The sequence below is a fragment of the Pantoea sp. AS-PWVM4 genome (assembly GCF_000468095.1).
Lineage (GTDB): Bacteria > Pseudomonadota > Gammaproteobacteria > Enterobacterales > Enterobacteriaceae > Pantoea > Pantoea phytobeneficialis.
In genome coordinates, this window is the sequence record NZ_ASZC01000018.1 from 115,344 (window position 1) to 168,650 (window position 53,307).

Genomic DNA, 53,307 nt, shown 5'->3' on the forward strand with positions numbered 1-53,307 from the left:
CCGGCCAGGCAAAGATAATTTCTGTCACCAGCGCGCCGCCGAGCAGCGAAGCGAAGTACATACCCTGCACCGTCACCACCGGGATCAACGCATTACGCAGGCCATGTCGCACCACGATACGCCACTGACTTAACCCTTTGGCACGCGCGGTGCGGATATAATCCTGTTGCAGCACTTCCAGCAGGCTGGCTCGTGTCAGACGTGCCACCGCGCTCATATAAAAGGCACCGAGGCTGACGGCGGGCATAATCAGCGCAGTGAAACTGCCGTAGCCACTGGAGGGCAGCCATTGCAGGTGCAGGCTGAAAAATAAGATCATCAGCAGTCCGAGCCAGAACACCGGGATGGCCTGACCACTGAAGGCCACCAGGCGGCAGATCAGATCCCAAAAACTGTGCGGGCGCAGGGCGCTGATGATGCCGAGCAGCAGGCCGAGCAGGGAACTCCACACCAGCGCGCTGACGGCCAGTAGTGCCGTCGCAGGCAGACGTTCACCGATTAATGCCAGCACCGGCTGGCTGTAGCGTAACGATTCACCAAAATCGCCCTGCAACACGCCACTCAGGTAGTGGCCGTACTGCCACAACAGTGGGCGGTCAAAGCCCATGCTGTGACGAAAGGTATCAATCTCCTGCTGGCTGGATCCGGGGGGCATCATCAGTGCAGCCGGGTCGCCGGTCAGGTGCAGGCTGAAGAAAATCAGCAGCGATACGCCGAATAACACCAGCACTGACTGTCCGAGGCGATTGAGTAAAATGTTCAGCATACTAATCCAGCCTCGTATGGGTGCGGCGCAGCAGGGCATCGCCCAGCAGGTTGCAGCCAATCACCAGCGCGGCGATCACCAGACCGGGATACAGCACCAGCCACTGTGCCAGCAACATATACGAACGACCTTCACCGATCAGATTGCCGAGGGTGGGCGTCGGCGGCTGAATGCCCATGCCGAGAAAACCCACTGAGGCTTCCAGCACAATCAGACGCGGAATATCCAGTGTCAGCAGCACCACCAAAGGGGTGAGCAGATTAGGCAGGATATGACGCAACAAAATACGCAGTGGCGAGAACCCCATCGCTTTCACCGCCTGGATGTATTCCAGCTCGCGAATTTCCAGCGTTTTGGCACGCGCCACGCGGGCGTAGATCGCCCAACTGGTCACCCCCATGATGACGATAATGTTGGTGGTGGACGTTCCCATCAACGCAATCACCAGCAGGATCAGCAGGATAAAGGGCACCGCCAGTTGGATATCGATCAGGCGCATAATCAGGGCATCAACCCAGCCACCGGCATAACCGGCAATCATGCCGAGCGCCACGCCGACCACCGCACCAATCGCGGCGGCCAGCACCACCACCAACAGCGACAGGCGCGTACCGGCGAGGATGCGGGAGAGCAGGTCGCGGCCCAGTTGATCGGTGCCGAGCAAATGGCCGCCAGTGCCTGGCGGCAGGAACATCTCGGTTAACTGGTTGGTTAACGGGTCCGGCAATGGCAGCCACGGAGACAGCAACGCCGCCACGATCACCACCAGCAGCAGCGCGCTGCCGATGATGGCATCACCGTAAAAAATACGGCGTGGCCGACGTTGTAAGGCTGCTGCCGGGTTAATCATTTCAGCCTCAGATCAAACAGCGGGATACGGGCATCGACACGGCCTTTAAAGGTCAGTGCGTCGCTGTGCGCATACAGCGTGTCTTCACGATACAACGGGATCAGCGGCTGCTGTTCAGCAACGCGTTGCTGAATCTGTTGCAGCAGCACTTTACGTTTCGCGGCATCCACCGTCTGGCGGCTCTGGTCCAGCAACTTATCCATTTCAGGATCGTTCACCGTCGAGTAAGGTTCGCCACTGTGCAGTATCGGGAACAGGGCGGCATCGGCGTCCAGTGTCTGGGTCGATCCCCACGCCAGCATATACATTGGGGCTTGCTTCTGTGCCGCGACCTGCTGGGTATAAACTGACCATTCCGGCACTTCGAGCTGAGCTTTGACGCCGATCGCTGCCAGATCCTGCACGATCGCCTGGGCGACATCCGCGCTGGCGATATAACGACGTGGTGCCTGGAAGCGCAGGGTAAAGCCATTCGGATATCCGGCCTGCGTCAGCAGAGTTTTGGCTTTGGCGACATCCTGGGTGGTGGCGGGTACCGCCAGATAACCGAAATCATTGGCTCCCGCCATAGTACCGGTCGGCGTGCCGTAGCCATGCAGCAACTGCTGGGTATACGCCTGACGATTCAGCGCCAGCGACAGTGCCTGACGTACACGCACGTCGTTCAACGGTTTTTCGTTGTTTTTCAGACCGAGATAGATGGTTAACCCACCGCCTTTGACCTGCTCCAGCGCAACGCCAGGGCGATTTTTCAGCGCAGGCACCAGATCGGCAGGCACGCTTTCCACCAGTTGGACTTCACCGGTCAGCAATGAGGTGATACGGGCGGTGGCCTCCGGGATCGGACGCCAGGTGACGCGGTCAATGGCAGGTTTGCCACGCCAGTAAGCGTCATTGGCGACCATCACCACTTTTTCGTCCGGGATAAAGGTATCCAGCTTGTAAGCACCGCTGCCAATCGGTTTGCGCGCAAATTCGCTGGCACCCACTTTTTTCACATAAGCGGGCGGGACAATATAGGTCGGATAACGGCTCATGCGGGTTGGCAGCAGCGGATCCGGACCGTTAGTATGGATCAACAGTTGATAGTCGTTGACCACCTCGACCGATTTAATGGTGCGGATGTAGGAGATGGTCGGTGCGTGGTTGGCGGGGTCAAGAATGCGGTCAATGGAGAATTTTACCGCCGCGGCATTGACCGGCTCGCCATCGGTGAAATTCACCCCTTTGCGCAGGTTAAATTGCCAGGTGGTGTCATTGATGGCTTTCCAGTCGGTCGCCAGGCCCGGTTGCAGCGACATATCATCGGCGCGACGTACCAGGGTATCGAAAATATTATCCACCAGCGTGGCGGCTTCTTTGAGAAAGCCGGGATCCATGGCCGTGGCTGATGCGGGTTGGGCGATGGTCAACTCTGCCGCCTGCAAACTGGCGGGTAACAGGGCAAAAAGCAATGCGGTGGTAGCAAACTTCACTGCAGGTAGTCTCATAAACTTCATCCCAAAATGCATTCGGTAACGTAGTGAAAAGAGTGTTGCTGTGTTGATCGTGCTTCGCTTGTTTTGTAATACATGATATATCCTATAGCAGGACGTTTTGGCAACAAAACATTTAAACTTCTTACCATTTGCACAATCCGGGAAAGGAAAAAACGCATGATTGAGATGGAAAAAGCACAGCGACTCAGCCTGACTGCCCAGGTAGAAGCCACGCTGCGTAGCGCCCTGATTGTCGGTAAGCTCAAGCCCGGCGCGCGCCTGGTCACGCGTGATCTTGCGGCCCAGCTAGGTACCAGCATCACCCCGGTGCGTGAGGCGTTACTGCGCTTAGTTTCCGCTGGCGCACTCAACGCCACCCCGGCGGCAGCGTTTTTGGTGCCGGAAATGACACTGGCGCGATATCAGGAGATCACTCTGATACGTAAGCAACTGGAAGGGTTAGCGGTGCGGATGGCAACACCGAATATCACGAAAAAACAACTTTCTGAGCTTAAAAAATTGTGCGATCGCTTTATGCAGGCCAAGTTGAGTGGGGAAGTGGAAACCGCACTGGAAGCCAACCGTGCGTTTCGTTTCACCCTGTACGGCTATGCGCACATGCCGACGTTATTGCTGCTGATTGAACAACTGTGGGTGCAAATTGGGCCTTGCCTGAATTATCTCTATCCGCAATCGATGGAAATGGCCAAAGGACATAATTACGATCACCTGCTGGAGGCGTTGCAGACCAAAGATGTGGTGCTGGCGGAGCAGGTGGTGATGAAGGCGATTGATGACGGCGCGGCGATTTTGCTGAGAACGTATTTTGTTTGATGGATTTCTGGGGCGCGATAAATCGCGCCGCTACAAAAAAAGTTAAAGCTCGTAAGGGAACCGACACGCAACTATCGTGATTACGCCATCACTGACGCTGTAAACCAGACGATGCTCCCGGTTTATACGACGTGAATAAAGGGCAGGTTTTTTGTAATGCCTTAACCGTTCAGGTTTACCAATACCCTGCAAGGGATTCTCATGAGCGGCTTTGATCAGCTCTCTGACGCGTTCAACAACTTTAATACAAGAAAACTTAACTCCCCCAGCGGCTACGCAGATAATTCACCGCCTGCTGCGTTTGCGGCTGATTAAGGTAGTTTTCTCTGAACAGAATTGTGCCGCTGATCTGCGGCAGTGATTCATTTAAATCCAGCTGTTTTTTCAACTCCGGCACACCGCCGTTGACCGTCCAGTCCGGTTCACTCTTTGAGGGTTCACCCACTTTATACAATGCCACGCCGATATAGAGGCGGGTATGTGTCGGTTTCACCACATTCGCCCACCAGTTTGCCAGCACATCATAGCGCGCCGCCTGACGTGAGAACGGCCAGTAAATTTGCGGGGCAATATAATCCAGCAAGCCCATTTGTACCCACTGACGGGTGTCGGCAAAAGCCTCATCATAAGCTGCCGCACCTCGGGTATCGGAACCGGAGGGATCATGCGACAGGTTGCGCCATACGCCAGCCGGGCTGACGCCAAACTCGACACTGGGTTTCAGCTGTTTAATGGTGCGAGACACCTGCTCGATCAACAATTGTGTATTGTGACGTCGCCAGTCGGCTTTGGACGCAAATCCCTGACCATATTGGCGGAACGTCTGGCTATCATTCAGGGCAGATCCCGGAGATTCGGCGTAAAAATAATCATCAAACTGCACCCCATCGACCGGATAATGGCTAACCACTTCCGCCACAATGCTGGTGATCCAGTCGCGTGCCGCGGGTATGCCAGGGTCAAGCACAAAGCGATCGCCGGCAGTACGGATCCAGTCACGATGCAACACAAACACACTGGCAGGATGAAGCGACAGGGTGGCGTTTAGTTCAGCCACGGTGGATGGCTTGGTGTTGACTGAGACGCGATAGGGGTTAAACCAGGCGTGCACTTTCATGCCGCGCTTATGCGCTTCGTCCAGAATAAATTGCAGCGGATCATAACCAGGGTCGGCACCGATCTTACCGGTCAGCATATCGGACCAGGGCAGAATTTTAGAAGGCCACAGCGCAGTACCATCCGGTTTTACCTGGAAAAATACGGTGTTGATACCCAGGCTCTTTAACTTATCCAGTTTTTCGGTGAGCGCTTTTTGCTGCTGGCTGATGCGGCTGGCGGCACTGCTGGCATTCACCGACGCGACCGGCGGCCAGTCAAGGCGTGAAACGGTTGCCAACCAGACGCCGCGCATCGGTTGCTGATCGGTTACCGGTTTCGTCGGTAAAGGGGGCTGCGCAACGGTCGGTAGCGGGGTGACCAGTGATTTTGGCGGTTGTGACGTGCAGCCAGCAACTGCCAAAGCGACCGCGACAAGCCAGCCACTCCTTTTCAGCGAGAGGGTGATGATAAGCTCCGGTTATTCTGATGATCCTGTAAAAAGGACATTTTCTGAGTTAGGCGATCAAAGTCAAGCCGGGCGCAATGCTTTTCGTACATGGACAAATTCTGCACAGTTTTATACCCACTTTGTACAGGCTGAGGCATGAGCAGAGGTGGAGTTACCGGCATGCCGGTAACTCTCTTGTATATTACGATGTGAGTTATTAACCATAAGCCAGAGTAGTCACGGTGCGTTTATCAAATTTTGTTATTTTTCCTGGATTAGGGTCGTTATCAGATGTTTTATGCAGGACGCTGATTTCTGTACCATCAGTGCCATCCCATTCGATGACAAATTCATATTTTATCGCATTCACGAATAACTCTTGATCCGTTTGCGGCATATTGGACGCAAAGCCAATTTTTAATTTATGCTCAGGATCAAGTGGAAGGGGTTTATCCCCATTCGTCGGGTCATTCAAATGCAGATTCTCCTGTGCTTTTTTCTCACTGTTATAAAATCTTGCAAAAAAAGGATTGTTAAACCAGTTGGCGAAATTGGCATTCCCTCTATCGACTTCTTCATTTCCGGTATAAATTTGACAGGAGATATTACAAAAGGTCTTTTTTGTTGGTGTGACAAAAACCCCCTGGGCTTCATGGATAAATGCCAGATAATTTATAGAGTTAGGGTTATCATTGACTCTTTGTAATTCCAGTACAAATCTTAATGTGCATATTACAGTGTCCTGACTCATATTTCTTACCTCTCAATTCAATGCATTGGTTTTGGCTCATCGACTGTCGGAGTCGGTAGGGACGCTTGCAACCCGGATCGAGATTGCAGGAAGGATTCTAGCCACGCTCTGTGAGTAATACATGCGAAGCGCGGAAAAAGCTGACTGACATCAGCTGATGTCTATTTTATTGTATTTAATGGATAATCAGGTACTCATCAAAAAAACGTCATAATTAAATACAAGTGGGAACAATGGCTGGTGGTTTTACATTTGGCAACCAATTAAAATACTTCTACATGAGGCAGCGGCAACGAGACGAAATGTAGTCCATCAACGACAAGATTAAGGACAAATACGATGAGCGATAAAAAAATGATTTCAATCGATCAATTCAATCCTGAGGAGCGGTTGGCGGTTGACGAGGTGCTAAGGGGATTGGTGCAAAAGTATCGCCAGCGCACCGGTAAGGAACCGGACGTAAAAAAAGAGAAGGAATTCACCGCCGAGGCTCGACAGCAAATCATGGCGCTGAAGCAGGCGAAAGAGAAAGCGCTGGCAGAGAAAGCGAAAAAGAAACCGTTGAAAAAGAAAAAACCGGAGTCGCAGGCGGCCAGTGAGGTCAGTGACTTCAACTGGTCGGCCTCGGTGATGAAAGGGCGACGTTAACTCAACAATCCCGCGCCAACATTCACCGACAATCCAAGAATCGCCAGATTAAAGACAAACGAAATCACCGACTGAAGCAGCGCAATCTGGCGAATGTCGGTGGTGCCGGTAGCCACATCGGCGGTTTGTGCTGCCACGGCGATGGTGAAGGAGAAATAGAGAAAATCCCAGTATCCTGGATTGTCCGGTTTCTCCGGAAAGATCATCGGAGTGACCTTATGACTTCGGTGCAAATAGTGATGATGGGCGTAATGCAGGGCGAACGATGTTGGCAACAAAGCCCATGAAACCACCAGGGTGCTGGCCGTCAGCAGCAGATGTAACACGCGCGGCGTGCCGGTAAGGTGTTTTAACGAGGGCAGCTCGATAAGGATAGCCATCAGACTGACCAGACAACCCAGCGTCACCAGGCTTAGCACCAATGTCGCGCTCTCATCCTGTTGTCTGGCGATCTGCGGAATATCTTTCACGTCGGTACGTAGCATGCGTAGCCAGACGAGGATCAAATACAGCCACGCCAGTATATTCCAGCCAATCAACAACCGTTGCAGATAACCCAGTTGGGCAGGAAGCAAAAAAAAGCACAGTATCCCGGCGGCAATAGAAACCAGAAAACGCAATCGGGTGCGTAGGTGAGTTCGGAAAGAATAATCCATTGTTATTTTTGCCCGACAAAATAAGCGTATAGATTAACTATAGGCGTGGAGGGCAGCGTAGTGTCCCTCCACGCCGACAATCACACATCCAGCCGATGAATTACATTTACAAACTCGTGCACACCGCGATTAATCTCTCGCAGGCTGCGTGACAAATCACTGATTTTATCCTGTTCCGACACCACAAAATGTTTAACCTCATCCAGCTGGTGATACATCTGCTGGATCAGCCGTGCATTTTCCTCCACGACCTCGGTGATTTTATGTGTGGCGGTAGCGGTAGAAGCCGCCAGTCGCCGCACCTCGCCTGCGACAACGCTAAATCCACGTCCGGCCTCTCCAGCTCTGGCCGATTCGATGGCGGCATTCAGCGCCAGGATATTGGTTTGTGAGGCAATCAGGTTAATGGAGGCGACCACTTCGCTGATACTTTTCGCTGACGCGCTCAATTGCGCGCCGATCTCAGTAGCGGCGTTAACCTGCACCGAGACCAGCCCGGAATTACGGACAGTCTCTTCAAGTACCTCGTTGGCGTTATGGGTAATTTGTGATGTCTGTTCTGAAGTGGTGACTGCGATGTCTGCCACCCGTTTTGCTGCCTCGACGCGAGCGGTGATATCCGAGGCGATCTTGATCACCTTGTAGACCTTGCCGTCAGCGTCGAATACCGGATTGTAGCTGGCTTCAAGCCAGATGCGTTCACCACTGGCGGTTTTACGTTCAAAGCGACCGACAAAGTGCTGACCCTTGGCGATTTTCTGCCAGAAGTCCGGATTTTCACGGTAAAAATTGTCATAGCAGAACAAACGGTGATGTTTGCCGATAATCTCCGGCAGGTTATAACCCATATGCGTAAGGAAATTGTCGTTAGCCGTGAGAATATGGCCGTCGGGAGTGAATTCAATCACGGCCATAGAGCGGTCCAGCGCCGTGATTACCGCTTCTTTTTGCTCCAGTTCCTGGTGCCGTGCGGTGATATCGCTTGCCACTTTAATCACCTTGTACACCTTGCCTTTATCATCGCTGACCGGAAAGTAAGTGGCGCTGAGATAAAATCGCTGATGCTGATGGTTAAAGCGTTCGAAAATACCGGTTACTGACTCACCTGAGGCGAGCCTCTGCCAGAAGTGGCGATATTCCGCCGTGAGGGTGTAAGCCGGGCTACAGAAAATCCGGTGATGTTTGCCCTGAATTTCTCCCAGGTTGTAGCCGGTAACATCGAGAAACTGCTGGTTGGCGCTGAGTATTTCGCCATCGGGCAAAAACTCAATCCATGCCACATGTTGTTTGATCGCCTCAATATCCTTCGCAATGCCACCATCTCTGGAAAAATGCAAAAAAGAGCCCGACTTTTTAACACCAAACATAAGACACCCCAGGAGGTTATCGTTATCCCGATTAATAAATCGCGTGCCGAATCTGACGGCTGCGCATGATTTTCCCTGCCGGACACTTGATCATCCGCCTGATATGGCGAAAGAGGGGTCTCTGCTGCGCAAAGCGCGCAGGCCGGGATGTGTTGATCGTCCTTTGTCTGGTGTTGTGTAAACGAACTGAGAGTAAACTGAAAACATCGTCCCACATTTCAGTATCGGCAGAAAACACAGAAACTTCATGAAAATTTTAGAGGCATTGGTGATGATAAGCATTGATTATAGTGAAAGTTCTTACTTTTCTGGCTGGGGGAGAACCAGTCAATTTTAATCCAGACAGGGATGCTGACCATGAACACAATTACCCGTTCGCTCAAAAAAAAGTGTCGTTACGTGAATTCTGAGAGAAACGCAGGGGGATTGGGCGGGAGATTTTGCGTAGCGCTGCCAGGTGTGTTCCGGTTATTCCGTAGCGGCGCGATTTATCGCGCATCGTCCAGTCAGGGTGGCGTAAAACCCGCGCGATAAATCGCGCCGCTACGGGAGAGGTGGTATTGCGGGATTAACGGAATATTTAATTTAACATAATCATGATTATGCGAACTAAATATGTAATGGCCAAATTGGGATGTCCGCCTCGGAGATGCGGATGTTTTCCTGGTGTTGTGAGCCCCAGATGCTCCCGGTACTTCACCGGACTCATCGCACCTAATGATATTTTGATTCTCTTCTCGTTATACCAGCGTATGTACCTGTCCAGGAAGCACATAAAATCTTCCAGCGTTGCGCCCGCCCAGTTTCTGCCGTAGTACATTTCATTTTTGACCCGCCCGAAGAAGCCTTCGCACGCCGCATTATCCGACGAGCAACCCTTGCGTGACATGGACCTTATAAGACCCGATCCGTTGATACGATCCAGCCAGCCCGACCACCGGTAATGGCTGCCTCTGTCACTGTGTATCACCGGTCTTTCATTTTCGCTGAGCGTATCGATCGCATCATCGAGCATGGCGTTTACCAGTTTTGCGTCCGGACGTGTCCCTATGGTCCAGCTCACCACTTTGCCATCAAAACAGTCGATGACTGGCGACAGATAGACCTTGCCTGCCGGAAGATGGAACTCGGTAATATCGGTCAGCCACTTCTCATTTGGCCTGCCCGAGCGAAAATTTCTGGCGAGAAGATTTTCTGGTGCCTGACCGATTTCTCCGCAGTAAGCGCTGTATCGCCGCCGCCCGACACGCTTAACAACCAGCTGTTCTTCAGCCATCAGTCTGCGGACAACCTTTTCTGAGATATACGTGTTGTTTTCCCGGAGCATCGCGTGGAGACGCCGGTAGCCATAGCAGCGGTAATTTCCCTCAAAGATCTGTGCCATGGTTACACGTATTTTCGCGTACTTGTCATGCAGACGCAGGCTTGCTTTGTGATAAAAATAGCAACTGCGGGCAAGCTCCATAGCACTGAGCAGTTCAGCAACGGGATAGATTTCCTTAAGGGCATCAACGAGCCGGGTCTTCTCCCTGTTCTTCAGGGTCAGGACGCTGATGCCCATGTCTTTTTTTATCAGTTCATTCGCTTTTGTCAGGATGTCACGCTCAAGCTGTAGCTGATGAACCTGCTGTTTAAGCTTCTTTATTTCATCGCGCAGTGCATCCTGCTGCTTATCCTGAGAAGCTGGTTTACGATTACCCATGGAGTGATAAGCCTCATCGTCGATCAGGTCTTTCTTCCATTTGTACAGGACCGGAACGCTGATACCCATCTTTTGTGCGACTTTAAGGGCAGTCCCGCGCCGGGTGCAGAGTTCGCGGACGGCCTGCGTTTTTTCTTCCGGGCTGAAGCATTTATTCGTGTTCGAGCGAATAATCAGCGGGCGTCGCCCCGGATAAATCTCCTCGATCCAGCTCTTGAGCACTTCACTACTGGGATAGCCAATGGTACGGCGCGTGTAGGCCAGGCAACCGCCGTGCGTAAGATAATGCTCAACCGCAGCGACTTTCTGTGCCTGTGAATACCGTTTTCTTGGTTTTAATTCCCTGGGTAAGTCACCGGCCTCTTCATAAATTCGAACCCAACGGGAAAGCTGTTTAACGGATGGATAGCCCAACTCTCTGACAACAACTGTCAGCCTTTTACCATATCGATAATAAAGCTCAACAGCCCGGATCCGGTCCTCATATGAGTGCATGAATTATCTCCTGAAGGTCCAGGAAATCGTCCGCACCTCCCTCGGTCTAAATAGACAGGTCAGCTTTATAGTCTCATCCGGATGCTAACGAGGTCACATCAAGAATCTCAATACCCACACCGCGCGCCATCGTCCCGTTATCGCCAGAGTTAACTGCCAGCAGCGTTGGGTCGGTCGCATCCGTCTGGCCGGCGAAGGCCACAGCAGCGGTGCGGTATTGACCTAATCTCACCGTCTGGTTATCAGACTGGGTACTGACGGCACAGGCTGCATTGACCAGCTGACCTTCGAAATGGACCGTGCCGCCATTGACGGAAACCGCATCAGCGTGTGCAACCCCGCTCATCAGAGCAACGGCAGCGACGAGTGTGGAAGCTACTTTGGTTAATTTCATCACTATTCCTAATAATAAATACGCACATCTGGAAAATGTATCCTTCATTATTCCATTTGAGTCATCATCGTTTCTTAATAAGTCGCTTTATCGGTTTTCACATCCTGTGAAATTGCATTACCGCAGCCAGATCACTGACGTAGCACATCAATAAAAAGCGAGTAAACAGCATCTAAGTTGCCGTTAAGAATTTTAGATTTGAGGTTAGGAATTTTCCCAGGTATATATTGATGATTTAGTTATTAACGAATATTTATCAATAAGATATGCGCTATTAATCATAAAAAAATCGAGAGAACTAAGACATTAATCAGAAATGGTTACTTTTTTTCAGGGAAAATTAAGCTGTTGTGTCACTGTGAAATTTTCACTGATGACGCGGGTAAAATAGAAATGGGGTTATGTCACCTATTATCATAATAAGTTTTTTATATGACACGATCGTTAAATTAACCCTACTTTAACAATACACACTTATCTCGATCATAAAAATGGATGTCATAATGTCTGTGGTCACATGTTCCCGTAGCTCTCATGCCTCTGTTGTTTTCTCAGCGACCGACAATAATGCTTCTAAATTGCGCTCATTGACCTTCGTGGCTAATACCGCAGACGCCCAATATTCTGGTGCCAGGATTACACGGCAACGCTCGTATTCATCTCCGGCCCAAATCATCGGTTCATTACCGGATTCGCAAGCTAGCGGGGGCAAGGACTTTATTGTTATTGATATACCGGAACAGGAAACTGAACTGCCCCCTGTTCAGTCTTCTCATCTGTTAAGCAATATCGGTAATGTTGCCGCACGTAGCCTGGCGTCGGTCGCGGTGTCTACCGGGGTGCGTGAAGTGGTCAGACGCGTGGTGCTCCCGGCGGTGGCACCTGCCACGCTCAGCGCATTGGCGGTTGGCTGCGGTACGGTATCTCTGGTTTTGCAGGGCGGAGCTCTGGCCTGGGATTGCTATCAGGGAAGACAGACCACGCAAAACGTTTGCGCGCGTGTGGGAAGTATCTTACTGGCAGGCGGTTCGATGATTGGGTTGGTATGCAGCGGCGGATTGTCCCTGGCGGCGGCCCCCTTAATCTCTGCCGTGGTGGTGTATGTCCCGATCCGTGATTTCATTCAATATTTTCTGCCACTGCGTGACAACGTCACTTCTGAGGTGGATTTTCGCGCTGTTCTCAGCGCAGCAGCAGCGTATGCCGTCAACCAAACGGCCGTCAGTCTGGGGATGATAAAGTTTGCCGATGTGCTGGAACCGCTGCTTGGCCCGGTCACGGCCAATATCGCTGCCGTGACCAGCCTGAATTTTCTCGGCGAAACCGCAGAAGAGTTAATCACCCGCCACATCAAAGCCTGGTACGCTGGCGAGCCAGACTTGCGGATTGATTTGCATCCACGTTGCGCCGAGGAGGTGACCTGGCAAAGCGTATGCGACACCTTTACCGATCCGGTCGCTGGCCGGGCCTCATTATTCACGGCAGGTTTTGCTAACTCCTTTGCCATCCCCGGCGGTGACCTGGCAGCCAGTGGCGCTGTTGGCCTGACGCTGGGGGTGGGTTTTCCGCTGTTCACCTATAGCGCCGATCATCCAACCCCGTCGACTCCTGTGCTGTCAAATCGCCGCGAGATAACCACCATCGACATAGATTACCTGTCCGGTGAGATATTTTGACGCATCGGAGCAGAGGAAAATGGCGGTGCCAACCAAATCATCCAGTTCACCAAAGCGGCCAAGCGGGATTTTTTGCAGCATCGCGGCGCACCAGACGCTGTCTTCATAGAATTCGGCGGTCAGATCGGTGCTGAAATAACCTGGCCCGAGGCCATTTACCCGAATCCCCTGCCCGGCCCACTCCGTTGCCAGCGTGCGGGTTAACCCCGCCAGCCCTGATTTCGAGGCACCATAGGCGGCCGCACCGGGCACACCGACTTCGCTGGTCAACGAACAGAGATTAAGGATCGCCCCGCCGCGCCCCACCATACCGCGTGCGGCAGCCTGGGCGACGAAAAACGCGCCTTTCAGGTTGGTATCCACGATGCGTTGCCACAGCGCTTCATCGACGTCGAGCGACGGGCACAGTTGCTCAGTCCCGGCGTTGTTGATCACCACATCAAACGGCGGCAGGCGGGCAAAAAAATCGCGGATCGCCTGTGGTTGTGAGACATCCAGCGGCCAGGCTTCGGCTTGTGGATCGATCTGGCGCAGCGCGAACAGCGCGTTATCCAGCGTGGCCGCATCGCGCCCACACAATGTTACCTGTGCGCCCGCCTGCGCCAGACCCGACGCCAGCGCACAGCCTATGCCGCGTGAGCTGCCTGTCACCAGCGCGCGTTTTCCCTGGAGCGAGAATCGTTCTAATCCTTTCATGGGGTGATCACCGTTTTTAACCAGGGGCTGCGACCAGCAATCAAATGTGGGTAGATGTCCGGCACGTCATCAAGGCCGATGGCAGGCGCGACCAGCGTCGCCAGTTTATCCGCCAACTGTGGCAGCAAGGCCAGCGCCTGGCGTTGTTCATCACGAAACACGCTACAACCTACCAGGATGATTTCCCGCTCCACCAGGCGGTTCATATCGAAATCCGCTGAATGGTGGAATAACCCCACCAGCGCAACCCGTCCCCCGCTGCTGATCTCTTCCACCAGCTGGCTCAATACCGCATTAATCCCGGTGGCCTCCACGGCAAAATCAAACGGGCCGGGTGGCTGCAACGGAATCAGGTTTGCCAGCCGCTGGAAACGCTCGGCGTTTGGCTCAACCAGTTGCACCTGGCAATGTGCCACCTCGTGCAGCAGCAAGGCGACCAGCCCGCCGATGGTGCCACCCCCGGCGACCCGCACCCGTGCCCCAGGCGCAAGCTGCAACTGGTTCACCACCCGTAGCGCCACGCCCAGCGGTTCGCTGAGCACCGCAATCTGCGGCGGCAAATCGTCTGTCACCCGAAGCAATCCGCGCGCCGGTAACAGGGTTTGCTCGGCGAAGCCGCCATCGCACACTTCCCCGACAAAGCCCAGCTTCTCGCACAGGTTGAAGTGCTGCCGGGCACAGGCCGGGCACTCACCGCACCAGACGCGGGAGTCCGCCACGACCCGATCGCCCGGACGAAAATCGCTGACGTCCGGGGCGCAGGCCATCACCTCGCCCATCAACTCGTGGCCCGGTGTCACCGGCAGATGGGCAAACCATTTACCGGTACGGTAGTTATGCAAATCGGAACCACAAATTCCCGCTGCCAGCACACGAATCTGCACCTGACCTGGCGCCAGCGTGGGGGCAGGAACCTCCGCCACGCTCAACTGCTCAATGCCTGCTAACCGCACAGCTTTCATGCCGTCTCCTTACACCAGTTGATTGATCCAGCGATTGAAATCATCATCCCCTTCACTCCCCAGCATCACCGCCAGCGCCAGTCCCAGCGAGGAGGTCAACGGCGTATGCCCGCTGCCGCCGCCAGCCCGCAGGTCCAGTACCAGCGTCGGACAACAAAACATCGCCAGCCGCACCACCCGCTGCCAGTTACCCGGTAACCAGCCTTTCTCACGCAACGTTGCCAGCAGCGGCCGCCAGTAGTTCTCCCCTTTGCTGTCAAGGAATGCAGCACGCAACGGCGTCAGTTGCCAGTTGTGGCTGACATGCAACGTATCGCCACGGCGTACCACCGTGGCCTGATAGCGCCCGTCGGCCTGCGCGGGTTCATACAACCACAGCGGATGGGCAAAGATGTTATGGAAGGTGGCTTTCACCTCCGCCAGCAATGCCGGAATATGGCTGCCGGCGAAGGCGGGATCGAAACTGACCAACCGCGGTTGTTCGCCCTGCGTGTCATACCAGACATTGGCGTTGTGCGCATCGCCATGCGCCACGACCACACCATGTTGCGCCAACGCTGCCGGGGCCAGCAGTTGCCCGGCTTCGAGAAACAACTGACGCAGGCTGTGAGCGTAGCGCACCCCGTTGATCTCCCACTGCAACTGGCTGAGGGTTTGCCATGACAGCGTCTCGCCCGCGAGGATAAATTCTTTATCGACGTAAAAACGCTGCACGCGCCCGCCCAGTCCGGCCGGTGCATCCGGTGAAATCAACCGGTGCCAGAACAGCTGATGGATGGGTTCCGCCACTACCTCATCTACGCTGCCACGTTGCAACGTGGGCAGGGTTTTTTGCAGAATATCGCGGTCAGCGTGTTGCTGTGCCGTGATCACCGCCGCCTGCAACGCAGGATCGTCCCCCGCCTCAATTTCCCGACAGACATCCGCCAGTCGCCGATCGTTACGCAGGGTGTAGAGCAAAATCTGTCGCCCCGGCTCACCGCAGGCGTAGCAGGGGACATCCACCGCGAAACCATGCTCGCGCAGCAATTCGGCACGGTAGTACTCTTCGATGGTGTGTTCTTCGCTCTCTTCATGGTGATACTTGAAAAACAAGCGGCGACTGCCATCAAGGGTAACGTGGCCGTTCAGCGAATTGAGGCTGTATTGATCGCGGTTGATCGCCACATCACTGGCCGTCCCCCCCGTGACCTCACTGATCAACTGGGTGAGTTTCTGTTGTGCCCCCTGCCAGTCACCCGCGCGCGCCAGGGTACGCGCCTGCGCGGCCAACGGTTGCCGTGGTTCAGCGGTCATCCTTCTCTCCCATCAGCGTTTTACGCAGGTCGGACACCGCCAGTGCATGACCGGGGAATCCTTCATACAGCGCGAAGCGATGGGCTTTGGTTGCCAGTGCATCGTAACCCGCCGAAGTAACATAGCCGACCGAGACACGTTTCATATAATCAAACACCGACAGCGGCCCGGCGGTTTTCGCTGCACCGTTGGTGGGTAACACCGCATTCGGGCCGAGCACAAAGTTACCGAGGGTAATCGGGGTGTGCTGTCCGAGCAGGATTTCTCCGGCATTACGAATCTGCGGCATGACCGCCAGCGGTTCACGCGCCAGAATCTCCAGATGCTCTGGCGCGTACTGATTAACAAATTCAACCGCAGTGGCGAAATCTTTGGTCAGCACCACGCCGCCATGTGTGCCGCACAGCACCGCCTGAGAAAACTCCGCGCGTTTCTCACTCTGCTGCGCCCAGTAGCCGGGCAGCGCGGCAATCGCCTCTTCCGCCACGCGGCGGCTGGAGGTGACCAGATACGCCGAAGAATCCGGGCCATGTTCGGATTCAATCAGCAAATCTAACGCGGCCAGCGCGCCATCGACGCTGCCATCCGCCAGGATGATGCTCTCGCTGGGGCCAGCCGGGACGCCGGGATCAATCAGATGTGTCAGTTGACGTTTCGCCGCCACCACCCACGGGCTGCCGGGGCCGACAATTTTCAGGCACTTCGGCACGCTCTCCGTACCATACGCCACGGCCGCTACGCCCTGTGCGCCGCCGCATTTATAAATTTCGGTGATGCCAACCAGTTTTGCTGCGACCAGCGTGGCGTCATCCACTTTGCCATCCGGTCCCGGTGGCGTAATCACCACCGGACGCGGTACTCCCGCTACCACCGCCGGAATGGTGGTCATAATCAGCACGCTGGGAAACGAGCCTTTCCCCCGAGGCACGTAGCAGGCGACGGCATCGATCGGGACGTGGCGATCGCCCGCAAACACGCCTGGCTGCATCTCCTTCAGCCACATCTCTTCCGGTTTTTGCGCCTCATGAAACTTACGCACGTTCTCCACCGAGAACCGAATCGACTCGATAACCTCCGGGTCCATTCGGGCAAAGGCGGCATCAAACTCTTCAGGCTCAGCGCGAATCGAGAAATGTTCCGGTTGCACCCCATCAAATTCACGCGCGAAGCGGATCAGCGCCGCATCCCCTTCGTTTTTTACCGCCTCGATAATCGGCGTGACGCGCGCAGCAAAGAACGAGAGATCAGATTCGGTGCGTTTAAAAAGCGCCTCCGGCAGGGTGTCGGCCTGGGTTAAATCGTGAAAAGTTACGGACATCGTGGTTTCCTTAAGTCAGTGGGTCGCGAGGGGCTGACGAATGCGTGACAACACCCGGTGCTGCAAATCAATGAACTCGGGATCGCGGCTCATTTCTTCATGTCGTGGTCGGGGGAGATTCACCGGGAAGGTGCTGTCGATAACGCCCTGTCCCATTACCACGATGCGATCGGAGAGCCACACCGCTTCTTCAATGTCATGGGTAACAAACATCACCGTCAGGCGATGTTTTTCCCAGATTTCAATCAGTAACTGCTGCATCTGATGGCGGGTCATGGCATCCAGCGCGCCAAAGGGTTCGTCCATCAGCAGAATTTTCGGGCGATACGACAGCGCGCGCGCAATCGCCACACGTTGTTTCATGCCACCGGAAAGTTCACCCGGCCAGCGGTCACCGGCATTCTCCAGCCGAACCAGTTCGAGATGTTGCTGGGCAATCTCACGGCATTGCTTTGCCGGGGTGCCCGCCGCCTTCAGGGCAAACTCAATGTTTTGCCGCGCGGTTAGCCACGGCAGCAAGGTGTAGGATTGAAACACCACGCCGCGATCCAACCCCGGTCCGGTGATGGATCGCCCATCCACCAGCACATCACCGCCTTCGAACTCCTCTAACCCGGCGGCAATTGACAACAGGGTACTTTTGCCACAGCCGGATGCGCCGACAATCGAGACAAATTCGTTATCGTTCAGGGTTAAATCAATCCCATGCAGCACTCGCCGTTGGGTTTTGCCCAGTGGGAAACTTTTTTCCAGTTTGGATAAGGTCAGCGTGGCCATCAGGAGCGTCTCCGGTTGTAGCGGAATAACACGCGTTCAGCCGCGCGCATCAGTTGGTCGGTGATCAGGCCCAACAATCCCAGCAGCAGGATGTAGCCGATAATGGTGTCGGTCTGGAAGTAGCGCTGGGACACCACGATGCGGTAGCCGAGGCCAGAGGTGGAAGCCACCAGCTCTGCCAGCACCAGCCAGGTCCATGCCCAGCCCAGACTGATACGCAGCGCATCCCAGATCGCGGGCAAGGCGGCGGGTAACACAATGCGCAGCAGGATTTTGCGATCGGGCATACCCAGGGTGCGCCCCAGACCAATAAAATCTACCGGTACGCGTTTCACCGCATCCATCATCATCAGCACCTGCTGGAAAAAGGTGCCGATCCAGATCACCAAAAACTTCTGCACATCGTCGGTGCCGGTCCACAAAATGGTCAGCGGTACAAACGCCACCACCGGCATATAGCGGATGAAATCCACCAGCGGTTCGAAAATGGCTTTGAACAGGCCATAACACCCGGCCAGCACACCGATCACAATCGACATCAACGAGGAGATCACAAAAGCAATGGCGATGCGATAAAGGCTGCTCTGCACATCGCTCCATAAGGTGCCGTCACCGGCTAAGCGCACCATGCGTTGCCAGACCTGATCAAGGCCCGGCAGAAAGATCGCCGGGATCGTGCCGTTCCGGGTTGCCAGCCACCAACTGATCAGCAACACCGCAAACACCGCGACAGCGATGCTGAGAAACTGCCCCCGTGAGGGGGCGCGACCAATGGTGAGCAGCGACCAGCGACGCCGCCGTGCATGAGAGGGACGGTTGACGGCGTCCAGTTTTAAAGAACTCATTACGCCTCCGGGGAGGATTACTGTGCGTTAACGAAGCTGGCGTCAATCACCTGCGCGGGTGTTACCGGTTGGCTGATAATCCCGGCTTCGGTTGCCGCTTTCAGAACATGCGGGAAGGTGGTGGTACTGTATTCGCCGCCCAGTACCGCTTTGTTCTCCGCCAGGGTGTAATATTTCACACCATCAAACGCGGTGTTGAGATCCTCGACGCTGGCGCCTACCGCTTTAGCAATAATGGCGCGATCCGCCGGGGTGTTGGCCTGATAATGCGCCACGGCAGCATCCCAGGTTTTAATCAGGGCGGCAATCTGGCCGGGTTTGTTTTTGATCACGTCATCACGTACCACCAGCACGTCGCTGATTAACCCCGGGTCAGATGCACCGCTGTAGAGCATCTTCAGGCTGGGATCCCCCTTCATCGCTACCGAAAGATAAGGTTCGTAGGTCACCGCGACCGGGACGCGTTTAGCGATCAACGCGCTCCCGGCAGACGACGCCGGCATTGGCACAGGTTTGATATCACTGTACTTCAGACCCGCCTTGGCCAGCGCGCTGCGCAGCAAAATGTCGCTGGTGGTGCCTTCTTCATAGGCGACCTGCTTCCCTTTCAGGTCTTTTAACGAAGTGACATCTTTGGAAACCAGCATCGCATCGGCGGTCTGACTGCGGTCCAGTAACAGGACCACTTTGACCGGCAGCCCGGCGGAGATCATGCCCATGGCGGTGTGTGTGGCAATGTTGGCGGCATCAATCTGACCACTCGCCAGCGCGGCGTTAATATCTTTATCTTCCGCGAAGTTAATCACCTCAACGTTGTCTAATCCCTGCTGCTTATACAGGTTGTGTGCGGTGGCCACATGCCATTGGCCGTAACCCAGCCAGGGTTCAATCCCCATCTTTAACGTGCCTGCTTCCGGTGCCGGTGCGGCCAGACTGCTGGCAGACGCGATCAAACCAAAACAACAGGCCGCCGCAAGGGTCGTTTTCAACGTACGCAGAGATAGCATGCTGATTTCCTTCTGGTAAAAAGTTAAGGGTGATTGTTGTCAGAGCATGTATATACAACTGCAAGCAAATTAAGTGCCAGGATTACAGCCCGCTACAGCAGGACCAACGCGAGATGTTGCACGAAAGTTGCGCACCAATGGAGAGCATTGCACAGTTTTCAGTCAGCGCAAACAGGTTGGCTGGGAATGTTAGTGATAGCGCAGGGAGCCCGTCATGGCTGGGGGGAATTTGATTTTGCAGATAATGATGAAATGAACTGACAGATTTTCATCCCTGATGGGAGGCAAATCACAAACTTCGCATGCAATAATAAAAAACCTGGTCTTGTTATAAACATAACACACTGATTTAAAACAAAATTCTATTTTTATTATGTGTTTTTACGATAAATCGTTACTTGTTCGCGGAATTGATGTTTAACAGACAAAAAACGTATTATCGCGGCGGGTGCTTGAGGCTTTCTGCCTTAAGCATACAGTTGCTGATGGCGGAAAGAGAAAAGCCCCAGGAAGATTATCCATCAACCTGAGGCTGCCCTTGATGCCTAGACAACATCAAGGTAGCCTCTTACGCGCCGTAAGGCAAGGAGGTACAGACATGAAACAGCTGATGACGAGGAAAGTCTTCATCATTGTGATCCTTATCATTCTGGTGACGCAGAAGAATCTTTGCGAGATTCGATTGCGAACCGGAGTCACGGAGGTCGCTGTTTCAATGGCATGTAGCGCTCTGAAGTAAGATGTCACAACGGCGGGGCTCGCCCCGCCGTTTTCGTTGTTGTCAGGCAAGGCACTCAGGCACCCTTCTTCATTCTCTCCTGATGGAGATCCCACTCACATTTCTCACATGAAGCCCAAAAAACAAGTGACAGTTTATTAATTATTTTGTCATTGATTTTTATAAAAATATCACAGGATATCTTGTAAAAATGAGGGCGATGTTATGCATTCTGGTAATTGATGTGCTGGCAGGGAATAAGTAGACTCGCAGCGGGTGCCTGGGGCTTTCTGCCTTATGCATGCCATTGCTGACGGCAGAAAGAGAAAAGCCCCAGGTGACTGTAAATCAACCTGAGGCCTTATCTTTATGCCTGAACAACATAAAGGTAGCCTCTTACATGCCGTAAGGCAAGAGGTAACAACCATGAAGCAGCATACGACGATAATGTTTGTCATCCTGCTGATACTGGCGGTGACAGCCGTCATCCTGGTCTCGCGTAAGGATCTCTGTGAAATACGGTATCGCACCGCAGTAACGGAGGTGGCTGTTTCGCTGGCGTGTGAAACCTTGAAGTAAGGGCCACAACGGCGGGGTTCGCCCCGCCGTTCCGGTTGTTGTCAGGCAAAGGCCTTCAGGCACCCTTCTCACCCTCCGGTAGCGGCGCGATTTATCGCGCAATTACGGGAGAGTTGTCGGAAAAACAGCGCGATTGCAGTTACCCATAAACACTTAATGACGCGAGAATCCGGGTAAAGTAGTCATCCGCCCGTTTCTGGGCCAATTTACCATCGCGCGCCTCCAGGGCTTCCACCAACGGCGTCAGCTCCCGCAACGTTTGCTCGCGCACGATGTCGCTTACCGCCGAGTGCAACGAATGTTGGCCGTCATACTGCACCGCGCGACGGTCGGCAATCACGTTATCGAAGATCTGAATCAGGAAGCGGTTACGCGTTGCGGCAAACATCGCCTGATGCACCGCGTAAATATGTTCTTTATATTGCAGCCACTCCTGCGTTTCACGAATGCCCTGCAAATGGTGGCGCATTTTGGCGAAGTCTTCTTCGGTCGCACGCGCAGTGACCAGCGTCATCATCATCGGCTCGAACAGCAGGCGTCCTTCGAGGATCTCGCTGTAAGTCGGCACTTCTTTGTGCCAGGCGGCCACCGGGCGGTCGGTGTCGCTCAACTGTTGGTTCAGGTTTTCCGACAGGTACGAGCCGCTACCGACCTTACGCGTGACTAATCCCTGCGTCGACATCATCGCCAACACGTTGCGAATGGTGCTGCGTGAGGTCGCAAAGCGGCGCGCCAGCTCACGCTCGTTGGGTAATTTATCCCCCGCTTTTAAATCCCCCTCACGGATGGCCTGCATAATTGAGCGGTACACGCTCACGGCGGCGGTTTTATCGTGGCCGACAATGCGTTGGGAGATGTCATCAGTGCTGTTCATCCGGCGACTCCTGGAGAATATCCTTAAATGGCTGACCAATTTGGTCAGCTGGCGGCGATTATAGCCTGAGTTCGCCACCTCCGCGAGTGGCGAAATCAGCAAAGTTATGCTGTCAGATCCTTTACTTATCAGGGTGACAGCCGGATATCCGGTCTTAACGTGACCCCACTCACAACCCGGTCATACAAATTGCTTATTGGTTAACCATTATGGTTGACCAATAAAAACCAGCGTGGTCATAATGCCGAAAAAATTCATACAGGGCAAAAAATGAACACCTCCGTCGCAACGCCATTATCCCCCACTGATTGCCGCTTGAGCGACCATTTGCACACGCTGGGCATTGAACTTCCGCCGGTGCCGACACCGGTCGCCAATTTTGTCACCTGGCGGGTATTTGGCAACTTTCTTTATCTCTCCGGCCAGGGGCCGCTGGAAGCCAATGGACATCTGCATACCGGCAAAGTGGGCGATGAAGTGAGCGTGGAGGATGCGTATCAGCACGCACGCCTGACCGGTCTTAATCTGTTGGCCGTCGCCCGTCAGGCCACTGGCGATCTCGGTGCGATTAAAAGCGTGGTCAAGTTGCTGGGTTGGGTCAACGCGCAGGATAGCTTTCAGCAACATCCGCAGGTGATTAACGGCTGTTCCGATCTGTTTGTCGAGGTGTTTGGCGAGCAGATTGGGCGCGGGGCACGTTCTGCCATCGGCGCAGGATCGCTGCCGCAGAACCAGACGGTCGAAATCGAAGCCATTCTCGAACTTGAGGAGTCGGTTGCCGATGGATTACGTGTTTGATTTTGCCTCGCTGCTGCCGTACCGCGATGTACTGGCAAAGGGGCTGATGGAAACCGCCCTCTATGCCCTGCTGTCGATCCTGTTTGGGTTGAGTATCGGTGCGGTCTGTGCGTTGACGCTGGTGTATGCCCGCACCGCCTGGCGGCGACTGGTGCGCGGTTATGTGGAGTTTTTTCGCAATACCCCATCGCTGGTGCAACTGTTTTTGATTTACTTCGGCCTGCCCAGTCTCGGCTTGCATCTCTCGCCGCCGGTCGCCGGGATCATCGCCCTGTCGCTGTATTGCGGCGCCTATATGACGGAGATCCTGCGCGCCGGGCTGATTTCGCTGCCACGCGGCTTAAGCGAGGCCGGTGAAGCGCTTGGACTATCAAAACGCCAGATCATCACCCATGTACTAACGCTCCCGGCGATGCAGAACGTGTTCCCGGCGCTCGCCAGCCAGATGGTGCTGACGCTGATCGGCACCAGCCTGATTTCGCAAATTGGCGTGGAAGAGATCTTCCACAGCGGCAGCTTTGTTGACTCACGTACCTTTCGCAGCTTTGAAATCTATCTGCTGATTTGCGGCCTCTACTTCTTCGCCGTCAGCCTGATGAAAGTGTTGCTGCGCATGGTGTGGTATCGCTTTCAGGCACGGAGGTAACCATGCGCGGTCTTTCTTTACATGATGTCTGGATGATCGTCAGCGCCTTGCGCTGGACGTTGTTGCTGGCGCTCTGCACCTTTGCCTGTGGCGCGGTGATCGGGCTGCTGGTGGCGATGGCACGCACTTCCCATCAGCGCGGCTTGCGGGCTGTGGCCTGGTTTTATGTCGAACTGATCCAGGGCATCCCGCTGCTTGGCATGTTGTTCCTGCTGTTCTTCGGGATGCCGGTGTTTCTCGGTATAGACGTCAGCTCGTTTACCGCTGCGTTGGTCGCCTTCTCACTCTCTGCCGGAGCCTTTCTCGGCGAGATCTGGCGCGGCAGCATTGTGGCGGTGCCGCAAGGACAATGGGAAGCCTCGTTGTCGTTGGGGATCTCGCGGCTGCAAATGCTGCGTACCGTGATCCTGCCGCAGGCGTTGCGCCTGTCGCTGCCACCAACCGTGGGTTTCTCCGTTCAACTGATCAAAAACACCTCACTGGCAGCGCTGGTGGGCTTTGTGGAGCTGACCCGATCCGGGCAGATTGTCAGCGGCTCAACCCTGCAACCGCTGCTGATTTATCTGCTGGTGGCACTCTGTTATTTCGCGCTGTGCTTTCCGCTGGCGCGTCTCTCACTTCACCTGGAGGCACGTTTCCATGTCGCTGGTCGTCATTAATGCCGTAAAGAAAAGTTTCGGACCTAACGAGGTGCTGCGTGGCATCACCACCACCGTCGATCGTGGCGATATCGTCACCATTATCGGCAAAAGTGGATCGGGAAAAAGTACGCTGCTGCGTTGCATTAACGGGCTGGAGAAACCGGACAGCGGCAGCATTCACGTCGGCGGCCTGCCAGTGGGAGGGTCTCCTGCCGAGTTGCAGAAGCTGCGCCAGAATGTCGGCATGGTGTTTCAGAGTTTCAACCTGTTTCCCCATCTGACGGCCGCAGAGAACGTGACGCTGGCACCGTTGCTGACCCGCCGCATCACCAAAGCCGAAGCGCCCGCGTTGGCAAAACGCCTGCTGGAACAAGTCGGGCTGGGGCAGAAACGTGATGCCTTTCCCTCGTCGCTGTCTGGCGGTCAGCAGCAGCGCGTGGCCATCGCCCGCGCGCTGGCCATGTCACCGGAAGTGATGTTGTTCGATGAAGCCACCTCGGCACTCGACCCGGAGCTGGTGGGCGAGGTGCTGCGGGTAATGGAAGACCTGGCAAAAGAAGGTATGACGATGATTGCGGTGACCCATGAGATGGCGTTTGCCCGCAAGGTATCCAGCAAAGTGATTTTTATGCATCAGGGCGAGGTATGGGAGAGCGGCCCGCCTGCCGAGGTGTTTGGTGCTCCCCGCACCCCGGAATTACAACGCTTTGTACAAACCCCCGTTTAACGACACCGGAGAACAGACATGAAAACAATCGGTAAAACCCTGGCGCTGGTGGCGCTGTGTGCCCTGCCTTTACTGGCGCAGGCCAACTCGCTCGATGACATCAAATCCCGTGGCGTACTGCGCGTGGCAACCACCGTGGATGCCGCGCCCTGGGGCTTCACCGATGCCGCCGGTAAACCCACCGGGCTGGATGTGGAGTTGGCGCAGAAACTGGCTGACAACATGGGGGTGAAGCTCCAGCTGCAACAAGTTACCGGCGCTAACCGTATTCCTTATCTGATGTCACGCAAGGTCGATGTGCTGATCGCCGCGCTCGGCTCCAGCCCGGAACGCGCCAAACTGGTGAACTTCTCGGAACCCTATGCGGCGGTGTATCTCGGCGTGTATGGCGGTAGCGATGTGAAAAAAGTCACCAAACTGAGCGATCTCGGCAATGCCACCATCGCGGTACCAAAAGGCTCAACCCCGGATTTGACCCTCAGCGATCAGTACCCGCAGGGTAACTATCTGCGTCTGGAAGACACCGCGTCGGCGGTCAGCGCCTTTTTAGCCGGTCAGGCACCGATGTTCGCTGAAAATAACCTGATTGCGCAGAAAGTCGCACAGGAAAATCCGGCGAAGCATATCGAGCTGAAATACCTGCTGCGTAAAAGCCCTGCTTACATCGCGATACGTCCTGGTCAGCCGGAGCTGATGACCGCCATCAATCAGTTTATCGATAAAAGCACCCAGGACGGCGAGTTGCCTGCACTGCGTCAGAAATGGTTCAACGATGCGCAAAACGACCTGAAAACGGAGCAGTAACCATGTCGACAGTGTTTAGCGAGATCGATTTTAACCGTCAGGGTAAGCAGGTGGGCTTTGCGCATCTGCCGCTGTCGGCGCATACCGATGCCTGGGGGACTATCGCCATGCCGCTGGCGGTGATCGCCAACGGTAACGGGCCGACGGTGTTGATCACCGGCGGGATCCACGGTGACGAGTATGAAGGGCCGATTATTATCAATGAACTGATCCGCGATCTGACGCCGGATCAGCTTCAGGGCCGCCTGATCCTGCTGCCCTGCGCCAATACCCCGGCGGTGCGCGCTTCAATGCGTGTCAGCCCGCTTGATAACAAAAATCTGGCGCGCGTCTTTCCCGGCAACCCGTGGGGCACGCCGACCGAACAGATCGCCGCCTGGATCCACGCTACCCTTTTCCCGCTGTGCGATTTCTACCTTGATCTGCACAGCGGCGGCAGCTCGCTGTTTATTGAAGAGAGCGCGCAGGTGGTGGTGACCGAGGAACTCAGCCCGCAGGTACGTGAGCAAAGCGAAGCCATGGCGCGCGCTTTTGCCGCCACGCTGACGGTGGTCACCAACAATATGGGGGATCCGCGCACCAGTTGTGGCGCAGCGGCGAACCTCGGCTTACCAGCGATTGCGGCGGAGATGGGCTGGAACGGCAGCGTGTCACCGCGCGGGGTGAAGCGTACCCGTGCCGCAGTGGCGCGGGTGCTGAATCATTTGGGCCTGATCGCCACGGAAACAGTCCCCGCCGAGGCATCGCAACAGGTGTTTATCCCGGCAGGGGGAAATTTGCTGTCGCCGGGGGACGGCTGGTTTGAACCGCTGCACCATATTGGCGATCAGGTCAGCGCCGGTGAACTGGCGGGTTGGCTGCATCGTCTCACCGAACCCGCCGCGCAGCCACAGGCGGTCCATTTCACCACCGCCGGGCAGATTTATTCACAACGCACTTTTGGTGCCACCGCGCAGGGCAACAGCCTCGCGGTGCTGGTACAGGATGTTAAGTGATGATCGAGGATATTAACGTTAACGACTATCTGGCCGCGCTGGAACGGGTGCGTCCCTGGGTACGTAAAACGCCGCTGGTGGAGGCCGCCCCGTGGCAGCCAGTGCCCGGTATTGAACTGCGCCTGAAGGCGGAATGTTCGCAAGTGACCGGATCCTTCAAGGCACGCGGCGCTTTTAATCGCGTGCTTAATCTGCCACAACAGATTCGTCAGCAGGGACTGGCGACCGCTTCGGGTGGTAACTTTGGTGCCGCAGTCGCTTATGTCGGCCAGCAGTTAGCACTGCCTGCTGATGTGTTTGTAATGAACACCAGCACCGAGCTGACACGTCAGCGCATCGAAAGCTACGGGGCAAAACTCACGGTAGAAGGCGATTTCTGGGATCAGAGCTGGGATGCGGCCGGTGCTCGTATTCAGGAAACCGGCGGTGCCCTGCTCCATCCCTACGCTGACCGCGATGTGATTATTGGTCAGGGCACGATGGCACTGGAAATCCTCGAACAATGGCCCGAGGTCGAGACGCTGGTGGTGTCAATCGGTGGTGGAGGTTTGATTGCCGGTGTGGCGCAGGCGGCGAAGCTGTTGAAACCGGGCATTCGTATTATCGGCGTCGAGGCGGCAGGTTGCCCGATGATGTGGACCAGTCGCCATCAGCAGCAAATCGTCAAACTGGAGCAGGTGAAAACCATTGTGCCGATCCTCGCTGCCCGCTCAACCGAAGCGATTAACTTTGCGCTGGTGGAACAGTACGTTGATGAGATCGTGCTGGTGCCGGAAGATCAGGTCGAGGCATCGGCGCGTGAAGTCTGGGCAGCAACCGGCCTGGCGATTGAATTGGGGGCGGCAACAGCGGTGGCTGCGGTGACGCGTCAGCTGTTTAGCCTCAAACCGGATGAGAAAATTGCTGTGGTACTGTGCGGTAGTGGCACGAATGGAATTTAAGAGGTTTAATTAAACCTCTAACTAAGAAAAAACATCAATAAGGGCTTAGTTTAAAGCCCTTAAGATGTTTCACGTTTTTGTAGCGGCGCGATTTGAGAAGGGTGCCTGAAGGCTTTTGCCTGACAACAACCGAAACGGCGGGGCGAACCCCGCCGTTGTGGCCCTTACTTCAAGATTTCACAAGCCAGTGAAACAGCCACCTCCGTTTCCAGGGTGCGATACCGTATTTCACAGAGATCCTTGCGCGAGACCAGGATGACGGCAGCCACCGCCAGTATCGCCAGAGTGAAAAACATTATCTGCTGTTTCATGGTTGTGTTTCCTCTTGCCTTGCGGCATGTAAGAGGCTACCTTTATGTTGTTGAGGCATAAAGATGAGACCTCAGGTTGATTTACAGTCACCTGGGGTTTTTTTCTTTCTGCCGTCAGCAAATGCATGCTTAAGGCAGAAAGCCCCAAGCACCGGCCGCGATAATACTTTTTTTGCTTGTTAAGCATCAATTCCGCAAACAAGTAACAATTCATCGTAAAAACTCAAAATAGCATTAAAATCTGTTTTAAAATCAATGGACTAAACAATCCATTTCTGAGATTTTTTTTACAACACTTCTCTATTTTGTGATTTATCTCCCATTCGAAGTGAGGGATCCGTTGGACATGATTATGGTCACGATAAATCGCTAAGCATGACAACTGTGTTATAATAAAGGCCATAAAATCACCCCTTATGCATAAAATTTGGCATCAGGAGCTTTATATATGCCCCTTAATCTCTACTCTGAAACCCGATTGCTGTCTGAATTAGGGCAACGGTTGAAAGATCACCGCCTGCGCCGCAATCTGCTGCAAAAGGATCTGGCGGCGAAAGCCGGGATCTCGGTTTCCGCCCTGAAGAACCTCGAAAACGACGGTAAAGCCACGCTGGAAAATTTTATGAAAGTGGTGTTTGCCCTGCGACTGGAAAAAGAGCTGACCGGGCTGTTTACTCCACCGGCGCTGAGTATCGCGCAGGTTGAAGCCCTGAAGCAGCCTGGCCGACAACGTGCGACCCAACGTAAGGGGAAAGGCCAATGATCAAGAACTATCACCCCCTTCAGCGGCTGGAAATTATCTACCAGGGCTGGGGTGAACACTTCCCACTGGGCATTCTGGCGGCAGGCCGGGATCGCGGCCAGTGGTTGTTTGAATACTCGCCCGAGGGTATCGAACGCGGCCTTGAATTGTCACCGCTGCTGCATCCGCCGGTCAGCACCACTTATGCCGACTTTGAACGACATCAGGAGGGTATCCCCGGTTTTATTGCCGACTCATTACCCGATGGCTGGGGCCGGTTACTGATGGATCGTCTGTTACGGCGTAATGATATCGAACCAGCGGCCTTGTCGGTGTTGGATCGACTGGCAATGTTAGGTGATAACACGATGGGCGCCCTCACCTATCGACCGCTGCTCGATATGCCTGAGCAGGACAACCCGCATCAGCATATTGATGACCTGATCGTTCTGGCCAGTCAGATCCAGATTGAAGTCGCCGGCCAGGACTCAGAGGTACTGCCAGAGCTGGTGAGGCTGGGTGGTTCACCACACGGCGCGCGTCCCAAGGTACTGGTGGAGTTCGATGCCGCAACTGGCCGTATTGCCGCACAACCCTTCGCGGGTAGTCATCCCTGGCTGATAAAGTTCCCCGCGGCTCAGGAAGGGGTATGGGTGTGTGCGCTGGAGGAGGTGTATGCCCGGCTGGCACGGCAGGCTGGCATTAATTTTCCTGACAGCCGCTGGTTTGATTTGGGTAACGGTTTATCTGCTTTCGGAGTGAAACGCTTTGATCGTCAGGCAGGCATGCGAGTGCCAGTGCTGAGTATGGCGGGAGCATTGCAGGCTGATTTCCGCCTCCCCTGTCTCGACTACAGCGATATCTTGCAGGCAACGGGAATGATCACCCGTTCAAGGGTGGAACGGGAAATCCAGGCGCGCCGGATGGTTTTCAATGTTCTGATGAACAACCAGGATGATCACGCTAAAAACTTCGCCTTTATCCTGAATCAGCAAGATGAGTGGCAGGTTTCCCCCGCCTACGACCTGACCTTACAAATGGGGCCGGGCGGCCAGCATCAGACGTCGGTGGCGGGTTATGGCCGCGATATCAGCCGCAAAGCCTTATTAAAAGCGGCGGCATCCGCAGATATTGCGGGCAAGACGCTGAATCGTATCATTGAAGAGGTGAGCGACGTGGCCGCAATGTTTGTACACACGGCGCAGGCGTTGGGCGATGCAATCCCTGCCAACGTGATTAAAGCCACTGCGGATAAAATCAACGCCAATATCAGCGCGCTGGATTAATAATGAACACTTCCCGACTTAGCATAAAAATAATAACGCACGTCGAGTGATTAACAGATCACCATGCGAGTCGGGGTTATTTCACTCGAAATACATTCTGCCATCGAATAAGCCGCCCAGTTATTTTTTCCTGTCACAGAGGCAACATAATCTTCTGTGTTGAAATTAATAACCGATGTTTCGATGCCAAATGTGGAAAGATCATGCGTCAGTGATGAAAAAAGACTCTCCACTCCCTTGCTGATAGCATAATTCACCGACCTGTCTGACGGCGATTTTTTATCATGGGAAGAAGATACCAGGATGAGTCTACCCTCATTTTTATATCGGAAGTACGGAATAATTTCACGTATCAGCAAGATCGGATTGGTTAATCCGAAGCTGACAGAGGATATAATTTCATCAGCTGACATATCCTCCACCGATTTTGTTAATAAGGTGTTGTCGCACAATATCACCCCATCGACACTGGAAAAATCGTCAATAACAGACTGAAGGTATGAGGCGATTCCCCGGCTATCGTTTCGTGCGATCTCCACCCCAACAAATTGGTTTGGGAACCGGGACGTCAGGTCGGCAACTTTAATATAATCTTCAACAATAGCAGAGACATAGCATCCATTCTGCAATAACTGCACAACAATTTCTTTACCCAGCCCGGACTCCGCGCCAGTAACGATCCATTTCATCTTTTTCATCTGTCACATTGCCATCATCACACCCGGCATTGGTGTGGACTTATTAGACTAATAACACAACTGCGGGCGGTTTTAATTTACCAAACTGTGCTAAGCCGTGATCAACTGCACATCAATAGAACTATTTTACCTAATTGTGCGGATTTTCCTTACATAGATTTACTGAGCAGAAAATGAATGTTACATACCATCACTGAGGAAATAAGTTCCCGCATTACTAAATATTACAAGCAGTGGTTTTTTCGAGGAATAAAATGAGCAAGCACATTAAAAAGCTATCCTTAGTGGTGGCAGGCCTGATCATGGCCAACGCATCACATGCAGCGGAAGTTTATAACAAAGATGGTAACAAATTAGATATTAACGGCATGGTAGTGGGTGAAAATTATATCACCAACGATCAAAGCCAGAATGGTGACCAATCGTACATGCGTTTTGGTTTCCGTGGTGAAACGCAAATTACTGACCAGCTGACCGGTTACGGATTCTGGCAGGCGCAGTGGAATTTGAATCAGGCGGAAAACGAATCCGACTCGATGTATACCCGTAAAGGTTTCGCCGGTGTTAAATATGGCGACTACGGTTCGTTCGATTACGGTCGTAACTCTGGCGTGATGTACGATGCTCTGAGCTACACCGATATGCAGCCTGAGTTCGACGGCATGACCTATAACTCAGACACCTTCCTGTTCAACCGTGGCAATGGTATGGCGACCTACCGCAACACCAACTTCTTCGGTCTAGTGGATGGTCTGAAGTTCGCGCTGCAATATCAGGGCAAAAACGACGGTGGCGGCGAGCCAGGCGTACGTGATGTGCTGCGTCAGAATGGTGACGGTTACGGCATGTCAGCATCTTATGACATTGGCGCAGGCTTCAGTCTGGCCGGTGCGTTCATGAGTGCCGACCGTACCAACGAGCAAAACAGCGTGACCAGCGGCATTATGGGCCACGGTACCCGCGCAGAAGCCTACACCACTGCGTTGAAATACGATGCGAACAACATCTACCTGGCCTTTATGTACACCAAAGCCTACAACGCCTCACGTTTCGGCTCCAGCTCAGGCGGTGCTTACGGTTATGCCAACCAGTCTGACCTGTTCGAAGCCTATGCGGGCTACACCTTCGACTTCGGTCTGGTGCCATTTGTGGGATATAACCAGACCCGTGCCAAAGACCTTGGTGCTTCCGGCGATGGCAACACCTATGGCAGCCAGGATCTGGTTAAATTTATCGACATCGGTGCGACCTATAATTTCAACAAGAACATGAACGCTTATGTTGATTACAAGATCAACCTGATCGACAGCAGCGAGTTCACTGAATCCGCCGGGATCAGCACCGACGATGTTGTGGCCGTGGGCCTTGTTTATCAGTTCTGATGCGTTAATGCTTTACTGATAATAAAATCCGGGAACATGGCGTTTCCGGATTTTTTTTGAATCTCATGGAAAGTATTTGTCTACCAAGGCATACAGGATAGCGGCAGTTTCCGCATCAACGATTCCTTGATAATTTTTCTGACGAAAGTGAAGCTGGAATGCCCGAATCAGATTGCGGTAGCCACTTTCTGTCCCTGTCACCGCAGTGTCATAGCCATATTTACTCAGTTTGGCAATGATGTCTGCTTTGGCCGGAAGCGCACTCAAGAACTGCGTCTGATAACGTAATTGCGTCGCATCATCGTACCATGCGCCAATACCGGCATCATAAAGCGCTTTCCACGGGAATGCGGCCCCCGGATCGCTTTTTCTCCCGGGTGAAATGTCACTGTGTCCAATAATATGGGTAGGGACTATATCGGGATAACGCAGGAGGATATTCGCGGCAAGTTGCTTAATCGCTTCGGTCTGAACAGGATTATAAGGTGGGAATATCTGTACGCCATTATTATCCTGCGCTAAATTAACAATCTCAATGCCTAGTGAGGTATCATTTAAATTACTGCGCCCTGCCCATGTACTGATTCCGGCATGCCATGCACGTTCATTTTCATCGACCAGATTAAAAATACGCATATCCTTAAAGCCCGCAGCAATATAGCTTTTATCCAGGGGATCAGGGACGAGATAATGCGCACTGACGGAAGAACCGGTCAGGGCGTTGATTGACGCTTTAAAATCAATGGCGGTGTAATGAAAAACCAGGAAGCGAACCCGCCGGTTAAACCCTTTGACCGAGCGATAACTATTATAATCAATCTGGTACATAAACAATGCCTCTCTTGGCGATGAAATCCACGTTTAGCCTGATAAGATCGACGACTTATCGCACTTTGCTGGCCTTGCCGTCAGGCTCTGTACCGGACTTAGAAAGAATCTCAAATTCCTCTCCCTGCATGTGCATGACTTCACCTGAGGAGAAGGTTAATAACACCCTGACCTTCCCCTTAAAATAAGTCTTGTTCTCCTCGGTGTTGCTTTCCTGATGCTCAGCAGAGATGTCTATTTTTGTCGCTACAGGCACATCAAAAGAGGCTACTGATTTTCCATGACTCATGACATATATCGTCGCTGGCAACGTATTCGCCAGTGTTGACTGGCTAAATAAAACCAAAGCCATGATTATTGATTTTTTATAAATCTTCATCACATTATCCCTCACGTAAAGAAAACGCCACTAAGGTATTATCTTTTATCATCCGTTTCAGGATTTAAATGTAAATTCACGATTAAATACAATAAACTTACGATCTCAGGCAGGATTTATTTGATATTTTCCTGAAAAAAAAGAATTTCATGACTTTTTTTGCAAAAAAAAAGCCGCCTGATAAGGCGGCCTTGTTGGTACTGCGTTTTATTATTTGTACAATTCTGCGGTCATATGAACGCGGTTATTGGTGTTGGCTTCAGTAATTTTGTACTGATCACCATGCTGTGCTGCCTGAGCGGCGATTTGCGCTTCAGCACCGTCCAGGGTATCGGCGGTGACAGAAACGCTCTGCGCGAAGCTGGCAAATGACATCAGGGAAAGAGCGGCTACAGCGGCGATTGACAGTGCTTTGATAGTTTTCATGGTCTTAATCCTTAATTTGTTTGTTTGGAAGGCTGTGTGCCTTCGATGAAAGTAATAATAACCATAGTTATCGTTTCAATATTGATAATTAGTGCGGTTATCGTGATCATGCTAATTATCATAATGCACGCACATTAACGCGCCGCTGAGTGGTTCGGGCACCACTGCTACATCTACCTGGAACACACGCTTGAGGATCCCTGGCTGGAGTACCTGCGCCGGCGTTCCCTGGGTGACCAGCGCACCTTGTGCTAACAGCACCAACTGGTCGCAATAGCGGCTGGCCTGATTGAGGTCATGCAGCACCGTAACCACCGTTTTGCCCTGTGCCTTTAATTCTCCCATCAGTTTCATCAGTTCGATCTGATGATTGATATCCAGCCAGGTGGTTGGCTCATCCAGCAGCACAATTGGCGTATCCTGCGCTAACAACATCGCCAGGAACACCCGCTGGCGTTGTCCACCGGATAAATCGCTGACCCGCTGCGGTGCCAGATGATCCACCCCCATCCGTTCCATCGCGACCTGCACCTGCGCCCTATCCTGTACCGATAACCGCCCCCATAACGGCAGCCAGGGATGGCGACCATAAGCCACTAACTCGGCTACGCTAACCCCTTCTGGCGTCAGATGCTGTTGTGGCAGCAATGCCAGATGCCGTGCCAGTTGCCGCGCGGAGAAGCGCGCCAGGGGTTGATCCCCAACCAACACCTCTCCCTGGCTGGGGACCAACAGACGCGCCAGCGATTTTAATAATGTCGACTTACCACAGCCATTCGGTCCCAGCAGCGCAGTGACTTGCCCGACGGGAAAGCTGACGCTGACATCCTGCAAAACGCGCTTGCCCACGTAGCCCGCAGTCAGATTCTCAACCCTCAGTTGCATCTATCGTGTCCTGATTAACAGCCAGAAGAACCACGGAGCGCCGATTAAGGCGGTGATCATACCGGCTGGCAGCTCCATCGGTGGCGACACAGTGCGCGCCAGCACATCGGCCAGCAGCAACACCAGTGCGCCCAGTAATGCGGAAAACGGCAGCAGGCGGGCATGGCGTCCCCCTACCAGACGGCGCACCAGATGCGGCACCACCAGGCTAATAAAGCTGATCGGTCCACACACCGCGACTGCCAGTGCCGCCAGTGCGACGCCAACCAGCAACACGCCGCGTTGAAAAGGGTGTAACGACACGCCAAGGGTCGCCGCACGCTCATCCCCCAGCGCCAGCAGGTCGAGATCGCGGCAGAACGCCAGACTCATCAGCAGCAACACCGGCAACGGTAACGCCAGCAGCACCATCTGCCAGTCACGCCCCCACAGGCTGCCGGTCAGCCACAGTAGCGCGGTGTTGACATCCTGTGGCCGTGATAACAACAGATAATCGGTGACGCTGGCAAAGCAGGCGGCAAGCGCCACCCCCACCACCGCCAGCCGCAGCGGCGAGGCAGTGCCGGTCAGCCAGTGCAGCATGACCAGCGCAGCGCAGCCACCGGCAAACGCTATCAGCGGCAGCCACACCAGCGGTAAGGCGGGCAACAGCAGCAGCGCCAGTAAAGACGCGAGGCTGGCGGCATGATTGACGCCAAGAATATCCGGTGAGGCCAGCGGATTACGGATGATGCCCTGGACCAGCACGCCGGAAACCGCCAGCGCCGCCCCCACCAGCAACGCCAGTACTACCCGAGGCAGACGGTACTCCATCACCACGAAATGCGCCTCGCTGCTCACTTGCCAGGCGCTCCACAGCGTTGACCAGGCGAATGACTGCACGCCGAGCTTCAGGCTGACCACCACGCTGATCGTCAACAACAGCAACAACAGCGGTAACAGATAGCGTGTCGACATCAGCGTTGCCTCCTTGCCAGCCAGACAAAACCGGGCGCACCGACCAGCGCCAGCACCACTCCGGCGGGGAGTTCACCGGGCCATGCCAGCCCGCGCGCCACGATATCTGCCGACAGCAGCAGCGTGGCCCCCAGCACCATTGCCATCGGTAGCATGACGCGCAGATCGTGCCCGATCCACGCGCGCGCCAGATGTGGCACCAGCAAGCCAATAAACCCCAGCGGTCCTGCCACGCTGACGCAAGCACCGACCAACAGCAGCAGCGCGATACTCAACCCACCGCGTACCACGCCAATATTGACGCCGAGGCTGTGCGCCGCGCTGTCACCCATAGCCAGCACGTTGAGCGCACGCGTCTGGGTCAATACCAGCGGGATAATCACCACCATCACCGGTAACAATTGCCACACCTCCTGCCAGCGCGCATGACCAATTCCCCCGGCTAACCAGGTCAGAATGCCGTAGGCATGATCTTCCGCCAGCAGCAACACAATGCGGGTCATTGCCATGCAGAAAGCGGATAACGCGATACCGGCGAGGATCAGCCGCTGCCGCTCGCGTGTGCCTGCCGCCAGGGTGACGCACAGCCAGCTAAGTGCGCCGCCACAGGCAGCAATCAACGCCATTGGATAGCCCTCCAGCTTCACCGGTGCAAAGGCCGACACCAGGGCGATGGCTAACGCCGCGCCGCTGTTGATCCCTAACACCGACGGCGAGGCCAGCGGATTATGGGTCAGCGCCTGCAACAATCCCCCGGCCAGTGCCAGCGCCGCACCTAACAGCACCGCCACCAGCGCACGCGGCAAGCGCAGATTGAATACCAACGCCTCACCGATGCTGCCAGGCGGCCCCGGCCACAACGCATGCAGTGCCGACTGCGGTGCAATCGGCACGGACGAGAAGCTGGTCAGACTAAACCAGAAGGCGCAGAGCAGCAGCGCCAGGCTCAGGAACCAACGGGTCATGGCGCAAATAAGGTGACAGCGTCACGCGCAATTTTTTCCGCGGCGAACAAGCCACGCATCCGCGCCCAACTGTTGCTGTCGACGGCACGCACATGATGCTGCTGCGCCGCACTCAACATCCCCCACAGCGGATCGGCTTCCCAGCGCTTCACAATACTTTCCTGGCGATAGTGCGCCACCAGCAGCCAGTCCGGGTTCTGGGCCAGCAGGTTTTCGAGACCAATCGGCGTCATCGCCGCGCCATTAATCGGATCCGGCACCGTCAGCCCCAGCTCAGCCAGCACCCCGCCGGTGTAGCTGTCGCGCGAATGCAGCGTGAACTGATTTTCCCGCGAGGTGCCGAACAGCACCCGCGCCCCCTGTGGTAACAGTTTGGCCGCCTCAGCGATACGTTGCCGGTGCGACGCCAGGCGTTTTTGCATCTCGGCTTTTTTACCCACCACCTCGCCAATGATGGCGGCGGATTGCAGATTTTCTGCGTATGTTTCATTGCGCGACTGAAGCAACAACACCGGGGCGATACGCTGCAACGCGCCATAGATTGTGGTATGACGGCTGCTGTCGGCGATGATCAGATCCGGGTGCAGGCTGCTGATGGCCTCCAGGCTGGGCTGCCCGCGCAGCCCGACCGATTGCCAGGGTTGGAGGTGCTCACGCACCTCCGGCAGCAAACGTTGCGGATCGTTATCATCAGCAATCCCCACCGGACTGATATCCACCGCCGCCAACGCATCCGCAAACGACAGTTCCAGCACCACAATCCGTTGCGGTGTCTGGTTGAGGGTAAAGGTACCGTGCTGATCCTGCACCGTCACCGCGCTGGCCTGTCCCATCAACGCCAGCAGCAATAAAAAAACGCGCATGGAGACGTCTCCCGTCAGAATTTCAGTGAACCTTGCAGATAGAAGGTGCGAGGCTGACCGGCATAAATGCCTTTGTTGTTGTCGTCATAGGAACGGGTGAAATATGCCTGATCAAACAGGTTCTTCACCCCGACCGCGAGGTTAAGGTTGGCAAGGCTGGGACCGAAAGCATAATTGGCGCGCGCGCCCCACAGCATAAAGCCAGGGATGCGGCCGGTGCTGCCATCGGCGCTTTCCTGCACGGTGTTGGCGTTATCGGCAAACTGGCTCGACTGGAATTCGCTGTTGAGGTTGAAGGTCCAGTTACCTGGTTGGTAATCCACGCCGAAGGTGCCTTTCTGACGCGGAGAGAACGGCACCTGGTTGCCATAGGTGTCGCCTTTTTCGCGGATCTCGGCATTGACGTACGCGTAGCTGGCGTAAACCGACACGTCTTCCAGCGCTGGCGTCAATTCACCGAGGTTGTAGCGTACCTGGCTTTCCAGACCGGTATGACGCGTCTTACCGCGCGCGGTAACGGTGTCGTTAGTCTGGTTGGAGTCATACTGGTTGTTGAAATTAATCAGGAACAGGCCAACTTCTGCCGTCAGCGCACCATCGTCATAACGGGTGCCCACTTCCCAGGTACGGGCTTTTTCCGGCTCGACGCTGCCACTTTCCACCGCTTTACCGATCTGGCTGTACTGAACGGTGCCGAAAGATCCTTCGGTGTTGGCATACAGGTTCCAGCTGTCGGTGAGGTGGTACAGCACGTTCAGCGCAGGCAGCGGCGCGTTGTAACTCACGTCCTGACGCGTACCTTTGATCGCGTTGCGCTGGAAGGATTCAATATGTTCAAAACGCATTCCCGGCGTGATGGTCCAGTTACCGACATCGATACGGTCATCCAGATACCAGGCATGAGCCTCGGTGCCGGAACGGGTATCACGATCGTAAGGACTGGCGGTGGACGGCAGCTCGCCGCTAGCGGTGGGCACGTAGTAACGCATCTCATGACCGGATTCGCTGACATAACGGTAGCCCACCCCCACTTCGTGCGCCGTCGGACCCAGGTTAAAGCTCTGGCTATAGCGTGGTTCGATGCCGCGCACCCAATACTCACGCGGTGACAACGTCACGCGAGTCCCTTGTTCCAGATAGCCGCTGCGCAGCGTATGGGTGTAGAAGCCGAGGATATTGAATTTATGCTGCGCATCGGGCTGGAACTGATAGCCGAGGCTGGCGAGCTGGCGACGGCCCCAGAAGCGATCGACCGGACGGGTGGATTGCCAGCGGTCGGCGTCGTAAGCGGCACGGCTCAGGCCGCCCGGCATATCTGCCTCACCGTCGTAATATTGCAGCAGGCTGGTGAAGGTATGCACATCGTTAGGTTTGTACTGACTTTTCAGCATCACATCATCAATGCGGGTGGCGCTGTGTTCCCGCCAGTCGCTGCCGCGCGTCCCGGAGTAGAGAATCGCGCTACCAAACCCGTTATCGGCGGTGCCTCCGACCAGCAGGTTATGCGTCTCTTTCGGGTTGTTTTGTGACGAAGTCGGGCTAAGCTGTCCTTCCACACCGGCTTCGATACCAAAATCTGCCGGGATTGCCCGCGTCACAAAGTTGACCACGCCACCAACGCTCTGCGGTCCGTAACGCACCGCACCGCCGCCGCGCACCACATCCACTGCATCCATATTGCCGAGCGAAACCGGTGCCAGCGACAGTTGCGGCTGACCATAAGGCGCAAACGGCACCGGGATACCATCCATCAGCACCGTTGAACGACTGGCAAGACGCGGGTTCAGACCGCGAATACCGAAATTCAGCGCCAGGTCATGGCTGCCGGTGCCGTTGTTTTCCGTTGCATTGACACCGGGAATGCGGTTGAGTACCTCGCGCATGGTGGCGGCACCGTTTTTAGCGAACTCTGCGCGACGGATAACATCACGCGCGCCCGGATGTTCAAACACGTCGCTTTCGCGTGCTTCACCCAGCCAGTCACCCACCACCGTCAGGCTCTGTTCATGGGGACGTTGCTTTACCGTCCACAGGTTACCGCCCAACGGACTGGCTTCGAGCTGTGAATCGGCCAGCAGGGCCGCCAGGCCATCCTGCACCGAATAGTCGCCCTGCAAGCCCGCGCTGTGCTTGTCGCGTGTCAGGGTGGCATCCAGCGACAGCGTAATACCCGCCGCAGAGGCGAACTGGTTTAATGCACTGTCCAACGGGCCGGCAGCAATGTTGTACGGATGGGTGGCCGGTGTGGCCGCCATCACCATTCCCGAGGTGAAAAGTAATGCAGGAAGCAGGTGCAAAGCAGGACGAGAAACAGTCATAACCTCTCCAAAATTTATGATTTTTTGTGGTCTTCAGAGATAAGTCGTATGACGCAGACAAAAGGGACAATGACGGGACAAAAAAATTTATCGCCGCGTGACCCGCACCCAATAACGGGTGATGCGATGCAGGACAACAGGCAGGGTTTGCTCCAGCGCCAGTAACGCCTGGTCGCTGTTCAGCAACGGAAAAGTACCGGTGACGCGTAACTGCGCTGCATCCGCATCGCAACGCAGCATGCCCTGACGGTAACGCGCCAGTTGGTCGATCACTTCCCCCAAAGGACGATCGCTCACGCTGAGCCAGCCGTTAATCCACGCCGGGGCACGTTCGACGTCGCGGGTCAGTGCACCGAAGCGATCGGCGGTGAAGTGCAGACTTTGCCCCTGCTGTACGGTGAGGGATTGTGTTGCATCATGGTTGAGGCGCACCGCCACCGCATGTTGTGAAACGCGCAGCAGCGTGCTGTCGGGCTGTTGCTGCACGCTGAAGGCCGTACCCAGCGCCGTCATCTGCCCCTGACGGGTATACACCCGCAGCGGGCGCTGTGCTGCATCCTTGCCCGTGGTGATGGCCAGGGTGCCCTCAATCAGATCGATCCGCCGTTCCAGGGCTGAAAAACTGACATTTACTGCTGAGGCGGTGTCGAGCGTCAGCAGGCTGCCATCGTCCAGCGGGTAGTGACGGATCTCACCGCGAGCGGTGCGATAATCCGCACGTAATCCGGCGGCATACTCGCTGCGCCACAACGGCCATCCGGCACCCACGCCGACCGCCAGCAGCAACCCCTTCAGCACATGACGCCGCGTTATCTGCGAATCACGCAGCGCTTTGCTGGCCACCTCGCCCGGCATGCCCTGCATTTGCTGACGCAGATTTTCCACCTGTTGCCACGCCCATTGGTTATCCTGATTCGCATCCACCCAGCGCTGCCATTTCAGTTCCTGCTGAGGACTGACGCGTTCTCCGCTGAGCACGGCGTACCAGTGCGATGCGCTGCGCAGCGCCTCCCGTTGCGAGCTGGAGAGCGGAGCCGTCACGTCACAACCCCTGCTCGAGACGAAACAGCAGGCAATGCTCGGTGGCTTTCGCCATATATTTCTTCACCGAACTGACGGATACGGCAAGCTGCACGGCAATATCGGCATAGGTGAGGTTATCCAACTGGGACAGCAGAAATGCCTGACGCGCCTTGTAACCCAGTCCATCCAGCATTCGATCCAGTAATTGCAGGGTTTCCAGTTGGCTTTGTTGTACTTCCGGTGAGGGGGCGACCGCTTCAGGGAGCTGGCTGAGTAATTCCAGATACGCGGTTTCCAGCGCGTTACGGCGGAAGCGATCCACCATCACACGTTTGGCGAGCGTACAGAGAAACGATTTGGCATCACGAATATCAGACAGATGATGCCCGGACATCACCCGTAGAAACGTATCCTGAGCGACATCATCCGCATCAAAAGCCGAACGCAACTTGCCCGTCAGCCAGTGCTTCAGCCAGCGGTGATTGGTGGCGTAGAACAGCGCGAGAGAAGGCGCAGCGGGCGATTCAGCAGCAGGCAACATGATGTCAAAGTATGTCAAAAGGTGAAAAGTGTAATGATACTAGCTGCGAATGGTTCTCATTACAACTATGGATGATGTTACCGGACTGCGACGTGAGGTTGCCAGGCCTGGTAGCAGCGCGGTTTAAGCTGCGACAAAAGAGCGCGATAAATCGCGCCGCTACCAGGGTTATTTGAAATACAGCGGTGATCTGACCCGAGGGTTAGAAAAATTATTGTTATAGATCTTTTCAGCCCGTTGCGTGGCAGCGTCATCACAATACTTATCCTTTGGCCCCCCATTATCACAGCGGAAGAATTTTTCATTATGAAATGCGTCCATATATTGCTGTGCTATGGGCGAGACTTCACAATCCATACCTCCTGATTTTGGAATTTCATCATTGGCGAAGATAAGTGCTCTGTTGGTTTCAAAATTAGTGTCTTTATGTCCCGCCACCAGAGCCTCGAGGTTTTCATAGGCGCCACGCGTATTATCTGCGAGATATTTAACCTTGATAAACTTGTTACAATCGTCAGTGAGATGATCAATCCCTTCATTAATCTCCCATATTTTTCTTTGTTGATCCTCCAGTTTTCCTATATCGCTATCGACATTATTTCCGTGCATACGAAGGATTTTTACGGAAATAACTGAGTAGGTCGTATTCTGCTTCTCAACAATTTCAATAAAACTTTCGGTATACATTTTCTCACTTTTCAGATTGGCAATATCATTGCTGATATTCCCCCCCAGGCACTCGGAAGAAACCCCCGTTGATACCGGTTTCCCTGTGACAATTTTCATTTCTTTGATTTCATTATTAATATTATTACACTCATCTTGCCCCCTGGTACGTGCATGATGGATAAGGTGTTTGGCCTTACGATTAAAGTAAGCGATGTCATCCGAGCAATCCTTGATAGCCTGCGCTGCGGCACGTTTTGTTGCATAAGAGCTGCAATCATTAGAGACAGCAAACAGGCTGATCCCACGTTTGTTTCGCTGCGGCGTGATGCCAGACGTCTGCCCGACAGGTGAAGCACCAGCCACCACCGCGACCGTTTGAACCACAAGCAAGCCCAAAAAAACATCCTTCAGCGTAAGGGATTTACCGTTCCACTGCGGCGCGCGTAAATTAACACCCTGGTGATTTTCGTCCCGAATTTTCACAACATAATCCTGACTTTTTGGCACCTCCATATTGTTAGTGAACTTCTTAATTTTTTGGGGTAAATGCGTTTTATTCTTGTTGTTTACCTTATTGTGGAAGAGGCCGGTGGTTTTAATCAATGAAGCATTGAGATTTAAATTTGGCATAGTTAAATAGTCGCATCGTTGTTATCGCTGCTGGCATGGTGTTTTTAATTATGAAAAAAATGCTGAACTCTTGTTAAGATGGAATGTTTTTACTTGTATTGTTAAAGTTGTGAAAAATAAAGTAAGAGTTTCTCGAGAACGTAAGTAATAACCTTAAAAACAACCCCTTATTAATAAATTAAGCCCAGGCATTAATACTTGCCATGATGATATTTATTTACTTTGCGTTATATCAACAAAATGAACTATCCGCCTGTAAAAATCAGCGCGATAAATCGCGCCGCTACGGCAATCTACGGGGTGCCCCAATAGACATGCGATCGATCAGCTCCGCACTGAACGTGGGTAAGGGTTCCAGCATCTCGCCACGAATTTCCGCGATCAACCGGCGCGCGGCTTCGCGCCCCATTTCGTATACCGGCTGTGCCACCACGGTCAGTGGCGGGGAGATAATTTCGCTCCAGGGGAAGTTGTCATACATAACAAACGACAGGTGCTCCGGGATGCGCAAGCCACGCCGTGTCAGCTCGCGCAGCAGCGACATCGCCACCACGCTATCGGAGGCGATCAGTGCGGTGGGTGGACGTGGGCGTTGCCACAGGCGCGCTACGATCTGCTGGATCTGTTCGTCACTCCCGGCATTCACCTGCACCATGCCGGGATCGAAGGGATGTCCGGCAGCCGCAAACGCGCGCATCATGCCATCAACGCGCTGTGCTACCGGGGTCAAACCAAAGTCGCTGAGTTGCTGAAAATCGTGCTCAAGCGTCATGCTGGTGACATACACCACCTCACGGTGTCCCGCCGCAATCAATTGGTGAGTGGCCTGTTGCGCAACGGCGGTAAAATCGCAGCATATCGCCTCCACATCCATACCAATAACCGCGCGATCAAATAATTTGAGCGCCCGCCCTTCCGCCTGTACCTGCATCAGATGGCCGTTTTTCTCCCGTTCTGAGCAGCACGGTGTGACGATGATGCCATCCACCTGTTTTTCCAGCATCACCCGGACCGCATCCTGTTCCGCCTGCCATTTTTCATCGCTGTTACTTAACAGCAACTGATAACCGGCCTGACGGGTCACATCCGCCATACCCCGCAGCGCCACACCAAAGTGCGGGTTTTCAATATCCCCGACGATCACCCCGATAGTGTTGGAACGGCCGGTGTTCATGCTGCGCGCCAGCTCATTGGGGCGATAACCCAGGGCGGCAGCCGCATGGTTAACCCGAATCTGCACCTCTTCGCTCACCGCACCATAGCCACCCAGCGCCCGTGCCGCCTGCGCTTTGGAAACGTTGGCCTCCCGCGCGACATCTGCCACGGTTGGCGCTTTAGAACGCACTTTTTGCTTGGTCATAATTAATTCGAATCACAGGTTGAGGTCAGGATCATTGACGCTGAAAATCGGGTGTGCTTAAACTCATTGTAACTCCTTGAGACCGGTCTCACAATCACTGTGTCTCGCGGAGTCACCTGCGTTGAGACCGGTCTCAAAAACATTACAGCTTACCGGCTCAACAGTCTCTGATGTTTAACCTGCAAAAACGGACGAGCTATGAAATCGCATAAATCCCTGCACGCGCTGTTCGGCGCGGCCATCGCCTTGTGTTCGCTTTCCTTTACCACCGTTGCTGTAAGTCAGGACAATCCTTACGGCCTGCTCTCTCCCGGCCATCTGCGCGTCGCCAGCGTTGGCGACTCCAAACCCTATACCTTCACCGACGCCAGCGGCCAGTTCACCGGCTTTGATGTGGAGTTTTTCAAAAATGTCGCCCACCGCATGGGTATCGATCAGGTGGATTTTGTCGGTCAGGATTTCTCCGCCATTCTGCCTGCGGTGGCGAATGGCCAGTTTGATGCTGGAGTCGCCGCCATCGGGATCACCCCGGCGCGCGAAAAAACCGTCGATTTCTCCACCGGCTATCTCGCCGGTTATTTGACAGTGCTGACGCGCAGTGACAGCGGCGTTAAGGATGTCGCCAGCCTGGCGAAACATCGCCTTGGCGTGATTCAGGGGACATTGCAGGAAAGCTATGCGGTGCAGCACTTCACCCAGACGGACATCGTCCGTTTCCCGGATAACAACACCGCCGTCTCCGCGCTGAATAACGGCACGCTGGATGCGGTATTCCTTGATTATGAAGCGGCGAAAAGTTACGCCGAGCGCTTCAAACTGGTCTCTGCCGCCGATATCCCCTCGTTCAATGCGCCTGCGGGGGTCGCCATCGCCAAAGACAAACCGGCGTTCAAAGCGGCGCTGGACAAAGCCATCAAAGCCGCCATGCAGGATGGCACCTGGAAACAGCTGTATCAGAAGTGGTTTCCCGGCTCGCCCATGCCAAAACAGTATCTGCCTGACGGCCAATAGATCACACTTTCAACCGGTGATGGGCTTGCTCATCACCCGCCATGAAGGGAGACGCCGATGGACGTCCTGACAATTCTTTCCCGTACCTTCTTTGATATTCCGTCGATGATGGAGGTGTTGCCGCAGTTGCTGGCGACCGGCCTGGTCAACACCCTGATTATCTCGCTGGCCGCCACCCTACTCGGCACGCTGCTGGGACTGCTGCTGGCGCTACTGGGGATCTCCCCGTCACGCTGGGTGCGCCTGCCTGCACGGATGTATACCGACCTGTTTCGCGGCCTGCCGTCGATTCTCACCATTTTGCTGATCGGTCAGGGATTAGCGCGCTTCAGTTATCAACTGTTTGGCCCGTCGCCCTACCCGCTGGGCATTTTCGCCCTCAGCCTGATTGCCAGCGCCTATATGGGGGAGATCTTCCGGGCCGGGATTCAGAGCGTAGAACGCGGCCAGATGGAGGCCTGTCGTGCACTCGGTATGAGTTATAGCCGCGCGATGCAGCTGGTGGTGATCCCACAGGGGATCCGCCGTGTGCTGCCCGCCATCGTTAACCAGTTTATCGCCATCATTAAAGATTCCTCGCTGGTGTATCTGCTCGGGTTGATGACCAACCAGCGCGAACTGTTTCGTGTCGGCCAGGACGCTGCGGTGCTGACCGGCAACCTGTCGCCGCTGATGCTGGCTGGGTTGTTCTATCTGATCATCACCGTACCGCTGACGCATATGGTGAACTACGTCGATGTGCGTTATCGCACCGGACGCCGTCGCCGCAGCGCGCCACAAAGCGGTCTGAAGGAAGTGGAGGAAGTGCAGAAACCCACGAATAACGCGCTGTTCAGCAGCCTGGGAGGCAATCATGACTGAGGCAAGCTGGAAAGGTGCCAGCCTGGAGTTGCGTAATTTGTCACTGGCTTATGGTCCGATTGAGGTGTTGCGTCGTGTATCCCTGACAGTGGCTCCCGGCACCACCACCTGCATCATCGGGCCGTCCGGTTCCGGTAAGTCCACCCTGCTGCGCGGCATCAACCGACTACACGAGCCACAATCCGGCGATGTGTTGCTGGCCGGACGCTCGGTGTTGCGTGACAAACCCGATGCCCTGCGCCTGCGGATTGGCATGGTGTTTCAACATTTCAACCTGTTTCCCGATCATAGCGCGCTGGAAAACGTGGCGCTGGCCCCGTGGAAAGTGAAAGGTTTGCCAAAATCCCAGGCGATGGCCATCGCCCGCCAGCGCCTGGACGAAGTGGGACTGGGCCAGCGTGCCGATCATCATCCGCGCGATCTGTCTGGCGGTCAGCAACAGCGTGTGGCCATCGCCAGAGCGCTGGCGATGGACCCGGAAGTAATGCTGTTTGATGAAGCTACGTCGGCACTGGATCCCGAGCTGGTGAAAGGTGTGCTGACCCTGATGGCGGATTTGTGTCGGCGCGGCATGACGATGGTGGTGGTGACGCATGAGATGGGGTTTGCGCGCAAAGTCGCCGATCAGGTGGTGTTTATGGACGAAGGCGAGATTATCGAAGCGGGCAGCCCGGCAGCGCTGTTTGATAACCCGCAGTCGCCGCGTCTGCAACGTTTTCTTTCTGAAGTGCTGTGAACAAGGAATCCAACATGGCGGTAAAAAAAGTGGTGGTAATGGGTGGCGGCGTGCTGGGCGTGTCCAGTGCACTGCAACTGGCGCAACGCGGCATCGTGGTGACGCTGGTGACAGAGGCTGCGTTATGTTCCGGCGCATCGGGGCGTTCGTTGTCGTGGCTCAACTCGGCAGGCGAACGATCAACGGCCTATCATGCGCTGCGTATGGTGGGTATCGACCGCTACCGCACGCTGTTTGCCCAAGATCCAACGCGCGACTGGTTGCGCTTTGATGGTGCGGTGTTCTGGACCACGGGAGATGGCACGGCTCTACGGGCGCGACATGCGTATGAAAAAGCGCACGGCTATGACTCACATCTTGTTAGCTGTGAAGATCTGCCACAAATCAAACCCGATGCATTTAGTGGAGAAGCGATTATTAATCCGGGTGAGGGTTGGGTCAGTTTACCCGACCTGATGACTTATCTGGCGGATAAGCTCCGGGGACTGGGTGGCAAGATTATCGAGGGAGCCGGACCGGCTCAGGTGGTTACCCGCGAAGGCCGTGCCTGCGGTGTGCGTTGGCAAGGGGGCGAGTTAGCGGCGGATGCGGTGCTGGTGGCCTGCGGTCCCGCCACGCCTGATGTGGTGGCCCCGCTGGGTGTACAGATCCCCAATGGTTCGCCACTCTCGATGTTGGTGATCACCCAACCTGCGGGGCAAAAATTAACTGCTGTGTTGAACACACCGCGCGTGGCGGTACGTCCTGATCCCGGCAACCGGCTGGCACTGGATCATGACTGGTATGAACACGACATCCAGCCGCTTGCCACCGGTGGATTTACTATCGATGAAAAGGTGGTGCAGCAACTGGTGGGTGAAGCGAAAAAACTCCTGCCAGACGGCGCGGATTTGCAGGCGCAAAGCTGGAAGATCGGTTACAAACCGATTCCTGGCGACGGTGAACCGGTGCTGGGCGAGTTGCAAAAGGTGCCGGGTTGTTTTGTCGCCTTTACCCATTCCGGGGCGACACTGGCGTTGATCGTCGGAGAGCTGCTGGCAGAAGAGATCGTAAGCGGCGAACAGCACCCGATGCTGGCGGAGTTCCGACCGGAACGTTTTGGCTGATTGATGGTGCCATGCGCCACTACGTTGGCAGCGCGGGGTGGCGCGTTATGTTATCCTTCCCGGTCAAGCAAGAATTGCCGGGCAAAATCTTTACTACGCTGCAAGGCATCAGCCGCTGGGGTGTGGACCATCTCTCCCAGGACATAATCAAAGGTGTCCATGTAAGGTACGCTTTTCAGCATCACGGTGGTCGATTGGGTTGTGGGATCAGCGAACCAGCAGAATTGCGTCTTCATATCAGGGGCTGATGTTTGAACAGGCAATGAAAGGGATGTTTCAGGAAGTTGAACCAAAGAGGGATTTGTCTCGCATTCAGATGCAGGATCGGCATTAACCTTTGGTTCGTGATGAGGCTCATCCTCTTTCAAAATGGCAGTGTGGCGATCATAAAGCGCCAATTTTATTCCTGATTGCGTGGCATACAGAGCAATCAGGCTACATGTCAGATCGTGGCGAGCATCACGCAAAAGGAGTTTTTGTAACTGTTCAACGGTCATTTCTGACGGGGGACCACTGTTTTTCAGGCGGAAATCGAAATCAACAGATTTCATGCTTTTATCGCTGAATAACGCCTTATTTTTCTCGTACCACTGTTGCGTATTTTTGGGGATAACTGTGTTGGCAATCATATGACTAAGCTCAATATCTGTCCACGTCATAATTATTTTCAGCTTTCTAAATGCAAATCTTAATTTCTCTTTGGAAAGATGCAATGCCGTAAATTGTGGATTCAACTGTATCAACACCAGCTTAGTCAAATCACAATTTATTAAGTTATACGTTTTCAGGAGAGAACTTATACCTGCAACTTGCTTGTCATTTGCAGGATCCCACATTTCCATCTCTTGCCGCAGCCTTTGGCATAACGCACTGCGCACAGTCGAATCCGACACACCATTTGTTACTGTTTTATTCAGAACTCCTGTCATTTTGCTTGTCATTAACACTTCTAATGCATTGAAACTGAAAGGGGATAAAAGTTCAATGACTATATCTTCCAGTTTCAATCTCTCGCCCAGGAGAATTCTCCTTTCAATATTTTTCCACTGCTCAGGAACAATTTTTTTGATTTCTTTTAGCAGGCTATCAGTTATCATTTTATACTGATTCCTGTAGTTATCTGTTTTTATCCAATTGTCATTATTACTTTTTGGTTTAATGTTGAATTTATTGTTGCTTTTAATAGTTTCATGGGTATTTTTACTCCTCTTTATGCGTCTGGTGTCATTATGTTTAGTCTGAGTGTTAAGATTATTGAGAAGATGAACACTGCCGCTTTCATAGTTAACTTCCATATCAATTTCCTTTCATTTCATGTCGGTACAATTCCTTCACGTTAATTTTAAGATGAAATCTTCACCTTTGGTAACTTTATTTCTTCCGTCGCAAATGCCACTCGGTCGGATAACATTTGTATTAAGCTTAAAATGTGAACTGTCTCGCATTAAATGTCTGGAGGAAAGGATGGATGATTTATCTCGTCGTCACTTTATCGGCGCGTTGTCCGGCCTTGCGTTGAGTGCGCCTGTGCTGTTCAACCGCTATGCCAGCGCTGCGCCTGCGGCAGATAACATCAAACTGCTGCGCTTAGAACGCAACAACTGGGTGCCAAATAACCCCCATCTGCCGGTTATTTTTTATCAAGGCGTGTTACCCCCTGAGCCTGCAATGACGGCCCCAACCGAAAGTTTGTTTGAGAACAACGACTGGCCGCCGCAGTGGGTCGCGTCCATTTTCAGCTTTCATCATTATCACAGCACCGCCCATGAAGTGCTGGGGTGCGTCAGCGGTCATGCAAAAGTGATGTTGGGAGGGCCAGGAGGTGAAGTTATCACGATGACGGCAGGTGATGTCGCCCTGCTCCCCGCCGGCACCGGACATTGTAATCAGGGCAGCAGCGAGGATTTCCAGGTAGTGGGTGCCTATCCGCCCCACCAACAATGGGATATCTGCCGCACGGCACCGACCTCAGAGATGTTGCAACGTATCAGCCAGTTACCGTTCCCGGAGAGCGATCCGGTTAGCGGACGTCATGGTCCCCTGACACAGAGTTGGCAACGGGGGTAATATCCATATCGTCACGGGTGTTGAAAAATCACCACAGGATTTTACGATCATTGTACGGGACTATCCCGTACATATTTTTCAATAACAGGTACATAATCATACTTGCTATCGATAACCGCCTGATTCTTTTCTACCCGGCAACAGCGTTACATTCGCTTATTGAACAGTACCCACCGCTTATAACTTAATCCCGCGATAAATCGCGTCGCTACGACAGATGTACCGATAAGCGCTGCCGACGCAGCCAGATCAGTTTATAAGCCGCAGGGATGATAAACAGCGACAACAGCGGTGCGGTGATCATGCCGCCGATCATTGGCGCAGCGATACGGCTCATCACCTCCGATCCCGCCCCACTCCCCCACAGAATCGGCAGCAGGCCCGCAATGATCACCGCAACCGTCATCGCTTTTGGTCGTACACGCAGCACCGCCCCCTGATACAACGCCTGATCCAGCCCTTGTTGCGTGAAGGTGGTCGGGTGAGCCAGCGCAGGGTCCGCTTCGATGGCATGGCGCAGATACATCAACATCACCACGCCAAATTCCGCCGCCACCCCGGCCAGCGCAATAAACCCGGTGCCGGTCGCCACCGACAGATGGAATCCCTGCCACCAGAGAAACCAAATGCCGCCCACCAGTGCGAAAGGCAGGCTCATCAGGATCAGCAGAGCTTCATCAACGCGGCGAAATGCCAGATACAGCAGGATAAAGATAATCATCACCGTCATCGGCACCATCAGTTTCAGCTTCTTGTTGGCATGTTCCAGTAACTCAAACTGACCGGAGAAGGCGACGCTGGTGCCTGGCTTCAGCGTGACTTGCCCGGCAATCGCGGTTTTCAGATCCTCCACCACGGAGACCATGTCACGGCCACGGGCATCGATGTAGATCCAACTGGCGGGTCGGGCATTCTCGGTTTTCAACATGGTGGGGCCAGTAACCACCCGGACATCCGCCACATCGCCCAGGGTGATTTGTTGCTTCATCGGGGTGAGGATCGGTAACTGCCGTAGCGCTGCCGGGCTATCGCGGTAACCTTGCGGGTAGCGCATGTTAATCGGATAACGCGCCACGCCTTCCACCGTTTCACCCACCGTGGTGCCACCAATCGCTGAAGAGACAAATAACTGTACATCGCCCACCGTCATGCCATAACGTGCCGCTTTTTCCCGATTGATATCCACATCAATGTAACGCCCGCCTTGCAGACGTTCCGCCAGGGCTGACACCACGCCGGGCACGGTTTTTGCCACCGCTTCAATACGCTGCGCGCTGTCATCGATATCCGCAAGCGACGTGCCGGACACCTTGATGCCTATCGGGCTTTTAATCCCGGTGGAGAGCATATCGATGCGATTGCGAATCGGCGGCACCCACAGGTTTGCCAGGCCTGGCAGGCGCACCCTGGCGTCCAGTTCATCGATAATTTTGTCGAGGGTCATGCCTGGCCGCCACTCGCTTTCCGGTTTCAGTTGAATCGTGGTTTCCACCATCTCCAGCGGTGCCGCATCGGTGGCGGTTTCCGCTTTACCGGTTTTGCCAAAAACCGAGGCCACTTCGGGTACGGTTTTGATCAGTTTATCGGTAGTCTGCAACAACGCCGCCGCCTGTCCCGGTGACACGCCCGGCAAGGTCGAAGGCATATAGAGCAGATCGCCTTCGTTAATTTTGGGCAGGAATTCACCCCCTACCTGACTTAGCGGCCACCACACGGTCAGGATTGACAACGCGGCCGCCACTAACGTCAACTTCGGCCAGTGCAGCACCTTCAGCAGCAGCGGGTGATAGATTTTGATCAATGCCCGGTTAAGCGGGTTGCGGGTTTCCGCCGGTATTTTGCCTCTGATCCACAGCCCCATCAGAATCGGGATGACGATAATCGCCAGCGCCGCCGCGCCAGCCATCGCATAGGTTTTGGTAAATGCCAGCGGGCCAAACAGCCGCCCTTCCTGGCCTTCAAGGGTGAAAATCGGGATAAACGACAAGGTAATAATCAGCAGGCTGATAAACAACGCCGGTCCAACTTCGACCGAGGCATCGGTGATCACCTTCCAGCGACTTGCGCTGTCGATGGGCGTGTCCGGGTGCTGATGTTGCCACTCTTCAAGCCGTTTGTGGGCGTTTTCAATCATCACAATCGCCGCATCCACCATCGCCCCCACCGCAATGGCGATACCGCCCAGCGACATGATGTTGGCATTCAACCCCTGGAAATGCATCACGATAAAGGCGATACACAACCCGAGCGGCAACGAGATAATCGCCACCAGCGCCGAGCGCACATGCCACAGGAACAACGCGCACACCAGCGCCACCACCAGAAATTCCTCCAGCAACTTGTGGCTCAGGTTATCGATGGCACGATCGATCAACTGGCTGCGGTCATAGGTGGTCACCACCTCAACCCCGGCGGGCAGGCTGTGTTTCAGGGTGGCGAGCTTTTCGCGCACTGCACCAATCACCTCGCGCGCGTTTTTGCCGGAGCGCAGGATAATCACTCCGCCAGCCACTTCGCCTTCACCGTTAAGTTCAGCGATACCTCGCCGCATTTCCGGTCCAGTCTGTACCCGCGCCACCTCACCCAGCGTGACCGGCACCCCGTTGGCGGTGGTTTTCAATACGATATGATTGAAGTCGTCCAGGGTTTTCAGGTAGCCACTGGCCCGCACCATATATTCCGCCTCGGCGATTTCCACCGAGGAACCGCCCGCTTCCTGATTGGAGGCTTCAATCGCCGATTTAACTTCCGCCAGGCTGATACCGTATTGCGCCAGTTGCACCGGGTTGACCTGAATCTGGTACTGCTTCACCACCCCGCCCACCGAGGCAACTTCCGCCACATCCGGAATGGTTTTCAGTTCATACTTCAGGAACCAATCCTGCAAGGAACGCAACTCGGCCAGATCGTGCTTACCGCTGTGATCCACCAGCGCATACTCATAAATCCAGCCGACACCAGTGGCGTCCGGGCCGATCTCGGAACTGACGCCAGCCGGTAATTTTCCCTGTACCTGGTTCAGGTACTCCAGCACACGGGATCGCGCCCAGTAGAGGTCGGTACCGTCAGCAAAAATCACATAAACATACGAGTCGCCAAACTGTGAAAAACCGCGCACCGTTTTCGCGCCCGGCACGGACAGCATGGTGGTGGTGAGCGGATAAGTGACCTGGTTTTCCACAATCTGCGGTGCCTGGCCGGGATAGCTGGTTTTGATGATCACCTGCACATCAGAGAGGTCGGGTAAGGCATCAACCGGGGTGTTGATGATAGTCCAGCCGCCCCAGAGGCTGAGAAACACCACGCCCATCATCACCAGAAAGCGGTTGGCGACCGAACGTCGGATAATCCATTCAATCATGGTCGTGCTCCGCCTGACGCATCCGCGCCAGCGCTCCGCTGATATTGGCTTCCGAGTCAATCAGGAAGAGTCCGTTGGCCACAATGGATTCCCCTTCCTGCAACCCGTCAGCAAT

The 53,307-nt window shown here is 54.4% G+C and carries 52 protein-coding genes and 2 pseudogenes (1 of these 54 cut by a window edge); 20 read left to right on the top strand and 34 right to left on the bottom strand.

Annotation, left to right across the window (positions count from 1 at the left end; genetic code table 11):
- The 3 genes in view from L579_RS16910 to L579_RS16920 are tightly spaced (at most 1 nt apart) and all read right to left on the bottom strand, a layout consistent with a single transcriptional unit that may run on beyond the window.
- Positions 1-766: the 5' portion of an ABC transporter permease gene (locus L579_RS16910; protein WP_021185400.1), read on the bottom strand. The gene continues 149 nt to the left of window position 1, outside the view; 766 of the gene's 915 nt are visible here — the first part of the coding sequence; the start codon lies at positions 764-766; the stop codon falls past the left edge of the window.
- Position 767: 1 nt separating this feature from the next.
- Positions 768-1,616 (bottom strand): ABC transporter permease, encoded by an 849-nt coding sequence (locus L579_RS16915; protein WP_021185401.1) that lies wholly within the window; start codon positions 1,614-1,616, stop codon positions 768-770.
- A complete protein-coding gene (locus tag L579_RS16920; protein ID WP_036627143.1) occupies positions 1,613-3,106 on the bottom strand; it encodes an ABC transporter substrate-binding protein in 1,494 nt (497 codons plus the stop codon). Before L579_RS16920 ends, L579_RS16915 begins: the two co-directional genes overlap by 4 nt.
- A gap of 165 nt (positions 3,107-3,271) precedes the next feature.
- On the opposite strand from L579_RS16920, the gene L579_RS16925 reads away from it, so the two are divergent.
- A complete protein-coding gene (locus tag L579_RS16925) occupies positions 3,272-3,928 on the top strand; it encodes a GntR family transcriptional regulator (RefSeq protein WP_021185403.1) in 657 nt (218 codons plus the stop codon).
- A 42-nt stretch (positions 3,929-3,970) separates the two neighbouring features.
- On the opposite strand, the gene L579_RS24200 is transcribed toward L579_RS16925, so the two are convergent.
- From L579_RS24200 to L579_RS16935, 3 genes are all read right to left on the bottom strand, one after another.
- Complete coding sequence (locus L579_RS24200) at positions 3,971-4,213, bottom strand: Txe/YoeB family addiction module toxin (RefSeq protein ID WP_071783598.1); 243 nt, start codon at positions 4,211-4,213, stop codon at positions 3,971-3,973.
- On the bottom strand, positions 4,185-5,480 hold the full coding sequence (locus L579_RS16930) for a glycoside hydrolase family 10 protein (RefSeq protein WP_036627086.1): 1,296 nt from the start codon (positions 5,478-5,480) through the stop codon (positions 4,185-4,187). The genes L579_RS24200 and L579_RS16930 overlap by 29 nt, the downstream gene beginning before the upstream one ends.
- Positions 5,481-5,691: 211 nt before the next feature.
- Complete coding sequence (locus L579_RS16935) at positions 5,692-6,225, bottom strand: hypothetical protein (RefSeq protein WP_036627088.1); 534 nt, start codon at positions 6,223-6,225, stop codon at positions 5,692-5,694.
- 339 nt (positions 6,226-6,564) lie between these two features.
- Here L579_RS16935 and L579_RS16940 point away from each other — a divergent pair, with 339 nt between their 5' ends.
- Positions 6,565-6,873: a hypothetical protein gene (locus tag L579_RS16940; RefSeq protein WP_021185406.1), complete on the top strand. Its 309-nt coding sequence runs from the start codon at positions 6,565-6,567 to the stop codon at positions 6,871-6,873.
- Here the strand turns inward: L579_RS16940 and L579_RS16945 are convergent.
- From L579_RS16945 to fimA, 4 genes and pseudogenes are all read right to left on the bottom strand, one after another.
- Entirely contained in the window at positions 6,870-7,529 is a 660-nt protein-coding gene (locus tag L579_RS16945; RefSeq protein ID WP_036627091.1) for a DUF1345 domain-containing protein, read from the bottom strand. The genes L579_RS16940 and L579_RS16945 overlap by 4 nt on opposite strands.
- Positions 7,530-7,609: 80 nt before the next feature.
- Entirely contained in the window at positions 7,610-8,896 is a 1,287-nt protein-coding gene (locus L579_RS16950; RefSeq protein ID WP_021185408.1) for a methyl-accepting chemotaxis protein, read from the bottom strand.
- Between the two features lie 673 nt (positions 8,897-9,569).
- Positions 9,570-11,093, bottom strand: a pseudogene (locus L579_RS16955) (IS3 family transposase); the annotation flags it as partial.
- A gap of 88 nt (positions 11,094-11,181) precedes the next feature.
- A pseudogene (fimA, locus tag L579_RS16960) lies at positions 11,182-11,487 on the bottom strand (type 1 fimbrial protein subunit FimA); the annotation flags it as partial.
- A gap of 596 nt (positions 11,488-12,083) precedes the next feature.
- Between fimA and L579_RS16965 the strand changes: the two are divergent.
- Positions 12,084-13,163: a hypothetical protein gene (locus tag L579_RS16965; RefSeq protein WP_152521901.1), complete on the top strand. Its 1,080-nt coding sequence runs from the start codon at positions 12,084-12,086 to the stop codon at positions 13,161-13,163.
- Here L579_RS16965 and L579_RS16970 read toward each other — a convergent pair.
- Genes L579_RS16970 through L579_RS17000 form a run of 7 tightly spaced genes read right to left on the bottom strand, consistent with a single transcriptional unit; the run spans position 13,104 to position 20,064 of the window.
- Positions 13,104-13,859, bottom strand: coding sequence for an SDR family NAD(P)-dependent oxidoreductase (locus L579_RS16970; RefSeq protein ID WP_021185411.1), 756 nt, complete (start codon positions 13,857-13,859; stop codon positions 13,104-13,106). The two genes, L579_RS16965 and L579_RS16970, sit on opposite strands and share 60 nt — an antisense overlap.
- Positions 13,856-14,821, bottom strand: coding sequence for a zinc-dependent alcohol dehydrogenase (locus L579_RS16975; protein ID WP_021185412.1), 966 nt, complete (start codon positions 14,819-14,821; stop codon positions 13,856-13,858). Before L579_RS16975 ends, L579_RS16970 begins: the two co-directional genes overlap by 4 nt.
- Positions 14,822-14,830: 9 nt before the next feature.
- Complete coding sequence (locus L579_RS16980) at positions 14,831-16,117, bottom strand: hypothetical protein (RefSeq protein WP_021185413.1); 1,287 nt, start codon at positions 16,115-16,117, stop codon at positions 14,831-14,833.
- Positions 16,107-17,435 (bottom strand): histidinol dehydrogenase, encoded by a 1,329-nt coding sequence (hisD, locus tag L579_RS16985; protein WP_021185414.1) that lies wholly within the window; start codon positions 17,433-17,435, stop codon positions 16,107-16,109. Before hisD ends, L579_RS16980 begins: the two co-directional genes overlap by 11 nt.
- A 15-nt stretch (positions 17,436-17,450) precedes the next feature.
- Complete coding sequence (locus L579_RS16990) at positions 17,451-18,212, bottom strand: ABC transporter ATP-binding protein (RefSeq protein WP_021185415.1); 762 nt, start codon at positions 18,210-18,212, stop codon at positions 17,451-17,453.
- On the bottom strand, positions 18,212-19,057 hold the full coding sequence (locus L579_RS16995; protein ID WP_021185416.1) for an ABC transporter permease: 846 nt from the start codon (positions 19,055-19,057) through the stop codon (positions 18,212-18,214). The genes L579_RS16990 and L579_RS16995 overlap by 1 nt, the downstream gene beginning before the upstream one ends.
- Before the next feature lie 17 nt (positions 19,058-19,074).
- Complete coding sequence (locus tag L579_RS17000) at positions 19,075-20,064, bottom strand: ABC transporter substrate-binding protein (RefSeq protein ID WP_021185417.1); 990 nt, start codon at positions 20,062-20,064, stop codon at positions 19,075-19,077.
- A 610-nt stretch (positions 20,065-20,674) separates the two neighbouring features.
- Here L579_RS17000 and L579_RS23630 point away from each other — a divergent pair.
- A complete protein-coding gene (locus tag L579_RS23630; protein ID WP_235056610.1) occupies positions 20,675-20,803 on the top strand; it encodes a Hok/Gef family protein in 129 nt (42 codons plus the stop codon).
- Between the two features lie 405 nt (positions 20,804-21,208).
- The gene (locus L579_RS17005) at positions 21,209-21,361 is read left to right on the top strand and encodes a Hok/Gef family protein (RefSeq protein WP_036627149.1); all 153 of its coding nucleotides are present in this window, start codon (positions 21,209-21,211) and stop codon (positions 21,359-21,361) included.
- A gap of 139 nt (positions 21,362-21,500) precedes the next feature.
- Here the strand turns inward: L579_RS17005 and L579_RS17010 are convergent, their stop codons facing one another.
- On the bottom strand, positions 21,501-22,235 hold the full coding sequence (locus L579_RS17010; protein WP_021185419.1) for a FadR/GntR family transcriptional regulator: 735 nt from the start codon (positions 22,233-22,235) through the stop codon (positions 21,501-21,503).
- A 270-nt stretch (positions 22,236-22,505) separates the two neighbouring features.
- On the opposite strand from L579_RS17010, the gene L579_RS17015 reads away from it, so the two are divergent.
- From L579_RS17015 to L579_RS17045, 7 genes are read left to right on the top strand one after another with little or no spacing between them, the layout of a single operon-like run.
- Complete coding sequence (locus tag L579_RS17015; RefSeq protein WP_051337987.1) at positions 22,506-23,033, top strand: RidA family protein; 528 nt, start codon at positions 22,506-22,508, stop codon at positions 23,031-23,033.
- The gene (locus L579_RS17020; protein ID WP_021185421.1) at positions 23,017-23,679 is read left to right on the top strand and encodes an amino acid ABC transporter permease; all 663 of its coding nucleotides are present in this window, start codon (positions 23,017-23,019) and stop codon (positions 23,677-23,679) included. Before L579_RS17015 ends, L579_RS17020 begins: the two co-directional genes overlap by 17 nt.
- Positions 23,680-23,681: 2 nt before the next feature.
- Positions 23,682-24,338: an amino acid ABC transporter permease gene (locus tag L579_RS17025; protein WP_021185422.1), complete on the top strand. Its 657-nt coding sequence runs from the start codon at positions 23,682-23,684 to the stop codon at positions 24,336-24,338.
- Positions 24,319-25,047 carry an amino acid ABC transporter ATP-binding protein gene (locus L579_RS17030; RefSeq protein ID WP_021185423.1) on the top strand — a complete coding sequence of 243 codons (729 nt, stop codon included), beginning with the start codon at positions 24,319-24,321 and terminating at the stop codon, positions 25,045-25,047. The genes L579_RS17025 and L579_RS17030 overlap by 20 nt, the downstream gene beginning before the upstream one ends.
- Positions 25,048-25,065: 18 nt before the next feature.
- A complete protein-coding gene (locus L579_RS17035; protein WP_021185424.1) occupies positions 25,066-25,851 on the top strand; it encodes a transporter substrate-binding domain-containing protein in 786 nt (261 codons plus the stop codon).
- Positions 25,852-25,853: 2 nt separating this feature from the next.
- Positions 25,854-26,846: a succinylglutamate desuccinylase/aspartoacylase family protein gene (locus L579_RS17040; RefSeq protein WP_021185425.1), complete on the top strand. Its 993-nt coding sequence runs from the start codon at positions 25,854-25,856 to the stop codon at positions 26,844-26,846.
- Positions 26,846-27,787 carry a threonine ammonia-lyase gene (locus L579_RS17045; RefSeq protein WP_021185426.1) on the top strand — a complete coding sequence of 314 codons (942 nt, stop codon included), beginning with the start codon at positions 26,846-26,848 and terminating at the stop codon, positions 27,785-27,787. Before L579_RS17040 ends, L579_RS17045 begins: the two co-directional genes overlap by 1 nt.
- Before the next feature lie 164 nt (positions 27,788-27,951).
- On the opposite strand, the gene L579_RS23845 is transcribed toward L579_RS17045, so the two are convergent.
- Positions 27,952-28,098: a Hok/Gef family protein gene (locus L579_RS23845; RefSeq protein ID WP_071783599.1), complete on the bottom strand. Its 147-nt coding sequence runs from the start codon at positions 28,096-28,098 to the stop codon at positions 27,952-27,954.
- A gap of 448 nt (positions 28,099-28,546) precedes the next feature.
- Here L579_RS23845 and L579_RS17050 point away from each other — a divergent pair, with 448 nt between their 5' ends.
- Together L579_RS17050 and L579_RS17055 are read left to right on the top strand one after the other, a co-directional pair.
- Positions 28,547-28,861, top strand: coding sequence for a helix-turn-helix domain-containing protein (locus L579_RS17050; RefSeq protein ID WP_021185427.1), 315 nt, complete (start codon positions 28,547-28,549; stop codon positions 28,859-28,861).
- Positions 28,858-30,126, top strand: a complete 1,269-nt coding sequence (locus L579_RS17055; protein WP_021185428.1) for a type II toxin-antitoxin system HipA family toxin — start codon at positions 28,858-28,860, stop codon at positions 30,124-30,126. Before L579_RS17050 ends, L579_RS17055 begins: the two co-directional genes overlap by 4 nt.
- A gap of 50 nt (positions 30,127-30,176) precedes the next feature.
- Here L579_RS17055 and L579_RS17060 read toward each other — a convergent pair whose 3' ends face one another.
- Positions 30,177-30,824, bottom strand: a complete 648-nt coding sequence (locus L579_RS17060; RefSeq protein ID WP_036627100.1) for an SDR family NAD(P)-dependent oxidoreductase — start codon at positions 30,822-30,824, stop codon at positions 30,177-30,179.
- Between the two features lie 254 nt (positions 30,825-31,078).
- On the opposite strand from L579_RS17060, the gene ompC reads away from it, so the two are divergent.
- Positions 31,079-32,206, top strand: a complete 1,128-nt coding sequence (gene ompC / locus L579_RS17065) for a porin OmpC (protein WP_021185429.1) — start codon at positions 31,079-31,081, stop codon at positions 32,204-32,206.
- A 63-nt stretch (positions 32,207-32,269) separates the two neighbouring features.
- Here the strand turns inward: ompC and L579_RS17070 are convergent, their stop codons facing one another.
- The 12 genes from L579_RS17070 to L579_RS17125 all read right to left on the bottom strand — a co-directional run bounded on the left by L579_RS17070 (position 32,270) and on the right by L579_RS17125 (position 44,050).
- The gene (locus L579_RS17070) at positions 32,270-33,034 is read right to left on the bottom strand and encodes an N-acetylmuramoyl-L-alanine amidase (protein WP_021185430.1); all 765 of its coding nucleotides are present in this window, start codon (positions 33,032-33,034) and stop codon (positions 32,270-32,272) included.
- A 55-nt stretch (positions 33,035-33,089) separates the two neighbouring features.
- Positions 33,090-33,413: a hypothetical protein gene (locus tag L579_RS17075; protein ID WP_021185431.1), complete on the bottom strand. Its 324-nt coding sequence runs from the start codon at positions 33,411-33,413 to the stop codon at positions 33,090-33,092.
- A gap of 210 nt (positions 33,414-33,623) precedes the next feature.
- Positions 33,624-33,839 carry a YdgH/BhsA/McbA-like domain containing protein gene (locus tag L579_RS17080; RefSeq protein WP_021185432.1) on the bottom strand — a complete coding sequence of 72 codons (216 nt, stop codon included), beginning with the start codon at positions 33,837-33,839 and terminating at the stop codon, positions 33,624-33,626.
- 111 nt (positions 33,840-33,950) lie between these two features.
- Complete coding sequence (gene fecE, locus L579_RS17085) at positions 33,951-34,724, bottom strand: Fe(3+) dicitrate ABC transporter ATP-binding protein FecE (RefSeq protein WP_021185433.1); 774 nt, start codon at positions 34,722-34,724, stop codon at positions 33,951-33,953.
- Positions 34,725-35,681, bottom strand: coding sequence for a Fe(3+) dicitrate ABC transporter permease subunit FecD (gene fecD / locus L579_RS17090; protein ID WP_021185434.1), 957 nt, complete (start codon positions 35,679-35,681; stop codon positions 34,725-34,727). It abuts the gene before it with no gap.
- Positions 35,681-36,646 carry an iron-dicitrate ABC transporter permease FecC gene (fecC, locus tag L579_RS17095; RefSeq protein ID WP_021185435.1) on the bottom strand — a complete coding sequence of 322 codons (966 nt, stop codon included), beginning with the start codon at positions 36,644-36,646 and terminating at the stop codon, positions 35,681-35,683. The genes fecD and fecC overlap by 1 nt, the downstream gene beginning before the upstream one ends.
- Positions 36,643-37,509 carry a Fe(3+) dicitrate ABC transporter substrate-binding protein gene (locus L579_RS17100; RefSeq protein ID WP_021185436.1) on the bottom strand — a complete coding sequence of 289 codons (867 nt, stop codon included), beginning with the start codon at positions 37,507-37,509 and terminating at the stop codon, positions 36,643-36,645. Before L579_RS17100 ends, fecC begins: the two co-directional genes overlap by 4 nt.
- A gap of 14 nt (positions 37,510-37,523) precedes the next feature.
- Complete coding sequence (gene fecA / locus L579_RS17105; protein WP_036627104.1) at positions 37,524-39,827, bottom strand: TonB-dependent Fe(3+) dicitrate receptor FecA; 2,304 nt, start codon at positions 39,825-39,827, stop codon at positions 37,524-37,526.
- An 87-nt stretch (positions 39,828-39,914) separates the two neighbouring features.
- Positions 39,915-40,868, bottom strand: coding sequence for a ferric citrate uptake sigma factor regulator FecR (fecR, locus tag L579_RS17110; protein ID WP_021185438.1), 954 nt, complete (start codon positions 40,866-40,868; stop codon positions 39,915-39,917).
- A 1-nt stretch (position 40,869) separates the two neighbouring features.
- Positions 40,870-41,391 carry a ferric citrate uptake sigma factor FecI gene (fecI, locus tag L579_RS17115; protein ID WP_021185439.1) on the bottom strand — a complete coding sequence of 174 codons (522 nt, stop codon included), beginning with the start codon at positions 41,389-41,391 and terminating at the stop codon, positions 40,870-40,872.
- A 168-nt stretch (positions 41,392-41,559) separates the two neighbouring features.
- Positions 41,560-42,690 (bottom strand): hypothetical protein, encoded by a 1,131-nt coding sequence (locus L579_RS17120; RefSeq protein WP_021185440.1) that lies wholly within the window; start codon positions 42,688-42,690, stop codon positions 41,560-41,562.
- Between the two features lie 283 nt (positions 42,691-42,973).
- Entirely contained in the window at positions 42,974-44,050 is a 1,077-nt protein-coding gene (locus L579_RS17125; RefSeq protein ID WP_021185441.1) for a LacI family DNA-binding transcriptional regulator, read from the bottom strand.
- Between the two features lie 198 nt (positions 44,051-44,248).
- Between L579_RS17125 and L579_RS17130 the strand changes: the two genes are divergently transcribed.
- From L579_RS17130 to L579_RS17145, 4 genes are read left to right on the top strand one after another with little or no spacing between them, the layout of a single operon-like run.
- On the top strand, positions 44,249-45,061 hold the full coding sequence (locus L579_RS17130; RefSeq protein WP_021185442.1) for an ABC transporter substrate-binding protein: 813 nt from the start codon (positions 44,249-44,251) through the stop codon (positions 45,059-45,061).
- A gap of 57 nt (positions 45,062-45,118) precedes the next feature.
- On the top strand, positions 45,119-45,922 hold the full coding sequence (locus tag L579_RS17135; RefSeq protein ID WP_021185443.1) for an amino acid ABC transporter permease: 804 nt from the start codon (positions 45,119-45,121) through the stop codon (positions 45,920-45,922).
- Positions 45,915-46,658 carry an amino acid ABC transporter ATP-binding protein gene (locus L579_RS17140; RefSeq protein ID WP_021185444.1) on the top strand — a complete coding sequence of 248 codons (744 nt, stop codon included), beginning with the start codon at positions 45,915-45,917 and terminating at the stop codon, positions 46,656-46,658. The genes L579_RS17135 and L579_RS17140 overlap by 8 nt, the downstream gene beginning before the upstream one ends.
- A gap of 14 nt (positions 46,659-46,672) precedes the next feature.
- The gene (locus L579_RS17145; RefSeq protein ID WP_021185445.1) at positions 46,673-47,764 is read left to right on the top strand and encodes an NAD(P)/FAD-dependent oxidoreductase; all 1,092 of its coding nucleotides are present in this window, start codon (positions 46,673-46,675) and stop codon (positions 47,762-47,764) included.
- A 50-nt stretch (positions 47,765-47,814) separates the two neighbouring features.
- On the opposite strand, the gene L579_RS17150 is transcribed toward L579_RS17145, so the two are convergent.
- Positions 47,815-49,059, bottom strand: coding sequence for a hypothetical protein (locus L579_RS17150; RefSeq protein ID WP_021185446.1), 1,245 nt, complete (start codon positions 49,057-49,059; stop codon positions 47,815-47,817).
- A 169-nt stretch (positions 49,060-49,228) separates the two neighbouring features.
- Here L579_RS17150 and L579_RS17155 point away from each other — a divergent pair, with 169 nt between their 5' ends.
- Positions 49,229-49,831 carry a cupin domain-containing protein gene (locus L579_RS17155; protein WP_021185447.1) on the top strand — a complete coding sequence of 201 codons (603 nt, stop codon included), beginning with the start codon at positions 49,229-49,231 and terminating at the stop codon, positions 49,829-49,831.
- A 208-nt stretch (positions 49,832-50,039) separates the two neighbouring features.
- Here the strand turns inward: L579_RS17155 and L579_RS17160 are convergent, their stop codons facing one another.
- Positions 50,040-53,192, bottom strand: coding sequence for a CusA/CzcA family heavy metal efflux RND transporter (locus L579_RS17160; RefSeq protein ID WP_021185448.1), 3,153 nt, complete (start codon positions 53,190-53,192; stop codon positions 50,040-50,042).
- Positions 53,193-53,307: the final 115 nt, after the last annotated feature.

Coding starts and splice junctions, on each gene's coding strand:
- L579_RS16915 (WP_021185401.1), bottom strand. CDS start 1,616: ATGATTAACCCGGCAGCAGCCTTACAACGTCGGCCACGCCGTATTTTT.
- L579_RS16920 (WP_036627143.1), bottom strand. CDS start 3,106: ATGAGACTACCTGCAGTGAAGTTTGCTACCACCGCATTGCTTTTTGCC.
- L579_RS16925 (WP_021185403.1), top strand. CDS start 3,272: ATGATTGAGATGGAAAAAGCACAGCGACTCAGCCTGACTGCCCAGGTA.
- L579_RS16935 (WP_036627088.1), bottom strand. CDS start 6,225: ATGAGTCAGGACACTGTAATATGCACATTAAGATTTGTACTGGAATTA.
- L579_RS16940 (WP_021185406.1), top strand. CDS start 6,565: ATGAGCGATAAAAAAATGATTTCAATCGATCAATTCAATCCTGAGGAG.
- L579_RS16945 (WP_036627091.1), bottom strand. CDS start 7,529: ATGGATTATTCTTTCCGAACTCACCTACGCACCCGATTGCGTTTTCTG.
- L579_RS16950 (WP_021185408.1), bottom strand. CDS start 8,896: ATGTTTGGTGTTAAAAAGTCGGGCTCTTTTTTGCATTTTTCCAGAGAT.
- L579_RS16970 (WP_021185411.1), bottom strand. CDS start 13,859: ATGAAAGGATTAGAACGATTCTCGCTCCAGGGAAAACGCGCGCTGGTG.
- L579_RS16975 (WP_021185412.1), bottom strand. CDS start 14,821: ATGAAAGCTGTGCGGTTAGCAGGCATTGAGCAGTTGAGCGTGGCGGAG.
- L579_RS16980 (WP_021185413.1), bottom strand. CDS start 16,117: ATGACCGCTGAACCACGGCAACCGTTGGCCGCGCAGGCGCGTACCCTG.
- hisD (WP_021185414.1), bottom strand. CDS start 17,435: ATGTCCGTAACTTTTCACGATTTAACCCAGGCCGACACCCTGCCGGAG.
- L579_RS16990 (WP_021185415.1), bottom strand. CDS start 18,212: ATGGCCACGCTGACCTTATCCAAACTGGAAAAAAGTTTCCCACTGGGC.
- L579_RS16995 (WP_021185416.1), bottom strand. CDS start 19,057: ATGAGTTCTTTAAAACTGGACGCCGTCAACCGTCCCTCTCATGCACGG.
- L579_RS17000 (WP_021185417.1), bottom strand. CDS start 20,064: ATGCTATCTCTGCGTACGTTGAAAACGACCCTTGCGGCGGCCTGTTGT.
- L579_RS23630 (WP_235056610.1), top strand. CDS start 20,675: ATGACGAGGAAAGTCTTCATCATTGTGATCCTTATCATTCTGGTGACG.
- L579_RS17005 (WP_036627149.1), top strand. CDS start 21,209: ATGAAGCAGCATACGACGATAATGTTTGTCATCCTGCTGATACTGGCG.
- L579_RS17010 (WP_021185419.1), bottom strand. CDS start 22,235: ATGAACAGCACTGATGACATCTCCCAACGCATTGTCGGCCACGATAAA.
- L579_RS17015 (WP_051337987.1), top strand. CDS start 22,506: ATGAACACCTCCGTCGCAACGCCATTATCCCCCACTGATTGCCGCTTG.
- L579_RS17020 (WP_021185421.1), top strand. CDS start 23,017: ATGGATTACGTGTTTGATTTTGCCTCGCTGCTGCCGTACCGCGATGTA.
- L579_RS17025 (WP_021185422.1), top strand. CDS start 23,682: ATGCGCGGTCTTTCTTTACATGATGTCTGGATGATCGTCAGCGCCTTG.
- L579_RS17030 (WP_021185423.1), top strand. CDS start 24,319: ATGTCGCTGGTCGTCATTAATGCCGTAAAGAAAAGTTTCGGACCTAAC.
- L579_RS17035 (WP_021185424.1), top strand. CDS start 25,066: ATGAAAACAATCGGTAAAACCCTGGCGCTGGTGGCGCTGTGTGCCCTG.
- L579_RS17040 (WP_021185425.1), top strand. CDS start 25,854: ATGTCGACAGTGTTTAGCGAGATCGATTTTAACCGTCAGGGTAAGCAG.
- L579_RS17045 (WP_021185426.1), top strand. CDS start 26,846: ATGATCGAGGATATTAACGTTAACGACTATCTGGCCGCGCTGGAACGG.
- L579_RS23845 (WP_071783599.1), bottom strand. CDS start 28,098: ATGAAACAGCAGATAATGTTTTTCACTCTGGCGATACTGGCGGTGGCT.
- L579_RS17050 (WP_021185427.1), top strand. CDS start 28,547: ATGCCCCTTAATCTCTACTCTGAAACCCGATTGCTGTCTGAATTAGGG.
- L579_RS17055 (WP_021185428.1), top strand. CDS start 28,858: ATGATCAAGAACTATCACCCCCTTCAGCGGCTGGAAATTATCTACCAG.
- L579_RS17060 (WP_036627100.1), bottom strand. CDS start 30,824: ATGAAAAAGATGAAATGGATCGTTACTGGCGCGGAGTCCGGGCTGGGT.
- ompC (WP_021185429.1), top strand. CDS start 31,079: ATGAGCAAGCACATTAAAAAGCTATCCTTAGTGGTGGCAGGCCTGATC.
- L579_RS17070 (WP_021185430.1), bottom strand. CDS start 33,034: ATGTACCAGATTGATTATAATAGTTATCGCTCGGTCAAAGGGTTTAAC.
- L579_RS17075 (WP_021185431.1), bottom strand. CDS start 33,413: ATGAAGATTTATAAAAAATCAATAATCATGGCTTTGGTTTTATTTAGC.
- L579_RS17080 (WP_021185432.1), bottom strand. CDS start 33,839: ATGAAAACTATCAAAGCACTGTCAATCGCCGCTGTAGCCGCTCTTTCC.
- fecE (WP_021185433.1), bottom strand. CDS start 34,724: ATGCAACTGAGGGTTGAGAATCTGACTGCGGGCTACGTGGGCAAGCGC.
- fecD (WP_021185434.1), bottom strand. CDS start 35,681: ATGTCGACACGCTATCTGTTACCGCTGTTGTTGCTGTTGTTGACGATC.
- fecC (WP_021185435.1), bottom strand. CDS start 36,646: ATGACCCGTTGGTTCCTGAGCCTGGCGCTGCTGCTCTGCGCCTTCTGG.
- L579_RS17100 (WP_021185436.1), bottom strand. CDS start 37,509: ATGCGCGTTTTTTTATTGCTGCTGGCGTTGATGGGACAGGCCAGCGCG.
- fecA (WP_036627104.1), bottom strand. CDS start 39,827: ATGACTGTTTCTCGTCCTGCTTTGCACCTGCTTCCTGCATTACTTTTC.
- fecI (WP_021185439.1), bottom strand. CDS start 41,391: ATGTTGCCTGCTGCTGAATCGCCCGCTGCGCCTTCTCTCGCGCTGTTC.
- L579_RS17120 (WP_021185440.1), bottom strand. CDS start 42,690: ATGCCAAATTTAAATCTCAATGCTTCATTGATTAAAACCACCGGCCTC.
- L579_RS17125 (WP_021185441.1), bottom strand. CDS start 44,050: ATGACCAAGCAAAAAGTGCGTTCTAAAGCGCCAACCGTGGCAGATGTC.
- L579_RS17130 (WP_021185442.1), top strand. CDS start 44,249: ATGAAATCGCATAAATCCCTGCACGCGCTGTTCGGCGCGGCCATCGCC.
- L579_RS17135 (WP_021185443.1), top strand. CDS start 45,119: ATGGACGTCCTGACAATTCTTTCCCGTACCTTCTTTGATATTCCGTCG.
- L579_RS17140 (WP_021185444.1), top strand. CDS start 45,915: ATGACTGAGGCAAGCTGGAAAGGTGCCAGCCTGGAGTTGCGTAATTTG.
- L579_RS17145 (WP_021185445.1), top strand. CDS start 46,673: ATGGCGGTAAAAAAAGTGGTGGTAATGGGTGGCGGCGTGCTGGGCGTG.
- L579_RS17150 (WP_021185446.1), bottom strand. CDS start 49,059: ATGGAAGTTAACTATGAAAGCGGCAGTGTTCATCTTCTCAATAATCTT.
- L579_RS17155 (WP_021185447.1), top strand. CDS start 49,229: ATGGATGATTTATCTCGTCGTCACTTTATCGGCGCGTTGTCCGGCCTT.
- L579_RS17160 (WP_021185448.1), bottom strand. CDS start 53,192: ATGATTGAATGGATTATCCGACGTTCGGTCGCCAACCGCTTTCTGGTG.